We start from the raw sequence: 57671 nt of genomic DNA, 5'->3' as shown, positions 1-57671 counted from the left end.
CTTGTTCAGGGCAGCTTCGATAGGAGCTTTCTTGTCAGCCGGAAGTTTGTCGCCGAGGTCCTTCAACTGTTTTTCAGTCTGGAAGATCATGCTGTCGGCCTGGTTCAGTTTGTCGATACGTTCTTTTTCCTTCTTATCGGCTTCGGCGTTTGCCTGAGCTTCTTCTTTCATACGTTTTACTTCGTCGTCGCTCAAACCGCTGGAAGCCTCGATACGGATGCTCTGTACTTTGCCGGTTCCTTTGTCCTTAGCCGATACATTCAGGATACCGTTTGCATCGATATCGAAAGTAACTTCGATCTGAGGAACGCCACGCTGTGCAGCTGGAATTCCGTCGAGGTGGAAACGGCCGATCGACTTGTTGTCTTTTGCCAGTGAACGTTCGCCCTGCAATACGTGGATTTCTACAGAAGGCTGGTTGTCGACAGCAGTTGTAAATGTCTCGGACTTCTTGGTAGGAATAGTCGTATTGGCTTCGATCAGCTTGGTCATTACGCCACCCATTGTTTCGATACCTAATGACAGCGGAGTAACATCGAGCAACAGCACGTCTTTTACTTCACCTGTCAATACGCCGCCCTGGATAGCAGCGCCTACAGCTACCACTTCGTCCGGGTTAACGCCTTTTGACGGGGCCTTGCCGAAGAATTTCTCAACAATAGCCTGTACAGCCGGAATACGTGTCGAACCCCCTACCAAGATCACTTCGTCGATGTCGGAAGTGCTCAAACCAGCGTCTTTCAAAGACTGGCGGCACGGTTCGATACAAGCCTGGATCAGGCTGTCAGCCAACTGTTCGAATTTGGCACGTGTCAGTGTCTTAACCAAGTGCTTTGGAATACCGTTTACCGGCATGATATACGGCAGGTTGATTTCCGTGCTTGTCGTGCTTGACAATTCGATCTTGGCTTTTTCAGCAGCTTCTTTCAAACGTTGCAAAGCCATCGGGTCCTTACGCAGGTCGACACCTTCTTCACGCAGGAATTCTTCTGCCAACCAGTCGATGATCACATGGTCGAAGTCGTCACCACCTAAGTGAGTGTCACCGTTTGTCGATTTAACTTCAAACACACCGTCGCCCAGTTCCAGGATAGAGATATCGAATGTACCGCCACCCAAGTCGAATACGGCGATCTTCATGTCTTTGTTCGTCTTGTCCAGGCCGTAAGCCAAAGATGCGGCAGTCGGTTCGTTCACGATACGGCGAACGTTCAAACCAGCGATTTCACCGGCTTCCTTTGTAGCCTGGCGCTGTGCGTCGCTAAAGTATGCCGGAACGGTGATAACGGCTTCCGTCACTTCCTGTCCTAAATAGTCTTCAGCCGTTTTCTTCATCTTCTGAAGTACCATTGCTGAAATTTCCTGAGGCGTATAGAGGCGTCCTTCGATGTCGACACGCGGTGTGTTGTTGTCACCCCGTACTACCTTATAAGGTACGCGATTGATTTCTTTCTGAACCTGGTCGTAGGTTTCACCCATGAAACGTTTGATAGAGAATATTGTTTTTTCCGGGTTCGTGATAGCCTGACGTTTAGCCGGATCACCAACCTTACGTTCACCACCTTCAACAAATGCAACGATTGAAGGTGTCGTTCTTTTACCTTCGCTGTTTGCAATTACAACCGGTTCGTTACCTTCCAGTACGGCAACACAAGAGTTGGTTGTTCCTAAGTCGATTCCGATAATTTTTCCCATAATTTTCTACTATTTTAATTGTTATTATTTTCTTGTATTTGCTTTTCTCTTTCGAGTCGCATTAACTATTCTACAAATCGTATGCCAAAGTAACAAGGATAGGTTTGGAAAAGTTCAGGTGGCAGGAAGTGTGACAATACGTCAGTTTCTCTATCTGTCCCTAATAAAAATATGGATTATATTATAATATGTATGTTAGTGGATTTTTTTGTAGATATGACAGAATGTGAAGTTTAGCCTATGCTCTGATAAAATTACTAACCGTATGAGTGATTGCTATCTATTGAACGGTTAGAAAGAAATTACCGCGAAGAACGTTTTTTCTTATGAGGATTTTCTGTAAAGCTTTGAATCGTAGATGGTTGTTACTTTTTTTGTAAAAAAAGAATATATATTTATGATTATTCAATTTAAGTCAATATCTTTGGCATCCAAAATGAATATTCTTTTGATCAATTTAATTAGACAGTGTAATTTGCTATTAACTTAGGATAATTATGTTATGGATATGTGATGAATATTGAGACGTGTGTTTTTAAATTCTTGATTTACAAAAAGTTATTTACTTGTCTGGAATATGAAACTACATAAAAATTATTGAATAATTTCCTCTTCGGGTCATTATTCGAATGGGATAACATGGTTTTAAGTAAGTGTGTTAACGCACACATTTACAGTAAATAAGCTTGTCGTATTGATGTTGTGCGAATCTATAAATTCTAATATAAACTATCAAACTTAATACTAAACTGAAAAATTGTATGAAGAATCGTGTTTTTAGTTTCTTACCCCGACTTAGTATCTTATTGCTGTTTTTGGGGATGGTTATTGGCGAAGCCTATGCGCAGTCGCTAACAATAACCGGTGTTGTTAAGGATCAGATGGGTGAACCGCTGATCGGTGTGAACGTAATGGAAAAAGGCACTACAAATGGCTCTATTACGGATGTGGATGGAAAATATAGCCTGACTGTCAAAGGCAGCAAAGCTATTGTTACATTTTCTTATATCGGGTATTTGTCACAGGACATTACGGTTGGAAACCAGAAAATGATTGATGTGACGATGAAGGAAGACACGGAAGAATTGGAAGAGGTTGTTGTTATCGGTTATGGTACGGCAAAGAAAAAGGACTTGACTGGTGCTATTTCGACTGTGAAAGCGGAAAACATGGAAAAGGAAACTCCCCGTTCTGTACAAGATCTTTTGCGTGCAAGTGCTTCCGGTCTTTCTATCGGTATTTCGACAGATGCTGCCGGTACGGCTAATTTGCAGGTGCGTGGTAAAAATACTCTAACTGCCGGATCTTCTCCTTTGTTGGTTTTGGACGGTGTTATTTATGACGGTGATTTGTCTGATATCAACCCGATGGATATCCAGTCAGTAGACGTATTAAAGGATGCCAGTTCCGTAGCTGTTTATGGTGCAAAAGCTGCGAATGGTGTAGTTGCCATTACAACTAAAAAAGGTAAAACAGGCAAACCTGTTGTCTCTTTCAATGCAAATGTCGGTTTTGCACAACCTTCACGTATTCCGGCAGCCTTGGATGGTCCCGGATTTATCCAGTTTCGTAAAGATTATCAGGAAGGTAAACTGACTCCGGAAGAAATGGCAAAAGTACCGGGCAAATTTATGGACCCGCGTCAGTTAAGCGTCTTTGGAGTCGATCCGTTGACTTGGTATAATTATGACCAGGCAACTCCTGTGACAACTTTGCCTTCTGACCAGGAAATGTTGACAACTTGGTTAGGCCGTCTGGATTTCAAAACGATTGAAATTGAAAACTATCTGAACGGTATTGAAACAAATTGGGATGATATTGTCTTTCAAACTGCTCTACAGCAAGATTATACAGCCAGTATAAGCAATAAGAAAGAGGATCTTTCTTATTATTGGTCTTTAGGATATGCTGATCGCGAAGGTATTCGTGTGGGAGATCGTTTTAAGAACTTCCGTACCCGTTTGAACCTGGAATCGAAAGTAACCAACTTCTTGACTATCGGTTTGACTTCCCAGTTCGCTACTAAAGACAAGGGAGCACAGGTTGCCGACGTTACTCAACGTACAAATAACTCGCCTTATACCCCAAATGATATCGATGATCCGGATAGCCCGTATCGGATGTATCCTTCTGGTGACAACAATGGCAAGAATCCGTTTTTCGATAATATGTATCGTGACAAACGCGAAATTGAACATACACTGAATGCAAATATTTATGCGATTGTAAAACTTCCGTTTGGAATTGAGTACCAGATGAACTATACCCCGAAATATAAATGGTATGAATTTATGAAACATGAATCTGCCGAACATCCTGAATGGGCAGGAAAAGGCGGATATGCAGAGCGTAGAAATTCAAAAAGCTTTAACTGGTTACTGGATAATATCATCCGTTGGAAACATCAATTTAACGGAGGGCATAATTTTGAAGTGACTTTATTGGCGAATGCTGAAAAAGGACAATATTGGGATACTTATGTAAGTGCTCAGAATTTCTCACCGAGCGATTTGCTGGGTTATCATAATATGGGGGCCGGAACTGTCTTGTCTTTCTTGAAAGATGATGGTAGAAACCAGGATACATACAAGACTGGCGATGCTTTGATGGGACGTTTGTATTACTCTTATAAGGATAAATATATGATAACGGCTTCTGTTCGTCGTGACGGTTATTCTGCTTTTGGTATGATGAACCCACGTGCGACTTTCCCTGCTGTCGCTTTAGGATGGGTTTTCACTTCCGAGAAATTTATGGAGCCGGCAAGTGATTGGTTAAATTATGGTAAGTTACGTTTCTCATGGGGACAGAACGGTAATCGTGATATCGGTCAGTATGAAGCATTGGCATGGCTGAATTCTTCTTTGAGTCCGTATATCGATCAGAATGGTAATATCTATGTGACATCACAGGTGTACGTGAACCATATGGGTAACTCAGCTTTGAAGTGGGAACGTACCGGTTCTTATAATATCGGTTTGGATTTTTCTTTGTTCAACGATAGATTGAGAGGTTCTATGGAAACCTATATGTCTGAAACGAACGATCTGTTGGTAAAACGTTCATTGCCAGATATTACCGGTTTTTCCGATGTGAAGGCGAACTTGGGTGCTTTGACAAACCGTGGTTTCGAACTGTCTCTGAATGGTGATGTGATGAGCAGAAAGGACTTTAACTGGAATTCGAGCGTTACTTTCTCTTTCAACCGTCGTAAGATCGAACATCTTTATGGAGATATGGAGGATATTAAGGATGAAAACGGTAATGTGATCGGTCAGAAAGAAGCTGATGACTACAAGAACAAATGGTTTATCGGTCATGACCCCGACCAGATCTGGGATTACGAAGGTGATGGAGTATGGCAGTTGGGAGAAGAGGAAGAAGCAGCCAAATATGGAAACAAGCCGGGTGACTTCAAATATGTAGATCAGAATGGCGATGGAGTATTGAATGACCAGGATAAAGTGTTCCAGAAGTACAAAACTCCCCGTTTCTACTTGTCTTGGAGAAATGAGTTCACTTATAAAGATTTCTCTTTATCTTTCATGATGTATTCTCACATTGGAACATACGGCACATTCAATCCGGCTGCAAACGCCATTGAATTGGCAGACCGTCGCAGTACTTTAGATATTGAACGCTGGACTGTTGATAACCCGACAAATGAATATGGACGTCTGGGGTCGAAGAACTTGGGTAACCATTATGTGAACAAGTCTTTTGTACGTATGGAAAATATATCTCTTTCCTACAATGTTCCGAAGAACTTTTTGAAGAAGGTTTCCGTACAGAACATGCGTTTGTCTTTAAGCGTACGTAATCCGTTCGTATTGTCTGGATATACATTCAGAGATCCTGAAGAAGATCCGACGAAAAACGAACTGTGGGTTCCGAGAACATTCAATATTGGCGTAAATTTTACTTTATAAAAGAGGAGATTGAATAATGAAACATATAAAAAAATGTCTTATTTTGGCAGTAGCCGGATTGCCTTTGTTTAATTCTTGTAGCGACAGTTGGTTGGAACCGAAGCCTCTGTCTATCTATACTCCGGAAAATACATATGTGGATGCAGATGGTTTGTATGCTGCATTGGTTGCTTGTGAACGTAATATGCGTCATGAGTTTTTCGGAGACGGTGCTCCGATCACAACCGATATGTACACGACAGACCTGGCTGTCACTGGTACGACCGATAAATCAGGTCCTTTGATGGATATGGATGCGGATCTATTGCCGAGCCGTACTGCAAATGATGTGAATAAAAACAAGATCGGATGGTATTGGGATGAAGGATTTAAAGGAATCAAATATGCCAATATCGTTCTGAACCGTATGAAGAATGCAACGTTCAAAGATGAAGCTGAAGAAAACGCGGTACGGGGTGCCGCCTATTTCCAGCGTGCATATCGTTATTACAAGCTGACACATCTGTTTGGAGATATTCCTTATCTGAGCCAGGAGATTGAAACACCGAAAGTGGATTTCTATACGTATGACCGTTGGAGCATTCTGGAACAGACGGAAAAAGATATGGAGTTTGCCTATCAGTGGGTACCGGAGAAGGTCGATAGAGGAAAACCTTCCAAATGGGCTTGTGGCGTATTGCTGATGAAAGTTTGTATGTCGTTGGGTCATTTTGACAGAGCAATCGAAGTCGGTAAAGAAGTTATCGCAGCCAACCCATTGATGATCGAACGTTTTACTACAAACAAAACAAAACCGAATACGAACTTGATGCATGACCTGCATAGTGTAGAGGCTAAAATGGATATGTCAAATACAGAAGGTATTCTGTATGTCGTGTCTTATCCGGAGGTAGAAGGTCGTGACAGAATCAATACGATGCGTAATGCTACTCCTTATTGGGCGAATGGATCGGTTAAAACCCCTGATGGTAAGACGGGCATGTCTATTGTTCCGACAAATGAAGCCAAAGGTACCGAATTGGACAATGATGCCAATGTCGGTCGTGGTATCGGAACTTGTCGTCCGACCAATTATTATCAGTATGACATCTGGACGGAAAAGGAAAAGAACGACTTGCGTGGTGTATATAACCGCGATAGTTGGAAGGGCGTATTCGACCTTTATTATAATGCTCCGGCTCTTAAAGGAACAGAATGGTATGGTAAACATCCGGTTAAACCTGTCGGAATGTCTGTTTCGGATTCTATCCGTTGCTGGTTCCAGTGGCCTCATTATAAAACGTTTGTTCCGGATCCTTCCGTGACAACAGACCGTAGAGGTGGTGAAACTCCTTGGTATATTTATCGTTCGGCTGAAGTATATCTGATGTTGGCAGAATGTTATTATTGGAAAGATATGAAACAGGAGGCTGCCAATATGATGAACGTGGTGCGTCAGCGTGCCGGTGCAGAACCTCTGGCTGTTTCGGATATCAATATTGGTGCGGTTCTGGACGAACGTGCACGTGAATTGTATTACGAAGAAAACCGCCATGTGGAACTTTCCCGTATTTCATATGTATATGCTTTGACGGGTAAAGCGTGTGAAGTATTTGGTGGCCATGTCTACAAATTGGATAATTTCTCCGGTCCGAAGGGTACGGGTGTAAACTGTAAGGATTCTGGCGTGAACTTCTATTTCGATTGGGTTTCTGCCAAGAACAATTTCTATAACAAAGGGATAAAGACAAACTATGCTGAATATCGTTTCAGTACACATCATGTTCTTTGGCCGATTCCGGAAGGTTCTATCACTTCCAATACCGGTGGCGTTATCAATCAGAACATTGGCTATCCGGGTACTGAGAATAACATCACTCCGTTGAAAGTCGGTGAAGAAGTTCCTGAAAAGTTATAATTGAATCTGTAATTTTGTAATTCATATAGAGTAATAACGTGTAAAGGCACTGGAACTTGAATCATTCAAGTATCAGTGCCTTTTTTTGATTATTTTTTAGCTTTTGGTAAAATAGTATCATGATTTGCAAAAATACTCGGCTCTGAAGATATTTTTTCTTATTAATATTGCAAAATGTTAAACTAAAAAAATATTAGTATGGAAAAATGGACAACAAAATCTTCAAGTGCTCACTTGAAGATAAGGATGTATCTGTACATCCTTATCTTCATCCTTAGTATAATAAACTTTGGAAGTGTGTATGCACAAAGTTTTTTAATTACCGGAAAAGTAGTTGACATCTCAGGAGAATCTCTTCCTGGTGTTAATGTTATGCAAAAAGGTACGACCAATGGAACCATTACGGATATGAATGGAGCATATTCCATCGCAATCTCTGGTAAAAATCCGATTTTGTCATTTTCTTATATCGGTTATTTGACAGAAGAAGTAACTGTCGGAAGTCAAAAGAAGATCGATGTTAAAATGAAAGAAGACACACAAAATCTGGAAGAAATAGTGGTTATTGGTTATGGAACGGCTAAAAAGAAAGATTTAACCGGAGCAATTTCAACGATAAAAACGGATCAATTAGTTGCAGAAGCGCCTTCTTCTATTCAGGATTTGATGCGAGCTAATTCTCCGGGGTTGAATATAGGCATGTCGACAGGGGCAAAAGATCAATCAAGCCTGCAAATTCGGGGTAAAAATACTTTAAAAGCGGGTTCGTCTCCATTAATTGTGTTAGACGGAGTCATCTTTGAGGGTTCTCTTAATGATATTAATCCGGTTGATATCGAGGCCATTGATGTTTTGAAAGATGCCAGTTCGGCAGCAGTTTACGGTGCAAAGGCTGCGAATGGTGTTGTAGTTGTGACTACTAAAAAGGGTAAAGCCGGTAAACCGGTTGTTAATTTTAATGCAAATATAGGGCTTGTTCAAGTAGCAAATCAGCAAGAAATATTGGATGGAGCAGGTTTTGTGAAATATCGTCAGGACTATGAGACAACCCGTAATTCAGCAGAATATCTGGCTAAGTACCCTGAAATTTTTTCTGATCCTCGTAAATTACAGAATGTCGACCAACTGACTTGGTATAATTATACACAAAAAACGCCTGTTACTTCTGTGACAGAGGACGATTTGGTTCGTTCCTGGTTGGCACGTCTTGATTTTAAGGCGCCGGAAATTGATAATTATATGCTCGGTAACGAAACCGCTTGGGATGATTTAGTTTTTCAAACCGGTTTGCAGCAGGACTATACAGCCAGTGTTTCCAACCGTACGGACAATATGTCGTATTATTGGTCATTGGGTTATTCTGACCGTGAAGGTATTATAACAGGTGATCGCATGACCAATTTCCGTACACGCCTGAATTTGGAGTCGAAGATTACGAAATTTTTGACAATCGGTCTGCGCTCAAGCTTTTCTTCTCGTGATGAAAAGAATTTGAATAATTACGATTCGAATGGGAATAACGATAAAGATAAATATTGGCTTTGCGATTGGGAACAAATGGTACGAATATCCCCTTACGGGTCTAATAATTTGGATGATCCTGAAAGTGCTTACCGCCGTTGGCCGACAGGAGATGCTACTCCTGTGAATCCATTTTATGATAATTTGTATCGCGACCGTAAGAAAATGTATTCGACATTGGATGCGAATATGTATGCAAAAGTGTCGTTGCCATTTGGCATTGAGTATCAAATGAATTTTACTCCACATTATGAATTTTATGAACTATATAGCCATGAATCGTCTGAAAATGAGAATTGGGCAAGTAAAGGAGGCAGTTCTGAACGTACGACTCGCAAGAAATTCAGTTGGCAGGTTGATAATATATTCAGTTGGAGACGTGAATTTAATAAGTTGCATACGGTCGAAGCTACTTTCTTGATTAATGCAGAGAAAGGCCAATCTTGGTCGCAATCGGCGAAAACATCTAATTATTCTCCCAGTGATATTTTAGGATATCATCGTTTACAAGCTGGAACTGTTCCTTTAGTAGAAAGCAATGATACTTACAAAACGGGTGATGCGTTGATGGGACGTTTGTTTTATTCGTTTAAAAACAGATATATGTTGACGACATCTGTTCGTCGTGACGGTTATTCTGCTTTTGGACAGATGCATCCGAGAGCTGTTTTTCCCGCAGTTGCTTTGGGGTGGACCTTCAGTTCTGAAAAGTTTATGGAAAGTATGAACTCATGGCTGAACTATGGTAAACTGAGACTCTCTTGGGGGCAGAATGGAAATAGGGACATTGGCCAGTATGAGGCTCTTTCCGATTTGACATCCGGTTTACATCCTTATATAGATCAAAATGGCAATCTTTATAATTCTTCTCAATTGTATGTAAATCGTATGTCAAATATTGCTCTTAAATGGGAAAGGACAACGTCTTATAATGTCGGATTGGACTATTCTTTGTTTAATGACATATTAGGTGGATCCATGGAATTTTACGTTGCAAAGACTAATGATTTGTTGGTGGACCGTGCTTTGCCGGAAATTACCGGTTTTAACAGCGTTGCGTCCAATTTGGGTGAAATCAAGAATAAAGGTTTTGAAATATCCCTTAATGCGAATATCATAAGGAAGGAAAACTTTACATGGTCGGCAAGCGGGAACTTCTCTTTGAACCGTCGTAAGATTACCCATCTGTACGGGGAGATGGAAGATGTCTTGGATGAAAATGGGAACGTTATCGGTCAAAAAGAAGCGGATGATGTTAAGAACAAATGGTTTATCGGACATGATACGGAACAGGTCTGGGATTATGTGCGTGATGGCGTATGGCAGATGGGCGAAGCTGAAGAGGCTGCCAAATACGGTTGCCAGCCTGGTGATTTTAAATATTTGGATTTGGATAAAGATGGAGTGATGACGGATAAGGACAAAGTATTCCAAAAGAACAAAACGCCGCAGTTCCGTTGGACATTACGCAATGAGTTCACTTTTTGGAAAAACCTTTCGCTTTCGTTCATGATGTATTCGCAATGGGGGCACTATAATACATTCAATCGTGCAGCGAATGTTTCAAATTTCCCCGATCGTTGTTCCGAATATGTCCAGCCTCGCTGGATGCCTGAAAACCCGATCAATGATTATGCGCGTATCGGCTCAAAGAACATAGGTAACAATTATGTAGACAAATCTTTTATCCGCTTGGATAATATAACGGTGTCTTATAATGTCCCAAGCAATTTCTTGAAGAAATTTTATGTGCAGAATATGCGTGTATCTATGAGCGTGCGTAATGTAGCCGTATTCTCTCCCCACTGGGATTTTTGGGATCCGGAAACAGGAGTGCCGACCCCTCGTACTTATAATTTGAGCGTGAACTTTACTTTGTAAATTTAAAATCGGAATGAATCATGAAAAAGATAAATTTTAAAAGATGTACAGTGTCGGCTGGCGCTGCGGCTTTATTGGCGGTCATGTTCGCCTGCAGCGACTCTTGGTTGGAGCCGAAACCGCTATCGTTCTATACACCTGAGAATGCTTATGTGAATGCAGAGGGGCTTTACGGCGCTCTGACTTCTTGTGAACGTAACATGCGGCACGAATTTTTCGGGGATGCGGCCCCCATTGTAACGGAGATGGTACAATCTGACATTTGTGTGGAAGGGACGACTGATAAAGCCGGTCCTCAGATGGATATGGATAATACGTTGTTGCCGGATATGAACTTGAATCATGGAGATAAAACGAAAGTCGGGTGGTATTGGTATGAAGGCTATAAAGCGATTAAATACTCCAATGTGGTTATTTCCCGTATAGATGCTGCGACTTTTAAAGATGAAGCGGAAAGGAACGCCGTTTTAGGCGCTGCTTATTTCCAACGTGCTTATCGTTATTTTAAGTTGACTCATCAATTCGGTGATGTCCCGTATCTTGCTGGTGAATTGACTACTCCCAAATATGATTTTTACTCTTATGATCGTTGGAGTATCCTGGAAAAGGTTCAGGAAGATATGGAGTTTGCTTATCAATGGGTACCCGAAAAGGTTGATCGTGGAAAAACATCCAAAGCGGCTTGTGGCGTTCTGTTGATGAAGATATGTATGACATTGGGTGATTTTGACCGGGCATTGGAAATCGGTAAGGAAATAGTTGCTAACCATCCTTTGATGACAAGCCGTTTCACTGCAAACCAGTCAAAGGCCCATACAAATTTGATGCATGATTTACATAGTGTAGAAGCCAAATTGGATATGAGTAATACGGAAGGATTAATGTATGTGGTGGCTTATCCGGAAGTCGATGGCTCCGACCGGGTCCAGACAATGCGTAACGGTGTCCCGTTTTGGAATGGCGGTGCAGTTAAAACACCTGATGGACAAACGGGTACAAGTGTGAATATAGCGGCAGACGAGACAGATCCGGAAATGGACTTGAATAAAACATATGGCCGTGGTATCGGCCGTGCCCGTCCGACCAATTATTTCCAGTATACGATTTGGACGGATAAAGAGAAGAACGACTTGCGTGGCCCGTTCAACCACGACAGTTGGAGGCGTATGGAGGATTTGCGCTATAATAACCCCAGTTTGAAAGGAAAAAGCGAATGGTATGGTAAGAACTTTATCAAAAATCCGGCAATGTCTGTAGAAGATTCTATCCGTTGTTGGTTTATGTGGCCGCACTACAAATTGTTCGTGCCGGATCCTTTACAGCAACAATGGGCTGGTGGCGAGACTCCTTGGTATATATATCGTTCGGCAGAGGTCTATTTGATGATGGGCGAATGCTATTACTGGAAAGATATGAAGCAAGAAGCCGCCAACATGCTGAACGTCGTTCGTGAACGTGCCGGCGCAGACCCGTTGACTGCGGCGGACATCAATATAGGCGCTATCCTGGACGAACGTGCCCGCGAACTGTATTACGAAGAAAACCGCCATTTGGAGTTGGTGCGTATTTCCTATATATATGCAAGGACAGGCAAACCGTGTGAAGTTTTCGGTGGACGGACTTATAAACTCGATAACCTTTCCGGTCCCGGCGGCACAGGTTCGAATGTGAAAGAAACAGGATATAACTTCTGGTATGATTGGGTCGTAGCCAAAAATAATTTCTATAACAAGGGAGTCAAACATAAATGGGCCGAGTATAAAATCAGCGTGCACCATATCCTGTGGCCGGTTCCGGCAAGCGCCATCAACACCAATTATGGCGGAATACTCAACCAGAACATCGGCTATCCGGGTGCTGAAAACAACATCGCCCCACTGAAGGTAGGCGAAGAAACGCCCGCCGGAAAATCCGCCAATTGACAAACTGAAATAAACGAACGCGCATAACAACAACAGCGCACGGGAGGCACACTATCGTCGGGAGACAGCAAGCGAGCTTATCGCTCCCACGATATGTGCCTTCTTTTTTTATTATAATAATTAATCACAATTGAAATTTTTTTATCATGGATCTAACAAGAACTTACGAATGGGAATTCGATCTCGAAGAGTATACGATGACCAAAGACGTGGTGGAGGACTATCTCGCCAAAGTGAAAACCGGCAAGACATGCACGGAAGAAGAAATCATCAAGGACATTATCGCCGAACGTACGGACATCCGCCCGGAAACCCTCCGGATGGGCAACCAGCTGATGGGGGACAAGATCATTGAAAAGTTGTGCGAAGGACATATTGTCGTTACTGCCACGGCCATTTTCGTACCCTCTATCCCTGGTGTCTTTATGGGAACATCCGGACGCGTCGACTCGGAAAAAAATGTTTGCGTCGTCAACGTTACTCCAACCGACGCGATACGGAAAGCGTTGCTTCATGTAAAGCCCAAATACTCCGGTCGTGTCCGCTCTTTGGGTGGTGCACGTGTCGGTCTGATACGCGACGTGGCGACCGGCAAGACGGACGGCACGATCACGTCCGGCGGCATGCTCGACGTGACCGGCAACAAGATTCGTTGCCTCAATGCCGACGGCTCCGGGATCGGTGTCGTCCGTTTCCTCAAAGCCGACACGCGCGAAGAGGCGGCAACCGTCCCGCTGATCGGTATCAACGACCCAAGCCGCTTGGTGTTCAATGCCCCGACATTGGAAGACGGAAGCTATTTGTTCCAGGTAGAGACCTGTTTCAGTAACACAGCCGTATTGCTGAAACAACCTCGTATCATCGAATACCCGATTACTCTGTATGTCGGTGAACGCCCGTCAAGTGGAGGTGGTGGGGAGGAAGAACGCCCTGGTGAACTCTGATCTCTTTTTGTAACGACAGTCGTTACCGAACGGTAATAACTGTCGTTATGCTTCGGTAACGGGAGATATTATGCTTTGGTAACGGAAGGTGTTATCGCTCGGTGATAGCTGCCATTATCATTCGGTAATAACCGGCATTGGAAAAATATAGCATGATTTTAAAATGAATATACAATGAAAAAGTCCCTTTTTTTAATATTGTCTTTTATTTTCGCAAGTTTAAATTGCTTGGATTTGTGTGCACAAAAGAAGGAAATTATAGGATCAGTTGTCGACCAGGAAGGAAAACCGGTGAAAGGTGTCCGTATCGGCGTTGTTAATACAAAGATATTGGAGAAAACGGATAAGAAAGGAGAATTTTGCTTGAAGAATGTTTTTCCGTCAGATAGCGTAGTGGTATATTTGAAAGGTAACCGAGGCGCTCGTTTTTTGCTGGGAGAGGTGGCGCGACTCCAACTGATGGTGAAAAGAGATGTGTTAATGATCGGTAACGGCGAAGGCACAACCGGTTCTGTATCTATTGAAACATTAGTTCTTAAAAGGTACGGCAGCGGATCCGTTATAACCGCCCAGATGATAGAGCGCAATGGTTATCTTACTATAAAAGAAGCGATTAAAGCTTGTATACCCGGAGTTAGTTTTGACTATTCGGACGGTGGGGAGAAGATTGTCATCAGAGGGTCGAAGAGCCTGAATCTTTCAACGGAGCCACTGGTCATCCTGGATGGAGTAGAGACATCGTTCAACGCAGCCGATCAAGGATGTCATGTGAATGACGTCGAATTCATAGAGGTGATAAAAGATGGTTTAGGATATGGCGCAAAAGGAGCAAACGGGGTAATTGTAATTAAGACCAAAAAATAAAAATGTTTTATTATCTTTGCCCGGAATATGATCCAATGTAAATGCTTATCAATAATTTAATTATAATAGTATGAAAAACTATCTTCTATTTTCTATGGCGGCGTTGTTAGCCGGGACTTCTTGTAATACAAAGCCGGAAAAGGCTGCTGAAGGCTTTACCGGCGCGCCGGGGGAAGTCAAGCTGATTACACTCGATCCAGGGCATTTCCATGCTGCGTTAGTGCAAAAAGTGTCTTATCCGCAAGTTTCCAAAGATGTTTATGTGTACGCACCCACCGGTTTTGACGTGGATGAGCACCTGAAGCGTATTGAAGGTTTTAACACGCGTGCGGAGAATCCGACGGCTTGGAATGAAATTGTTTATACGGGCGATGACTATCTGGAAAAGATGTTGACCGAGAAGAAGGGAAACGTGATGATCCAGGCCGGAAACAACGGTAAGAAGACCGAATACATTAAGAAAACGCTTGAAGCCGGCATTAATGTGCTTTCCGACAAGCCGATGGCGATCAACAGCCAGAACTTCAAGCTGCTGGAAGAATGTTTCGATATCGCTAAACAGAAAAACATCATGCTGTATGACATCATGACCGAAAGAAACGAGATTACCACCATGTTGCAGCGCGAACTTTCGACGATCCCGGCCATATATGGCGAACAACTTCCGGGTACTCCCGAAGAACCGGCTATCGTCAAGGAGAGCGTACACCATCTGTTCAAGTTGGTCGACAATAAGCCGCTGACTCGTCCGGTATGGTATTTTGACGTGACCCAGCAGGGCGAAGGCATAGTCGATGTGACGACTCACTTAGTCGACCTCGTGCAATGGGAAGCCTTCCCCGGCCAGATTATCGACTATAAGAAGGATATCGAACTGATAGATGCCAACCGTTGGACAACCTCTATCAGCCCGGAAGAGTTCAAACAGGTGACAGGAACAGAGGCTTATCCTGACTTCCTGAAGAAAGACGTGGAAAACGATACGTTGAAAGTATATTGCAATGGTGACATCATTTATAAGATCAAAGGTGTGACGGCTAAAGTATCCGTTATCTGGAACTACACCTTCCCGAAAGGGGGCGGCGATACCCACTTCTCCGTCATGAAGGGCAGCAAAGCCGACCTGGTGATCCGTCAGGGCAAGGAGCAGAATTACAAGCCTGAATTGTTTGTCGAAGCAGTGAAAGGCGTGGATCTGGCCGCTTACGAAAAGGACCTGACCGCTTCGATGGAAAAGGTATCGGCTGAATATCCCGGTGTTGCGTTGAATAAGATCCGTAACGGTGTATGGCAGGTCGAAATTCCGGCTAAATACAGCGTAGGTCATGAAGCCCACTTCGGCCAGGTAACGGAACATTTCCTGGAATACCTGAAGGATGGCAAATTGCCAGATTGGGAAGTACCTAATATGTTGGCTAAGTATTACACGACAACTTCGGCTTTGGATATGGCGAAAGCGAAGACAAAATAAGAAAAGCTTTCTTTTAGATTGAATCCTGCATCAAACCTGTAAAGGTATGGTGCAGGATTTATTTTAAGAACTGTTTCCTGTATTCGGTAGGGGTAAGGCCGGTGTTACGTTTGAATATGCGGTTGAAGTGGGCTATCGTGTTGAAACCGCATTCGATACTGATCTGGATCACATCCATCGTGTTTTCGACCAGTAGCTTGCAAGCATAGCCGATGCGGAGGTCCAGCATATATTCCGTAAATGTTTTTCCCGATCTCTCTTTAAAATAGCGGCAGAAAGAAGAGGTATTCATGGCAACCAGGGAAGAAATCTCATTCAGGTCTATATCTTCCCTGAAATGGCCGGAAAGGTAGGTCAGTATCTTTTCCATTCGTTGGTCCATTGTCAGCGATATGGACTGGCAGAAGTGTACGCTTCCCAGGTAACGTTTCTCTTTGAAGTTGGCCATAAGATCCAACAGATGTAATAGATTGATGATTCTCATCGTCCCTTTGCTGTCCGGGAGTTGTTCTATGCAGGTGATGATCTCCTGATTGGCAGGATAGGGAAAATGGATTCCCCGTCCGGATTCGTCGAGCAGCTTTTTGATATGGGTCAGGTCGGCGTAGTTGTTGATGGCATGCGACATGAACTCCTCCTCAAACTGGATAATCGTTCCTTTCACCCGCTTCGACGGATCTCCGGTCTCGTATTCGGTCGCGCTTTTCATATAATGGGGTACGCTGTGCCCGACGAGGGTCAGGTCATACGGTTGAAAGATTTCCATGCTGTCGGCCACAAACCGTTCTCCGGAGCTCTCCTTTACATATATGATTTCAAATTCATTGTGAACATGCCAGGGGAATGTGAACTTATCATAGTCGTAATGTCTGGCTATTATCGGAGTGCCGGCATATATTGTCAACTGTTCATGCATTAATTTGTTTCCCATATCTTGTGTTTTTCTTAATTTAAGGACAAATATAGTTTTTTCCTTAACCCTATTTCCCAAGATAGTGCAATTATCTGCAAAAAAAAGATATATCTGTCGGGTTCAATCTCTATATCTTTGTCAAAAGAAAAATCTAAATTTTATTATCATGAGTACAACACGAAGAGAATTTCTGAAAAGATCGATTACGGCCGGTGTAGGTATGTTCATCGCACCGACTATTGTCCCGGCTTCAGTCTTTGGCCCCAATGCTCCATCCAACCGCATCAATATCGGAGCGATCGGGACCGGACGTATTTCACGAGACCATGATATGCCCGGAGTCTGGAAATATGACGATGTACGGATTATTGCGGCTGCCGATGTCGATGTCAACCGGGTGGTCGATGCGAAAAAGCTGGTGGAAGGATATTATTCGAAGAAATTGGGTAAACCTTATACAGGTGTGACCACCTATGGGGATTACCGGGAACTGCTGGCGAATAAAGATATCGATGCCGTCCTGGTCAGTACGCCGGATCATTGGCATGCGAAGATTGCGATTGATGCGGTCCGGGCCGGAAAGGATGTTTATTTGCAGAAGCCGACCTCACTGACGATAGAGGAAGGGCGAAAGATGAGCGATGCCGTGAATGCAAGCGGCAGGATTTTACAGATTGGCAGCCAGCAACGCTCGATGGAACAGTTCCGTTATGCCTGTGAACTGGTGAGAAACGGACGTATCGGACAACTGAAAGACATCGAGGTGCGCCTGCCGGGTGACCCGGCGGGAGGTAATCCGGAGGAAATGCCTGTTCCGAAAGGATTTAATTATGATATGTGGTTGGGACAAACACCATACGTGTCTTATACGGTTGACCGTGTGCATCCCCAGCAGGGGTACGGTCGTCCGGGCTGGCTGCGTTGCGAACAGTTTGGAGCCGGTATGATCACCGGATGGGGAGCTCATCATTTTGATATTGCACATTGGGCGATGGATAAGGAATATTCCGGCCCGGTTGAAATATCCGGTCGTGCGACATTTGCTTCGGGTGGTTTATGGAACGTTCACGGAGATGATTTCGAGACGGAAATGTTGTATGATAACGGTGTGGTTGTCCGAGGCACTACCAATACGAAGGAAAAACCAAACGGGGTCTTGTTTACAGGAACCGAAGGGTGGATTTTTGTGAGCCGTGGTGCTTATTCCGCTTCAGCCAACGATCCTGCTACAGCCGGCGCGTCGAAGGCGTTGCAGGCTTCGGATCCTAAGATACTGACGTCGGTAATCGGAGAAGATGAGGTGCATTTGTATAAAAGCACGGACCATCACGGCAATTGGCTGGAAAGTGTACGCACGAGAAAGCAGAACATCACGCCTGCCGAGGTTGCGCATCGGTCATGTTCGGCTTGTCTGTTGCAGCATATAGCTATGAAGCTGAACCGTAAACTTTATTGGGATCCTGTTCTGGAGCGTTTCAAAAATGATGACGAGGCCAATTCGATGATAGCCCGCCCGCACCGTCCTCCTTATAATTTTTGATTGCCATGAGACAACTAATTTCAATTATTCTGTGTAGCCTGCTTTCAGTCTCCATGTGGGCGGCGGGAACTGTCCGGATCGTAGTGGAAGCGGGGCGTTTCGATCGTCAGGATTGCATCGTCTCGACAGAAATATCCAAGTTGAAAATAAAAAAAGATACCCGGATTGCCTTGTTCGAGCAGATAGGGAAGGAGCAGAAACCTGTAAAATGTCAGTTGATTCAGGAAAAGGGAGGAATCCCGGTTTTATATTGGGTGTTGGACGGAGTTACATCGGCAGGCACTACCCGCGAGTTCGTCGCCCGATTGGTTAGAACGGATGCCGGTGAAGAAACCATGCGGGTGGAGGATACCGGCAAAGGGTTGATTCTGAAACAGAATGGCCGGAACGTCCTACAATATAACTATGCGTTTGTTTCTCCTCCGGCAGGGATTGATCCGGCCTACGGGCGGAGCGGTTTCATTCATCCGGCCTATTCTCCTTCTGGCAATGTGTTGACTACCATCCAGCCAAAGGACCATTATCATCATTATGGCATCTGGAATCCGTGGACGCGCATCGAGTACGATGGCAAGATGTATGATCTTTGGAATCTGGGTGACAAGCAGGGAACGGTCCGTGCACGGAAGATAGACCAGGTATTTCAAGGAAGCATCTGTGCCGGATATACGGCTCGCCTCGACCATTGCATCTTTGGAGCGCAGGGCGAGAAGGTGATAATGGATGAGTCCTGGGATGTGAAAGCCTGGAACATACCGGGTGGTTTTTTATGGGACTTTGAATCTGGGCTGCATCCGTCGACGGATTTACCGGTGTTGATAAAAGCCTATCGATATGCAGGTTTCGGCTGGCGTGCAACGGAAGAGTGGACGAAAGAGAATTGCGAGATGTTTACGTCCGAAGGAAAAACGCGTCAGCAAATAGACGGGACGACAGCCCGTTGGATTTATGTTACCGGGCAGTGTGGAAGCCAGGGACGTTCGGGGATGTTGTTTCTGGGGCATCCGGAAAATTACAATGCGCCCGAACCTCTTCGTATCTGGGATGAAAAGGCAAATGGCGGACGGGGAGACGCTTTTGTCAATTTCGCTCCGACAAAGAATAAGGATTGGGAGTTGATGCCTGGAAAGTTGTATAAGCAACGTTACCGTATTTTCTCTTATGATGGCGAGATGGATCGTGAAAAGGCGGACCGCCTTTGGAATGATTTTGCCTATCCCCCGAAAGTAACGGTTCAATAGAAATCACATAAAGGTAAAACGAAAGTATAGAACACGTATGAAAAAAATATTATTAAGTATCGCTGCTGTTTTCCTGACCGGCAGCATGATGGCTCAGAAGCAGGAAGTTTCCGCAACAAAGATCGGAAATCGTATTGATGTCGTGATCGGCAAACAGTTTTTTACCAGTTACCGTTTCCAGCCGGATGAGAAATATCCGTTCTTTTTCCCGGTCAACGGTCCTGTATCGGGAGCAACGACGACTTCGATGCGCAATGGGGAATATCCTCACCACAGTTCCTTGTTTTTCGGTTGCGACCGGGTGAATGGCGGCAACTATTGGCAGGAGGGACTCGAACGCGGCCAGATCGTGTCGATCGGCGCCCGTATTGTCGAGGCGAAAGGTGAGCGGGTGGTGATCGAAGACGAGTGTATCTGGAAACGTCCGGATGCGCAGGCTCCTGTCATCGACCGGCGTAAGATCACGATCTCTTCCCCGTCCGAAGATTTGTATCAGTTGGATTTTGATATAGAAATGGAAATGCTGATGGATGTCACGATCCAGAAAACCAACCATTCTTTGTTTAGTGCTCGTATCGATCCGGACCTGACAGTCAGGCAGGGGGGAGCCATGATTAATTCGGAAGGTAAAGAAGGGGAAAAAGGAACGTTTGGGGTCGGTTCGTCTTGGATCGATTGCTACGGCAAAAGAAAAACCGGAACGGAAGGGATTGCAATCATGCAGCATCCTTCCAATAAATGGTATCCGTCACCTTGGTTCACGCGTGATTATGGCTTTATATCACCGACCCCCATGTACTGGCCGGAGAACGGAAAAACGACAGAGTTGAAAAAGGGAGAAAAGATCAATTTAAGATATCGGGTATTGGTTCATGCCGGGAATTCCGGAGAGGCCGATATTGCCCGTTTATTTGAACAATATAAAAAAGAATAGACCGATGGAACTGAATTTGAAAGGTAAAGTCGCCGTTGTAACCGGTGGCGGTGGTGTTCTGGGAGGCAGTATTTCCCGTAGCCTGGTGGAGAACGGTGTCAAAGTGGCGATCCTGGATATACGTCAGGAACAGCTTGACAACCGGGTGAAGGAGTTAAAGCCGTTGGGAGAAGTGATGGGTATCCAGTGCAATGTACTGGATATGCAAAGCCTTGAGGCGGCGCGGGAAAAATTGCTTGCCGGATGGGGGAGTGTCGACATTCTGGTAAATGCAGCAGGCGGTAATCTGCCAGGCGCTACCCTGCGGGAAGATCAGACCGTGTTCGATATGAAGGTCGAAGATTTCAACCGGGTAACGGATCTGAATATGAACGGGACGGTTTATCCTTGTCTTGTATTCGGAAAAGCCATGGCAGAAAAGGGGGCAGGGAGCATTATCAATGTCTCGTCGATGGCGACCTATTCGGCTATAACGCGCGTGCCGGGCTATTCCGTTGCCAAAAGCGGAGTGAGTATCTTTACCCAATGGCTGGCTATGGAGATGGCTTTGAAGTTCAGTGAGAAAATCCGTGTGAATGCTTTGGCTCCGGGATTCTTTATCGGCGACCAGAATCGTACGGTACTGATCAATCCAGATGGATCTTATACGGAACGGAGCAGGAAGGTGCTGGCACGTACGCCGATGAAACGTTTTGGGGATATCAGGGAGTTGAACGGGCTGGTTCATTTTCTCTGTTCGGAGCATGCCAGTTTCATTACAGGAGCAATTATTCCGGTGGATGGCGGTTTTAGTTCATTTAGCGGAGTCTGAGATATGGCGTTGGAGAAGACATGGAGGTGGTTCGGCAGGAAAGATTCTGTCGGACTTGCCGATTTAAAGCAGATGGGGGTGGAAGGAGTCGTTACGTCCCTCCATCATATTCCTTCGGGCGAAGTTTGGCCGGTCGGGGAGATACAGGCTGTCAAGCGGGAAATAGAAAGTTATGGCATGAGATGGAGTGTAGTGGAAAGTCTTCCTGTTTCGGAAGGAATCAAGATTTGTTCTGCCGACCGTTTCCGCCTGATCGAAAACTACCGGCAGTCCTTACGAAATCTGGGAGCCTGTGGCATAGATACCGTATGCTATAATTTTATGCCTGTGCTGGATTGGGCGCGAACGGATTTGCATTATCGAAACAGGGACGGGGCCGAATCGATGCTGTTCGATTATCCGACTTTTGCCGCTTTCGACATTTATGTCTTGAAGCGGGAGGGTGCGCGTGAATGTTATCCTCTGGATATTCAGGAAAAGGCTGCTGAGATAGTTGCCGAACTATCCCCGAAACAGCAGGAAGAGTTAGCTCATAATATTATTATTGTGACGCAGGCGTTTATTCATGGTGTAGTGGGAGATGGAGGAGATTATAAGAAACAGTTCCTCGATTATCTGAAAACCTATAATCGGATAGGAAAAGAACAGTTGCGCCGTAATCTCGTTCTGTTTCTGGACGATGTGATTCCGGTCGCGGAAGAAGCCGGGGTGAACCTTTGCATTCATCCGGACGATCCCCCTTTCCCTTTACTCGGATTGCCGAGGATCGCCGGAACGGTCGAAGATCTCCGGTGGATATTCAGCCAATGCGAATCTATTGCAAACGGCCTTACTTTTTGCACCGGTTCTTTATCGGCACGTCCTGATAATGACCTGGTTTTAATGGCGAAAGAGTTTGCTTCCCGCATTCATTTCGTGCATTTGCGGAATACGGCATTTTTACCGGATCATGGCTTTTATGAATCCGGGCATTTGGGAGGAAGTGTCGATATGTTTGCTGTTGTGAAGGTTTTGTTGGAAGAACAAATCAGGCGGAAAAAGGCTGGACGCAAGGATATAAGGTTGCCTTTCCGGCCCGATCACGGCTTACGGATATTGGACGATTATGGCAGGAGTGCCAACCCTGGATATCCTTTGATCGGCCGTTTGAAGGGACTTGCCGAAATAGATGGTTTGCAAACAGGAATAGAACGTTTTTTGATCGAGAATCCGGATAAAATAAATTAGATGTGTGATAAGATGAAGAAGTATTTGATTTTTACGGTGGCATCACTCTTGTTGATGCTTTCCTGTTCGACAAAGAAAGAAAAGCCCGGCGGACTGGCCGGAACTCCGGGAGAGATAAAGTTGATTACGCTCGATCCCGGTCATTTCCATGCTGCCCTTGTACAAAAAAACTCTTATGAGCAAGTGGCGGACGAAGTATATGTGTATGCTCCGGAAGGAGACGACGTGCAGGAACATCTGAATAAGATCAATGGCTATAATATGCGTGCAGACTCTCCTACAAAATGGCGGGAGGTCGTTTATTCAGGACCGGACTTCCTGGAAAAGATGCTTTCCGAGAAGAAAGGAAATGTGATGGTTACGGCCGGAAACAACGGAAAGAAGACCGAGTATATCAAACAGACACTTATGGCCGGCATCCATGTTTTGGCGGATAAGCCGATGGCCATAAACAGTGATAATTTCGGTCTGCTCAAAGAATGTTTCGATATTGCCCGCCAGAAAGGTATCTTGTTGTACGATATTATGACGGAACGTCATGAGATAACAACCATTTTGCAGCGCGAACTGTCCTGCATTCCGGCTGTTTATGGCGAACAATTGCAGGGAACTCCCGAAGAACCGGCAATCGTAAAGGAAAGTGTACATCATTTCTTTAAAGTCGTTTCTGGGAATCCTCTGAAACGTCCTGCCTGGTTTTTTGACGTGACCCAGCAGGGCGAAGGCATAGTCGATGTGACGACTCACTTAGTCGACCTTGTGCAATGGGAAGCCTTCCCCGGCCAGATTATTGACTATAAGAAGGATATCGAACTGATAGATGCCAACCGTTGGACAACCTCTATCAGCCCGGAAGAGTTCAAACAGGTGACAGGAACAGAGGCTTATCCTGACTTCCTGAAGAAAGACGTGGAAAACGATACGTTGAAAGTATATTGCAATGGTGACATCATTTATAAGATCAAAGGTGTGACGGCTAAAGTATCCGTTATCTGGAACTACACCTTCCCGAAAGGGGGCGGCGATACCCACTTCTCCGTCATGAAGGGTAGCAAAGCCGACCTGGTGATCCGTCAGGGCAAGGAGCAGAATTACAAGCCTGAATTGTTTGTCGAAGCAGTGAAAGGCGTGGATCTGGCCGCTTACGAAAAGGACCTGACCGCTTCGATGGAAAAGGTATCGGCTGAATATCCCGGTGTTGCGTTGAATAAGATCCGTAACGGTGTATGGCAGGTCGAAATTCCGGCTAAATACAGCGTAGGTCATGAAGCCCACTTCGGCCAGGTAACGGAACATTTCCTGGAATACCTGAAGGACGGCAAATTACCTGATTGGGAAGTACCTAATATGTTGGCTAAGTATTACACGACAACTTCGGCTTTGGATATGGCGAAAGCGAAGACAAAATAAATGTATTATACGGTATGGAGGCAAAGCCTCTTCTTTTGTGGGCTTTAGCGCCCCTTTTATGGATTATATTTAAAGGGGGTAAAACCCACAGAAGAACCGGGAAATCGCCGGTATAAAGGGGGTGTGAATTTTATAAAAAAAAGTCCCCGGACTTTATGAGTTCCGGGGACTTTTATGTTACTTGATTTCTTTTTCTTCCATCATGTCCAGTTCGTTCTTGTCGGAGTCAATGAACTTGTACTCCAGGAAGCCCAAACTTTGATTCGGAATCACTTTAATACCCATCGAGTATTTCAGTTTCCATTTCCAACTGAGCGGGAATCTTCCGCTCTTGATAAATGCTGCAACATAAGGATGTACGTGCAGGGCGAATTTCTTCACGTTGTGTTTGTTAACCAGGCAGTCGATCTTTCCTTCCAGGTTGTCGGTAAACAGGATAGAGGGTTTGATGGTTCCCGTGCCAAAACAGGTCGGACAGGCTTCGGATGTATCGACATCCATTGCCGGACGGACGCGTTGGCGGGTGATCTGCATCAGGCCGAATTTGCTTAGCGGCAAAATATTATGCTTTGCCCGGTCGTTAACCATCGCTTTCGTCATGTGTTCGAACAGTTTCTGCCGGTTGGCAGCTTCAGCCATATCGATAAAGTCGACAACGATAATGCCACCCATATCGCGTAGGCGTAATTGACGGGCAATTTCGTCTGCTGCTGCCGTGTTCACGTCGATAGCCGTTTTTTCCTGGGCATCACTGCCTTTGGAGCGGTTCCCGCTGTTCACGTCGATAACGTGCATGGCTTCCGTGTGTTCGATAATCAAATAGGCTCCACTTTTGTATGTGACGGTGCGTCCGAATAAAGACTTGATCTGTTTTGTGATTGCAAAGTTGTCGAAGATAGGAAGTTCGCCGGTGTACCGTTGCACGATCTCTTCCCGTCCGGGGGCAATCAGGCTGACATAATCACGGATATTGTGATAGATGTCCGCATCGTTCACATAAATGTTCTGAAAAGAGGGGTTGAAAATGTCGCGCAACAAAGCCACTGCCCTTGCCGTCTCTTCGTAGATGAGCGCAGGAGCTTTTACTTTGGTGATCTTAGGAATGTTCTCTTCCCAACGTTTCAGTAATGTCTTCAATTCATGGTCGAGTTCGGCAACGCGCTTTCCTTCCGAAGAGGTGCGTACGATTACGCTGAAGTTCTTCGGCTTGATACTTTGAATAAGTTGGCGTAGACGGGCACGCTCTTCGCTCGATTTGATTTTTGTGGAGACCGACACTTTATCGGCAAACGGTATCAGCACGATGTATCTTCCGGCAAAAGAAAGCTCGGAAGTCAGTCTGGGACCTTTTGTTGATATCGGCTCTTTGGCGATCTGCACCAGCACTTCCTGTCCGACTTTGAGCACGTTGCTGATACTTCCGTCTTTTTCGATTTCGGGAAGCAACTGCATTTTGGAGATGACGGGGAGTTTCTTATCTCCCTTCTGTTCTCCCAGTGCCTGCTTGAGGAATTTCTGCTGGGTGTTAAAATTAGGACCTAAGTCCAGATAGTGAAGAAATGCATCCTTTTTATAACCTACATCAATGAAAGCAGCGTTTAAACCCGGCATCAGTTTCTTAACTTTGCCCAGATATATATCGCCGACAGCAAAAGAGACGTTGCGGGCTTCCTTTTGGAGCTCGACAAGGTTCTTATCCTCCAGTACGGCTATAGATACCTCTTTGGGTTGTACATCAACTACTAATTCACTAATCACTATAAAAAGAGGTGTTAAAATATGGGACCTTATCAAATACGCAAAGAACAAACTTAAAAGGTCTCTTATTAAGTTTGTTCTTCAGAGTTGCTCAAATAGACTTATTTTTTCTTATGTCTATTCTTCTTTAGTCTCTTTTTGCGCTTGTGCGTAGACATCTTATGTCTTTTTCTTTTCTTTCCGCTGGGCATTGTTTTAAAATTTTAAATTAAACTATAATAACTAAATTACTTTACTTCGTTCAGGAAAGTCTTAGCCGGCTTGAATGACGGAATGTTATGTTCCGGGATGATGATCGTAGTATTCTTTGAAATATTACGAGCTGTCTTCTGGGCTCTCTTTTTAATCACGAAACTTCCAAAACCTCTCAGGTATACGTTTTCACCCTGAGACAATGAACTTTTTACGATATCCATAAAAGATTCTACGCTGTTCAACACTGTCTGTTTGTCAATGCCAGTGCTTTTTGAAATTTCGCTAACAATATCTGCTTTAGTCATGTCTATAAATTAATTAAATAATTGATTTGGACCTATTAATTTTTTGGAATGCAAATATATAGCTTTTTATTTAAGTGGAAAAAGAATTGCCAGCCAAATTTTAAGAAAAAAGTTTCCTTGCAATTCGTTAGAACTGTGTATGTTTGCAGTAATCAATTAGTTGCAAGTCTTGAGAAGGCTAAAAAAGAACTGTATGTCGCAGATAGAAAACGAATTAGAAACCAGCCGCTTGTTGCGTGACTGGTATCGGGTGCATAAAAGGGAGTTGCCCTGGCGGGAATCTTCCGATCCCTATATAATCTGGATATCCGAGATTATCCTTCAACAAACGCGGGTGGCGCAAGGAATGGATTATTTCCTCCGTTTTACCGAACGGTTTCCGGATGTGGCATCGCTGGCTTCGGCAGAGGAAGACGAGGTGTTGAAATACTGGCAGGGTCTCGGCTATTACAGCCGCGCCCGTAACCTGCATGCCGCGGCAAAAGATATTATGGAGCGTTTCGGCGGGGTATTTCCCAACCGCTATAAGGATGTGATCTCTTTGAAAGGGATAGGGGAGTATACGGCGGCGGCCATCGTTTCCTTTGTATGGAACCAGCCGTATCCGGTTGTGGACGGGAATGTCTTCCGGGTGCTTTCGCGCCTGTTTGCGATAGACACTCCGATCGATACGCCCAGAGGGAAAAAAACCTTTACGGAACTGGCCGGGCTGGTGATGGACCCGCAGCACGCAGGGTTGCATAACCAGGCTATAATGGAATTGGGCGCCTTGCAATGTGTGCCGCAAAATCCGGATTGTGAAGCCTGTCCGCTGAAAGGAGGCTGTGCGGCTTATGGGGCGGGCTATGTGCAAGCCTATCCGGTGAAACAGAATAAGACCAGGACGCGCGACCGCTTCTTTCATTATTTATACATTATATATAAAGGGAAAACCTGGTTGTCCCGCCGGAAAGGGAAAGATATTTGGGAAGGGCTTTACGAGTTTCCGCTTATCGAAACGGACAGGGCTATGGATTTTGCGGAGTTGCAGACGACGGATGCCTTTCGCCGGTTGTTCGAAGGGGCGGGCCGGATGGATGTTTCGGCGGATTTGCAGGGCGTGAAACATGTCCTGTCCCATCAGATCCTGTATGCAGCTTTCTACCGGATAGAGATAGAGCGGGAGAGCGACGCCCTGAAAGCTTTCCTCCCTGTGGCGACGGGAGATGTGGAGAAATATGCGGTTCCACGCCTGATACATATTTATTTGGAGAAATTAGAAGGAAACTTGTCAGAATGATTGAATTTATGTTTCTTTGTAGACTAATAAAAGAATAGAGCTATGTCATTGAATAAAGTTATATTGATCGGTAACGTCGGACGTGATCCGGAAGTACGTTACTTCGATAGTGGCGCTGCTGTCGCCAACTTCCCGCTTGCTACTTCAGAGAGAGGTTATACGTTAGCCAATGGTACGGTTGTCCCGGAACGTACGGAATGGCACAATGTGGTCGTTCGCCGTGATCTGGTCTCCTTTGTGGAAAAATGGGTGAAGAAAGGGTCCGGACTCTATGTGGAAGGCAAGATACGCACGCGTAGCTATGACGACCAGTCAGGCGTGAAACGATATGTGACGGAAATCCATGCCGACCGTGTCGAGTTTTACAGTACAGGTTCGGGCAATCGTGATAATACAGCCGGAACAGGTATGGCAGGAGGTCAGTCACAGCCGGCTGGCGGATATCAGCAACCGGCCACCGGTTTCCAGCAACCCGCATCCGGACAACCGGACACATCTTTAGATTCCAACAGTGCGGACGATCTTCCGTTCTGATATTGTTTAACAAATACTGTTCCCCTTGGACTCAGACTATTATTTATCGGGCTTATTCGATCAGGTTACTATACAGGCGCTCACAGCAGGCTCTGTAATAGCGTTAAGCCTTGCAATTCTTCTGCTGTTAGTTTCTGGCTTCGTGTCGGCTTCCGAAGTGGCCTTTTTCTCGTTAACCCCGGGTGATATCAACGACATCCGGGAAGAGAATGCGCCTTCCGACCCCTTAATCCAGCGTTTGCTGGACCGTTCAGAGTACCTGCTCGCCGCTATCCTGATAGCCAACAACTTTGTGAATGTGGCTGTCGTTATGCTTTGTACCTACGGTATCAACGCGATCGTCAATTTCTCCTCCGCCCCGATGTTGGGCTTTATCCTGGAGACGATCGTCCTGACTTTCCTCCTTTTGTTGTTCGGCGAGATCATGCCTAAGATTTACGCACAGAAAAACTCACTGCGGTTCGTGCGCAGTTCGGCTCCCGTACTGAATGTCGTGGAGCGTATCTGCCGACCGCTTTCGAAGATATTGGTCACGTCGACCAGCGTCATCAACAAGGCGTTGGTCAAGAAGAAGTACGATCTTTCGGTCGACGAACTCTCCAAAGCATTGGAACTCACATCCACCGAAATGCCGGAAGAGAAGGAAATGCTTTCGGAGATCATCAAGTTCTACAACAAGACCGCCGACGAGATCATGACGCCTCGTCTGGATATGGAAGATATCGACATTAAGACGAGTTTCCGCACCGTGGTCGATTTCATCATCCAATCCGGCTATTCCCGTATTCCGGTCTATGCCGATTCGGAGGATAATATCAAGGGGATCTTGTATATCAAAGACCTTTTGCCGTATGTGGAGAAGCCCGACACGTTCCGTTGGCAGAGCTTGATCCGTCCGGCCTACTTTGTGCCTGAGACGAAGAAGATCGACGATCTCCTGGAAGAGTTCCGCACCAGCAAGATCCACATGGCGATTGTGGTGGACGAGTTCGGCGGCACTTCCGGTATCGTGACGATGGAGGATATCCTGGAAGAGATTGTCGGCGAGATTTCCGATGAATACGACGAAGATGAAAAGCTGTTCATCCGCTTGGCGGACGGTAGCCTTATTTTTGAAGCTAAGATATTGTTGACCGACTTCTTCCGTGTGATCGGAGCCGATCCTGCCGGGTTCGGCAAACTGACGGAGGAAGTTGAAACCCTTGCCGGCCTTCTCTTGGAGATCAAAGGGGACTTCCCGCGCCGCCGCGAGATCATCGAGCATGACGACTATCGTTTTCAGGTCCTGGAGATCGATAACCGCCGTATCCTGAAAGTCAAGTTCAACCGCATTTCAGACCAGGAAAAGGATAAGCAAGGGGAATGATGCGTATATCAGCCGGTATAGTATGGATTTTGTTGTTGGTTCTGGGTGTTTCCTGTACGGAATATACGCCGAAGCCACGCGGCTATTTCCGTATCGAGCCGCCAGCCCCTTCCTATCAGATGCTTCCGGTGGAGGATTTGCCTTATACTTTCCGGCTTTCCAAATGGGCGGAGGTGGAACTGCCTCCGGTCGGGAATCCGGCGGGATGGATCAACCTCTCTTATCCGCAGTTGAATGTGAAGCTCTATTGCAGCTACTTCCCTGTCACTCCGGCCACGCTGGGCAGGGCGGAGGAGGAATGCCGCGCGTTGGTTGTCCGGCAGGCGAAATATCCGGACCGGATCAGGGAACAAGCGTACACGAATCCGGAGGCTTCGGTGTACGGATCGCTTTTCATGCTGGACGGCGAATCCGCTTCGCCGCTGCAGTTTATGCTGACCGACAGCGTCTCACGCTTTTTCCGAGGTGCTTTGTATTACGACTGTATTCCGAATGCCGATTCGCTGGCTCCCGTCACCGACTATCTGAAACAGGATGTCATTGAATTGATCCAATCTTTTAACTGGAAGAAATAATGCCTCTTTTCCTTCAACATATCGCTCCGCTTTGGGGAGTCTGGAAGATCGAAGAATCCTCTGAGACTCTCTTTGCCCTTCTGAAGAATGCCGAAGAATACCTTCCAGAGCTCGACGGCATCCGCACGGAACACCGCCGCCAGGAATGGCTTGCCAGCCGCGTGCTTCTGCAGGAGCTTTTGGGTAGCCCCCTTCGCATCGCCTATCATCTGAATGGTGCGCCTTATCTGCCGGATTCGCCTTTACGCATCAGTATTTCGCATACGAAAGGGTATGCTGCCGTCCTGCTGCAGAACCATCCTGCTGCCGGCATCGACATCGAATATCATTCCGAACGGGTACTAAAGATTCGCAGCCGCTTTATGGCTCCGGAAGAGGAAGCCGGCATCGACAAGGAGCACGAAACGGAACATCTGCTACTTCATTGGTGTGCAAAAGAAACGCTGTTCAAGATGATCGGACAGGAAGAGGTCGATTTCCGGAAACATCTGCATGTCCGTCCGTTCCGGTATGCGGAAGAAGGAAGTTGTACCGCCCATGAAACCCGCACGGAGCAAGGCTCGGTTTATCGGTTGAACTACCTCGTTACCCCCGCTTTCGTATTGACTTGGAGTGTATGAGTTTTTAGTTCGATTATTGGCAGATTTGAAACATAAATCATCATTTACAGGTTCAAATCTTCTTAGATTATCCTCTAAATACCCCTTGGTTGTTTTATTTAATTAGGGTTCACACTGTCCGGGAAACTCTATAGATCAGCATGTTGCTGTGAACCCTGTGAATGCAAGATAAAAAGAGGCGGGATCGACCGATAGGATTGGCTGATCGTAAACAGGTTTCACAGCCTTCACAGCCTTCACAACAAATCGCTGTCCATTAGTCTTTTACCGCCGTGAACCCTGTTTTCAGTTTTGTCATATAAGGGCTTGGATTGGTTCCTGTCCCATAAAATATAGCTTATAGGCTAAAAAATACAGCCTTTAGCCTGTCCGTGAAAAGCCTATAGGGTAGCAGGAAAAAGGTAGGCATCCATTCGGCAGCCGATGCCTGTCTTTTCGGGAAGCGACAGGCATCTATAGGAACAACTTCATATACGAGGTTTGAGTCTGATAGACGCAGATTAAAATAAATAAACAGGATTTCTTGACGCGGATTGCGCGAATAACGCAGATTAAACACCTGATACATATTTTCTTATCCGCGTTATTCGAGTCATCCGCGTCAAAATTATATTTGCGTCTATCAGACTCATCTTTTGGCAGATTTGAACCAATTTTAGGCACGGATTACGGATTTCACGTAAATATGTTTTGAAAAAACTTCTTGCCGTGTAATCCGTGAAATCCGTGCCTAAAATATAGGATCAGTTTTTCTAAATTATTATCTATTAATGTACCGGATTTGGATTAATACCGGATTTCCCATTCCCCGATATTTCGTTCTTCAGCATCGAAGGAGACACCGACTTTCACTAATTGCCGTCCGTCGGCCGTGTAGGGGATCAGGTATCCTTTATGCTCGATTTGTTCCAATGCTTCTGACGCGGAGCCGTCGAGCTTGAACTCGAATACATAGATGTAGTCTTTTGTTTTGACTACAGCATCGGCCCGTCCGCGGGCACTGCGTACTTCGGCATCGCAGAACTGTCCCATCAGCTTGAACACGAGATAGAATACGACCTGGTAATGCCGTTCGGTGCGGGCATTCAGTTCGTAAGGAAAGTCGGCGAAGAAGGCACGCAGGCGGGTGAGGAAAGCATCTACGTTGCCGGCACGAAGCTCCTGCACGAACTTGCCGATATAGAAACCCTTGTCGTCGTCCGTTATGGAAGTATAGAAAGGCGCGATGAAACTGAGGAAGCCGTAGCGTACCTCCTCGTTGGGAAACTCTAACTTGTAGAGTTGAAATTCACGGTCGTACTCCTTTATCGTGAGGTAGCCGCTCTGGTAAATAAGCGGTATGGGGTTGTTGGCATCTGCACGATATTCTGTGAAGGCCGATGCCTGTGTTTCCAGTCCGTCGATCACTTTACGCAGGTCGTATTCGCTCTTTTTGAGCAGTTCGACGAGGAAGGTGGGCGTGCCTGTCTGGAACCAGAAGTAGTCGAGCCTCCGGCTATTGAATGCATTCAGGACGCTAAACGGATTGAATATCCCGACCGATTGCTCATTAAAATGATAACCATCATATTTCCTTTTCATCAGTTCTACGATCTCTTTTTCCGTCAGATGGTTTTCTTTAGCGATGCGTTCCAGCTCCGGATGAAAGTTAGCGGCCAGTTCTTCACCTGTAATTCCGCAAGCTGTTATATAGTCAGGATGCATACTTATATCCATCAACTGGTTGAGGTCGCTGAACACGCTCACTTGTGCAAATTTCGTCACGCCGGTAAGGAACACGAATTTCAGGAACGGGTCGGCGCTTTTCAGTACGCCGTAGAACGCTTTCAGTGTCGATCGGTATGCGTCGAGCAATTCCTCCTTGCCGAGAGCCTGTAAGAGCGGCTTGTCATATTCGTCGATCAGGACGACGACCTGGCGGCCTGTCTGCTGGTTGGCTTGGCGGATGATGTTGGCGAAACGTCCGGAAAGAGTTGCCTCTCCTTCCCTTTTTCCGTAAGTATCTTCCCAACGGTTAAGATGAAGCTCCAGCATCTTGTTCAGCGCTTCGGGCGAATCGTATTTCTCCGCATTCAGATCGAGATGCAGCACCGGATAAGTCACCCAGTCCTGTTCGAGCTTCTCGATAGCCAGCCCTTTGAAGAGATCCTTTTTGCCGAGGAAGTAGGCTTCGAGGGTAGAGATAAGCAAGCTCTTCCCAAAGCGGCGCGGGCGGCTCAGGAAGTAGGGTTTTCCCATCGTGGCGAGGCGGTAGACAATCTCCGTTTTGTCTACATACACATAATTATCCCTCCGTATATCTTCAAAACTCTGTATGCCGATAGGCATCTTTCTGATCGCTGTGTCCATAAGCAGGTTGCCGGTACGTTTATGTACCGGCTTTACAAAGATAGCATTCATTTGATTATTGACAAATATGAATCCTTTGTTTCTATTTTATGGCTGTAAATCGTATCTTGTGACAATTTCAGTATTTGGATTCTTTATATGCTTAGGAGCCTTTTTGTATGAGGGCAAAATTGCTTTTGCTTTCGAACCGGGAATTTCTTTAATCCGTTTACAGCGGTGGGGGCTTCCGATAGCCCCCTTTTCTTTTATTTCTGCCAGATCTCCCAAGCTGCAAACGCTTGCAACAGCAGCATTTCCAATCCGTTCTTGACGACGGCGCCGTGTTCTTTGCCTTTCTTCATGAAAAGGGTTTCATCCGGGTTGTACAAGAGGTCGTACAGCAGATGGTTCGGAGTGAGCAGGTCGTAGGGGATATCCGGGCAGGCGTTGATATTCGGGAACATGCCTAACGGAGTCGTATTGACGATGACGGTGTACTGTTCCATCGTCTTCGGAGTGATCTCTTCGTAGGTGATGCAGAATTCTTTCGGTTTACGGGAAACCAATGTTGCGCCGACGCCCAATTGCTTCAATCCCTGGAAGACTGCTTTCGATGCGCCGCCTGTCCCTAAGATCAAGGCTTTGCGATGCGTCTCGTTCAGGAGTGGCTCGATGGAGCGCTTGAAACCGATGATGTCGGAGTTGTAGCCTTTCAGCTTTTTGCCGAAGAGTCCTTTTGTGAATTTGATGACGTTGACGGCTCCGATCAGGCGGGCGTCTTCGTCCAGATCATCTAAGTAGGGAATGACTTGCTCCTTGTAGGGGATGGTGACATTCAGACCGCAGAGTTCCGGGTTATCCTTCAATACAGTCTTCAGATCTTTGATGTTCGGGATCTCGAAGTTCAGATAAGTTGCATCGATTTTCTCGGATTCAAACTTCTGGTTAAAGTAGTTCTTCGAAAAAGAGTGTCCGAGGGGATATCCTATTAAACCATATTTTTGCATGACCTGTAAATTAAGATGATTAATGTTTATTTACTGCCCGTGTATAACGAACAAATGCCGAAAGTGAAAGTGCGCGAACGGGCTTCGCTGAAACCAACGCGGCTGAGCAGGTCGGTCATTACCTTCCCTTGCGGAACCACCCGGATGGAGGCCGGCAGGTAACTGTAGGCTGTACGCTCTTTTGAAAGCAGGCGTCCGACGGTGGGGATCACGACTTTTGAATAGATGTTGTAGAGCTGCTTCATCGGGAAATGCACCGGCGAGGACAGTTCCAGGATCATCAGATGGCCGCCCGGTTTCAGCACCCGGTACATCTCGGCGATCCCTTGCTCAATGTTCTCGAAGTTGCGTACTCCGAATGCGGCGGTGACGGCATCGAACGAGTTGTCCGGATAGGTCAGTGCCGTGCAGTCCTGGTATTCGAACGAGATGTGGTCCGACAATCCCGCTTCGGCGACTTTCTGCCGTCCGACTTCCATCATGCCCTCCGAGATGTCGGCCCCGATGATGCGGTCGGCTTTCAGGCGGCGGTACATGGAGATAGCCAGGTCTCCCGTGCCTGTGGCGATATCGAGGATCGAGGCGGGGGAAAAAGGGCGCAGGAAAGCAATCCCTTTCCTGCGCCATATTTTGTCGATACCCAGCGAGAGCGTATGGTTCAGCCGATCGTATGTACCAGCGATGGAGTCAAACATGCGTCTGACTTGTGTAGCTTTGTGTTCCTCGTTGTTGTAGGGTAGAATCTGTTCTGAACCGTACTTCGCCATATCCGTTTATCTTATTTGTTGAGATATTCGGTTACGTTCTTTTCGATGCGCGAAAGGAGGTTGTCCGTATCGCCTTTTTCGAACTTCTCGCCTGTGATGTGTTCATACAGTTCGATGTAGCGTTCGCTGATGCCTTCCACGATAGCCGGAGTCATTTCGGGTACTTTCTGGCCTGCCTTGCCCTGGAAACCGTTTTCCATCAGCCATTCGCGGACGAACTCTTTGGAGAGTTGCTTCTGCGGTTCGCCTTTGGCAAAACGTTCTTCGTAGCCTTCGCTGTAGAAATAGCGGGAAGAGTCTGGCGTATGGATTTCGTCCATCAGGTAGATCTTGCCGCCATGTTTGCCGAATTCGTATTTCGTGTCGACAAGGATCAGGCCGCGTTCGGCTGCGATCTCCGTGCCGCGTTTGAAGAGGGCGAGCGTGTATTTTTCCAGCAGTTCGTATTCTTCGGGAGTAGCCAGGCCCTGGGCCAGGATTTCTTCTTTGGAGATGTCGGCATCATGTTCGCCGATCTCGGCTTTTGTCGTCGGGGTAACGATCGGTTCGGGGAAACGTTCGTTTTCACGCATGCCTTCCGGCAGTTTTACACCGCAGATTTCGCGTACGCCGCTCTTATAAGCACGCCATGCGCTTCCGCAGAGGTAACCGCGTACGATCATTTCAACAGGGAATCCTTGGCACATCACGCCTACAGTCACCATCGGATCGGGAGTAGCCAGTTTCCAATTCGGGCAAATGTCGGTTGTCGCATCTAAGAATTTAGCGGCGATCTGGTTCAGCATCTGTCCTTTGTAGGGGATGCCTTCCGGCAGGACTACGTCGAATGCCGAGATACGGTCTGTTGCAACCATCACCAATACGTTGTCGTCGATGTTGTACACGTCGCGTACTTTACCATGATAGACACTCTTCTGTCCTGGGAAATTGAAGTCTGTTTTTGTTAATGCCTTCTTCATACCTTAGTTTTTATGGGGCGCTTATCGGGCGTCCTGACTGTTATTAATATTGTTCTTTATCTTTTCTTGCTCCCTGGGGGCGGTTCGCGAATCGCCCCTACGGTTTTGTTTGCTGTCGAACTTGTCGTAGGCTTCGACGATACGCTGGACGAGCTTATGGCGGACGATGTCCTTTTTCTCGAATTCGACTTTGCCGATTCCTTTTACGCCTTTCAGGATTTGCATGGCCTGTACGAGTCCGGAGGTTGCTGTCGGCGGCAGGTCGATCTGCGTCACGTCTCCGGTGATGATCATCTTGGCATTCATTCCGAGGCGGGTGAGGAACATCTTGATCTGGTGCGTCGTCGTGTTCTGGGCTTCGTCGAGGATGATGACCGCATCGTTCAGCGTCCGTCCGCGCATAAAGGCGAGGGGGGCGATCTGGATCACGTTGTTCTCCATATATTCCTTCAGCTTGGCTGCTGGGATCATGTCTTGCAGGGCGTCATACAAGGGTTGGAGGTACGGGTCGAGTTTGTCCTTCATCTCGCCGGGGAGGAATCCTAATTTCTCACCGGCTTCCACTGCCGGACGGCTCAGGATGATCTTGCGGATTTCCTTGTTTTTTAGGGCTTTTACGGCGAGGGCTATGGCGACGAATGTCTTACCTGTCCCGGCGGGGCCTGTGGCAAAGACGAGGTCGTTTTCTTCGAATGCTTTGACAAGGCGTTGCTGGTTTTCCGTGCGGGCGACGATCGGTTTGCCGTTCATCCCGTGGATGATCAGGTTCTCTTGCTTGGTGATCACCGGGGCTTTGCCTTTGATGATGTCCAGTATGACATCTTCGCTCAGCGAGTTGAATTCTTCACAATATTTTTCTACCTCGCGAATTTTCTTGAGAAAGAGTTCCGACTCGTCTTCATCTCCGATCACTTTCATCACATTTCCCCTTGCCACTATGCGCAACTTGGGGAACAACGTCTTAATCAACTGCATGTTGACATTGTTTACTCCGTAGAATATAACCGGGTCTACGCTCTCAAGAATATAAATTCGTTCAATCATTCAATTCGTTTTAGTTCTGCCTTTGTTGCGGATTTTTACCACTCTCGTTCAGGCAGACAAAATTAGTAATATTCTTTATGTAAAAAGAAATTGTGACGTATTTTGTTGCGTCTTCGTGAAGATTATTTGAACATTTCTTGCAGGCGCCATCCTTCCTGGCGGCAATCCCATACGGCGTGGATTTCGATCAGTTCGTCCGTAACCGTGTAAATCAGCTTGTAATGTTTCTCGACGACAAGGGAACGAAACTCGCAATCATATTCTTTCAGTAGCGGTTCGATAGGTCCGGCTTGCGGGAAAACACGTAAAGGTTCGGCAGAATCCAATAGTTTATTGTATAAACGGATAGCTGCGGTCTGGCTCTTTTTGCTGTAGAATCTGTAAATGTTGTCAAGTAAGGCGATGGCTTGAGGCAACCACTTGATTTTTATTCGCATAATGGGTGTCGTTTGCGTAATTCTTCCGTTGTCATGCCTAATCCTTTCTTGGATTCTTCTCTTGATTTCTTCAATACTGCCTTCAATTCATCCAGCGTCATCTGTGCCGGATAGCGTGTTTCCTTCTTCTCCGTTGCAATTTTGATCAAGTTCTTGATCTGTGTCAACAGCTTTACGTCGTCGATCGTTTTCAGTTGTTCGATAAGCGATAATCTTAATTCCAATGCATCCATACAATTAGCTATTTAGTTTATATTCGGATTCACAAAAATAGTCATTAATATTTTGAAATCAGTGAATCTTGGTTACTTTTGTTTTCGTTAAAAGAGAAATAATGAAAAAGATTGTATTTAATATCTGGTTGATAGTGGCTGCTTGCTCGGTGGCAGCGATATGTTCGTCTTGTGGGAAAAAGGAAGAACGCGGAGAGTTGAAACGCATTTGGTATAACGGAAGCTATAACCGCGATTTCAAAGACTTGAACGATGTGCATCTGGCCGAGGCCGAGCGTATCGGCATCAAACCTGCATCGAACCGTGAAGAAGCGGAGAAAGTGAAAAAGGAGATGGAAAAGATCGAAACCAACGAATATTATGAAGTGGAAAAGCTGACGCATTCCATCCCCTATCTGATTCCCTCTGCCGCACAGTTGCTGGAAGATATCGGACATAATTTCCAGGATTCCCTTCGCAACCTGAATGCTTCCATTTATAAAGTCAAAGTAACCAGCGTCACCCGCACGGTCGATGATGTCAAGAACCTGAAAAAAAGAAATACCAACTCTTCCCAGAACTCGGCTCACCGCTACGGAACGACTTTCGATGTCTCGTGGGTGCGTTATGCCAAAGTGGACGAGAGCGACACCTTGAACATAGACAAGGACCGGTTGAAGATGGTGCTGGCAATGGTCTTGCGCGATTTGAAACGGGAAGAGCGTTGCTATGTCAAGCACGAACGCAAGCAAGGTTGTTTCCATATAACCGTCCGGGAAAAGAAATAATAACGTGGCGGACTCCCCGTTCGATCCGTATAAAAGTCGAAGGGATGGATCAGGATTAGCGGTCTGCCACCTGATTCATTCCCCTTGCCTGACCTGAGAAGGTATATTATAAGATACCTTCGATCACTTTGCGAAGTTCCGGCTTGCCCATCGTTCCGAGCATCATTTCTTTATTCCCGTCCATGCGGCAGAGGAGTAAAGTCGGGATTGTCCGGATCTTGAAAGCAGCTTCCAGCTCTTCTTCGTTGTCCACATTCACTTTATAGATGTAAAGCTGTCCGTCATATTCTTTAGCGAACTCGTCGAGTATCGGCTCCAGGCGTTTGCAGTAACCGCACCAGGGAGCATGGAAGTCCACTATGCAAGGCTTATCTCCCACATATTTCCAATCCTGAGGATTTTCTTCGAAGTTCCCTACTCGCTGTATAAATTCCGCTTTTGTTAATTCAATGGGTGTCATATCGTTTACTTTTAAATTAATACTGCAAAGATACACATAAAACCGGGGTATTGTAAATAGCAATATTGCTTATAAAATTGTCAATATGTAATGTCATAAGCATAATGCTTTCTTAATTCTGTATGCCCATAAACTTAAAAGGCTGTGCCGGCTTAAACTCCTTAGCTGTATTGCCGTGGTAGATTTCGCCGTCGGCGATCGGCAATTTAAGCACCGGCGCATCCTTGGAAAAATCCAGATCATGCAGGCACACCCAGAATGTATTCGGCGTCAGGCTCGATTCAAAGAAATAAACCAGGTTCTTGCTATCCGAAACAGTCCTCCATTGTGTAGTTGAAATTTCGGGGCTTTGAGGAGTAGATATGCCGTAAGGGACGGAAGTATTGCGTATAACGCTGAATACGCTTGCAATCGCTATTCTTTCATTATCGGTCTTAGGGACTGCATTGATATAGAAGCTTGCCCTGGCAAAGCGGTCGGATGCCCGGTTCGTGCCAGGGAGGAAAGTCAGCCCGCCGATTGATTTCCAATATTCATTGAGCGCCAACTGCTTGTCGTACGTCGGCGAGTTCGTCATCACTTTATATTCCTTATCGTGATAGACCATCAGCTTAGCGCCGGCATATTCAAATATTGCGCTGTCGCCTGTTGCATCGGAAACGGATAAATGCAGAGTCGCCAAACGCGAACCGTCCGGCATCATTTCCGATAACACCTGGAAAGAGCCCTCTTTGATATAAGAAACAGCCTCTTCCACAGTCGCAAAATTGTCCAGCATGTATTGTACCCAGGCAGCGATCGTAAGCCCCGGTTTGCTTTTGTCCCTTGCCGGATATTGAGTATCGGGCAGCCATAGCAGGTTTGCGACCAACCCTTTTTCGTTTATCCCGTCCGTGCTGGCTATTTCGAAGGCGGAAGTCACCACGCTGCCATACCGGGATGTCCAGCGTAGCGAGTTTTCTCCTGTTTCTCCGTTCCGTTCCATCCCTCTGGGAAACGCCCAGATATTGCTATGCATTTCTGTTTTCCAATCCATCGACCGGCCGGTTGCAACCATCCCGTTTGTTCCTGAATATACGGCTCTTGTACACATAATCTTGAATATTTGATTAGTTATGAATTTACGAAAAACAAGGTTGTACTTTGAATGTTCAACAGATATACTTAAAATAACATGTTTAAATATTCCGATATTTACGTCTTTTTATTTATGTTTGCCGAATATTAGGCATTATAAGTTTATGTCAGGAAAAGGAAGCATTCAGGATTTTGCAGCATTGGAAACACTGTTTAAGCGTTTTTATAAACCTTTGCGGGCGTATGCTTTCCGTTTTGTCGGCGACAAGGACTTGTCTGAAGATGTCGTGCAGGATGTCTTTTTTGAACTTTGGAAGCGGCGTGGAAGCATTCGCTTTGAAGATGCTGCTGTAAAGTCCTATCTTTTCAGGGCGGTTTATACGCACGCCCTGAATGCGTTGAATAAAAAGCCGCAGAATGTATGCTCCCTGGAACCGGCAAGGGAAGCGGATATCTTGGATCAGTATGTCACTTCTTATATGCAAAATTCCGAGCAGAGCCTGTTATTGAAAGAACTGGAAGAGGAAATCATGTCCTACATAAACACCCTTCCCCCTCAATGCCATAAAATATTTATGCTAAGCCGGAGCTACGGCTTGAAAAACCGCGAGATTGCAGAACAACTGGACATTAGCGTCAAAGCGGTTGAAAAGCAGATAAGCAAAGCCCTTTACGGCTTGAAGCAGCATCTTGCCCAAAAAGACTTATTCCCTTTGTTGGCACTGGCAGTGACTTGTCTTTCTCATTAGCTTGAGAATCTTTTCTCATCGGTGTGAGAAAGTTTTCCCACAGGCATGAGAATTTATTCTCACGTGCATGAGAAAAGATTCTCACCTGTATGGGAAATGCTGAGAAAAAGCAACGAATTATTCGTAGTATTTAAAGAAAGACATTTGCGCCATGCTCTCTTGATTTTTTTTACGAAAGGAGGTAGGGTGAAAACTCCTTTTCTTGTATTACTAATAAACGTATCTGTGATGAAAGAAGAAACATACGATATCAACGAAGTCATAATCCGCTATCTGGATGGTTCGGCAGGACTGGAAGAGAAGACGTTATTGCTTCAGTGGCTGAAACAATCGGATCATAACCGGGATGATTTTACGGCAACTCGCGACCTGTGGCTCTCTTGCAATGTCGCTGCCGGGGATGAGTTGGAGGTCGATATCGCTTTGGGGAAACTGAAAGACCGCATCTTGCAGGAGCAGGGGCGTATGGAAAAGGAATCGCGTGCGGAGAGAAAACCATTATCAGTCATTTTGCGTTGGACGCGGGTCGCTGCCGTGTTGCTGCTTTTATTGGGGATAGGCTATGCTATCGGCAGTTGGAGGGAGCATTCCGTTCCCGATATCGTCGTGCAAAACCAACTGATAACGGCAAAAGGAAGCAAAGGCCGGTTCACGTTGCCTGACGGATCGGTCGTCTGGCTGAATTCGGAAACCAGACTGACTTATCCGAACCAGTTTGCCGGTGACAAGCGGTTGGTGACTTTGGAAGGCGAAGCGTATTTTGAAGTGGCGAAAGATGCGAAAAAGCCTTTTGTCGTGCAGGCGGGAGAGATAGATGTCGAGGTTCTGGGAACCTGCTTCAATGTCGATAGCTATTCTTCCGATGAATTGGTACAGACAGCCTTATTAAACGGTAGTGTGAAAATTTCGGGAAAGACCATAAAAGAACCCGTTTATCTGAAGCCCAACGAACTGTTCAGGTATCGGAAGTCGGACCAGGTCTCTTCAGTCGAAGAAGCCAAAGTCGGTTTATATGCCGACTGGATCAAGGACCGCCTGGTGTTCGACAACGACTATCTGTCTGATATTTTGATCAGCATGGAAGGACGCTATAATATGGATATCGAATGCCCGAAGCCGTTTGCCGCTTCTACCCGCCTTTCGTTCACGATCCGGCAGGAGAGCATCGAGGAGGTGTTGGAGGCAATAAGTTTGATCGCTCCTATCAGGTACGAGATAAAGGATCGAAAAGCATATATTATACCGGAATAGTATAAAAGCGGAGTATTAACCTTAAAAATAAGAAGAATATGGGAAAGGAGGAATGATGCGAGAATTACAAAGGTAATAGGTGAATGCGGTAACATCCACCTATTCAAGAATTTTATTAACCTATCGCTTCTCTTGGCGGAGCTCAGCGATAAAGTCTAACAAAAAAATCCATGTAAAAATATGAATAATTTTAATGGAAAGGATGTCTTGCACCCTTTCTTAACACACAAAAATGTTCGGATTATGAAATTAGTCCTGATTATGTTAACCGTTATGCTATTTAGGGTTTCTGCTACAGAGTCTTATGCACAAAGTACTCGGATAAACCTCAGCATGGAAAATTCTACTGTTAAAGAAGTCCTAAAAGGAATAGAGAGTAGGAGTGAGTTTACTTTTTATTATAATGACAAGGTCATTAACGCGAACAAGCGAGTCACAGTGAATGCCGAAGATAAAAATATATCGGAGATATTGGCATTGATTCTGCCGGATTGTGATTTTAAGATTTATAATAAGAATATCATAATAACGGAGAAAAAGGTTGAGGAAACAAAAGTCACTCAAGAGGGAAAGAAGATCATAGGTGTTGTCTTGGATGCATTTGGCCCGGTAGTCGGAGCGAACATTGTGGAAAAAGGAACAATGAACGGCGTTATTTCCGATTCGGAAGGACGCTTCGTCCTTAACGTTGCACCAGGTGCAACGTTAATAGTTTCTTATATCGGATATGTCTCTCAAGAAATAAAAATCAATGATCAGACATCCTATACTATAACACTCCGGGAAGATGCCGAAACATTGGAAGAAGTAGTGGTTGTCGGATATGGAACTATGAAAAAGAAAGACTTGACAGGTGCTGTGAAAAGGGTTAATTTGGAAAATTCGCTGGCTGTCTCTAATACGAGTTTATCTCAGGCTCTTGTCGGATCTACCGCCGGTGTCAATACCGCTCAGAGCGGATATGCCGGAGAAGATGTAAGTTTGAGTATTCGCGGGACAAATTCGTTTTCTGCCTCTCAAAATCCTCTGATCGTTTTGGACGGTATTATTTATAATGGATCTATGTCTGATATCAACGTAAACGACATCAGCAGTATCGATATCTTGAAAGATGCAAGTGCGGCGGCTGTGTATGGTGCACGTTCTGCAAATGGTGTGATTCTGGTAACGACTAAAAAAGGGAAAACAGAGAAACCGACCGTTTCCTTCAATATGTCGATAGGAACACAGTCTGCCTCTAACTACAGCGCAAGCTATATGAATGCGGAAGAGTATACGATGCGTTTGGCTGATTATGCCAATCAGCAGGACTTGCATGCTTGGTATCAGACAAATCCGACAAGTGATGCCGGCCGTCCCGCTTATCCGGATGTTTCGACTAAAGAGGCGAGAGCCTATTATTTGAGATCGCAGGAAGAGAAAGATAACTATATGTTGGGCACGGATATCGATTGGATAGATAAAGTGATGCGGACCGGTTTGACACAGGATTATAACTTAGGTGTCGGAGGGAGTTCGGAATATGTCAATTATTATTTGTCAGGTGCTTACCATGATGAAGAAGGTTTGCTGTTGAATGACCAGTTCAAACGTTATACTTTCAATGCGAAAGTAGATACGAAAGTGACGGATTGGTTGAAAATCGGAGCAAATGTCAATTTTTCCCATCGTGATTATTCGGGTGTTTCTGCCAATTTTGATTATGCGACAAAAGCGACTCCTATGGCTACTTATGATTTTGATACGCCGGGATATTATCGGATGGAGTTTGCGAATGAATCGGCCATGAAAGACCCGTTGCAATATCTGGCTATCGATAATTCGGATTTGCGAAACACGCTTTTCCTAACGTTGACCGGACGTGTGGATGTTCCTTTTATCAAAGGTTTGTCTTATGATTTCAATTATTCTACGACTCGCTATCATCGGGATAATAATACGTTTTATCCGGCAGACGTGGATGGCGGTTTTATTAATAACGGAAAGGCTGTGAAAGAACCGGAAAATGAAAATGCCTATTTGTTCAACCATATTTTCGCTTTCCAAAGAGAGTTTGGTGATCATTCGTTGAATGCTACATTTGTTTATACGACGGAAAAGAGATGGGGAGATAAGACTACTGCTACTGCCGAATCGTTTGATACGGACAATTTGGGATATAACAATTTGGGTATCGGGACCTTGTTTACCGAAGCAAGTACGGCTTGGCAGGAATCTAATGTCGGTCTGATGGGACGTGTCAATTACAGCTATAAGAATCGTTATTTGTTGACGGGTACGGTTCGACGGGATGGTTATTCCGGCTTCGGTAGCAATAATAAATATGTGACGCTTCCTTCCGCGTCTATCGGTTGGGTGATTTCGGAAGAAGATTTTAATCCGTTTGAAGATACCTATTTGAAGTTGCGTCTTTCTTATGGACAGAATGGAAACCAGGGAATCGGTCGTTATGCTTCACTTGCTAAGTTAGGATTAGGTGCTTACAATTATAATGATGACAAGGTGATCTCTTTATACCCTTCTGCGATGGCTAATAAGGACTTGAAATGGGAACGTACCTCTTCTTGGAACTTCGGTGTCGATTTCGGTTTTTTTAACCAGCGTCTGAACGGTTCGTTTGAAGTGTATAAATCAAAGACGTCGGATGTGTTGGTTAAGCGTACGTTGCCGAATGTCACCGGATATAGCTGGGTTTGGGCCAACTTAGGCGGTGTGGAGAATAAAGGTTTGGAAGTCGAACTTAATTCCGTAAACATTCAGAATCGTAATTTCTCTTGGACATCAGGTTTGACTTTCTCGTTGAATCGGGATAAGATTACAGAACTCTATGGTGATGGGGCTACACAGGATTTGACGAACGGTTGGTTTGTCGGCGAATCGATCGGGGCTATCTATTCGTATGAGATGATCGGTGTTTGGCAAGAGGAGGACTTGTATTCCGGTGAAATTTATGACGGTTGGTATCCGGGACAACAGAAGTATGCCGATTTGAATGGAGATGGAAAGATCGATGCAGAACATGACCGTAAGATCATCGGTAACAAGAATCCGAGTTGCCGCTTCAGCTTTAACAATACGTTGACATGGAAAAACTGGTCTTTGTACTTTATGCTGAACTCGATGTTGGGTGGAGGAGGCTATTATATGGGAGGTAACGGTCTTTTGGCTCCTAATAATAGTTCTGATTATGTAATCCGTCTGAACCAGCCTTCTACCCGGGAGTATTGGACACCGGAGAATCGCTCGAATGAGGGACTTGCCCTGTTCAGGAACCAGCAGATTGCGACCGATATCTATCAGAGTAGAGGTTTTGTCCGTCTTCAGGATGTTTCTTTGATGTATACGTTCGATAAGAAGTTATTGCAAAAAACGGGAGTTATCGGTCAGTTGCAACTATTTTTGACAGGAAAGAACCTTTATACATTTACCGGTTGGGAAGGATGGGATCCTGAATATACCGCATTCCCACTGACTCGTAGTTTGCAATTTGGAATCAAGTTATCACTTTAAATATATAGAATTATGAAATACAATTTTATACCAAATACGATCTTTTCTAAATTAGTGGCAATGACACTCTTGCTGGGTGGATTGTTAGGGTGTAATGAGAATTTTTTAGAAGAGAAACCGTTGGATTTTTTGTCTCCTGAGAATACCTATACGGAAGCTTCGGGTATTAAATTAGGAATAAACGGACTTCACAACTATCTGCGTGATGCGTTGTATTATGGGGATGATGCCATTGTCTATTTTTATAGTTCGATGGCAGATGTCAGTTATAACGGGGAGAATCCGGGAGGGGTGACGTATGAAGTGTTGACCCCGACTAATAGCCTGTTCTATAAATTGTGGAACAACATGTATATGCTGATCAGTCGTTCCAATGAATTGTTGCTTTATATCGATAATGAAGCTACAACTGGCTGGGAAAGTGCTGAACAGCAGGCAATGTATAAAGGAGAAGTTCTTTTCTTCCGTGCCTACGCTTATCGTTTGCTTGCTTCATTCTATGGGGATATTCCTTTGGTGACAGAGGCTGTGAGTACACCTAAGACTGATTTTGTCCGTACCCCTTTGAAAGAGGTGTATGCCCAGATAGAAAACGATTTGTTTTTTGCTACCCAGCATCTTCCTGATCCCGGTAAAGAAGATGAAAAGGGACGTATCACGAAAGGCGCTGCTTATCAGTTATTGTCTGAAGTCTATTTGCAAGCAGGTGAGTATCAGAAAGCGGTTGATGCTTCTACACATGTGATTGAAGATTTTGGTTATCGGTTGATGACCGAACGTTTCGGTTCGACAAACGATGTGTTTGGCACAGGTGATGTCTTCTTGGATCTGTTTGCTTATGGAAATCAGAATTTGAATGAAAACAAAGAAGCTATCTGGGTCGCTCAGTTTGCTGCCAACTTATCGGATGGAGGAGGTAAAAATAACGGTCCTCGCCGTCATGGTCCCCGTTATTATTCTTTAGGAAATGATCCTGCCGGATATACTTGTATATTAGGTGAATTGATCGATGGTAAATATACGGGATATACAGATACGTTGAGTCGTCCGGTTTCCTGGTCGCGTCCGACTTATTATGTAACGCATAATGTTTGGGAATCGGATTGGAACAATGATATGCGGAATGCTCCTCATAACATCAAACGAACCTACTATTTCCAAAATCCGGAATCCCCTTATAACGGACAAGCGATCGATTTCAGTTTGTGGGGCAGTTATGGTACGAATGGTCGTAACCAGATGAAGGATACATGTAATTATATTTATCCTTATTGGATCGGAAAGGTCGGTGATCCTTGTCATGTTCAGGCTGAACCTCTTCGCAGTGGTGCTGGATATACGTGGAAAGATTGTTATTTTATGCGATTGGCGGAAACTTATTTGAATAGAGCTGAGGCATATATCCAGTTGGGTGAAATGCAAAAAGCGGCAGATGATATCAATGTGGTCCGTTCACGTGCGAACGCAAAGCCGATCACTGCAAGTGATGTTTCGATCGATTATTTATTGGACGAACGAGTCCGTGAATTGTATACGGAAGAAATCCGCGATGTGGTTTTGCGTCGCACTGGCAAATTCCTTGAATATCTGAGGAAGTACAACGATAATCCGCAGGCTCCGGCTATGAATGTGAGAGACTATAACATCCTGTGGCCGATTCCTCAAACAGAAATTGATGCAACTGGAGGTGCGTTGACACAAAATCCAGGTTATAATTGATAGGTATGTATTTCAAAGCTGTTTGTGATATGGTTTATTGATGTTTAATTTGAATTTATAAAGATAATGAAGTCGGATATTATTTCACGTCGCTCATTTTTTAGGCAAGCTTTGGCTTTTTCAGCGGTATCGGCGATACCCTCATTTTGGATTCCCAAAGCGAATGCTGCTTCAGCAGCCCCCCGTGTGAGCGCAAATGATAAAGTGAGAGTAGCTTTTATAGGTATCGGTAACCGGGGAGCCGATATTTCACAACGGATGTTTAAGACCGGACTGTGTGAAGTGGTTGCTCTTTGTGATGTCGATATGGGAGCACCGCATACACAGAAGATTATTTCCATGTTTCCGGACGTTCCTCGTTTTCAGGATTTTCGTCAGATGTTTGATAAGATGGCGGATAAAATTGATGCTGTCACGGTTTGTACTCCTGACCATTCTCATTTTCCGATTACTATTGAGTCAATGGCTCATGGAAAGCATGTTTATGTAGAAAAACCGATGGCTCGTACTTTCCAGGAAGTAGAGCTGATGATGCGGGCGGAAAAGAAATTTGGGGTAGTTACTCAAATGGGAAATCAAGGACATTCGGAGGCGAATTATTTTCAGTTTAAAGCATGGAAAGAGGCAGGATTAATAAAAGATGTCACAGCAATTACTGCTCACATGAATAATCCTCGTCGTTGGCATGGTTGGAATCCGAATATTAAGCATTTGCCGATGGGTGAACCTGTTCCGGAATCATTGGATTGGGACACTTGGCTTGGCGTACGGCCTTATCACGAATATAATCATGATTATCATTTGGGACAATGGCGTTGCTGGTATGATTTTGGAATGGGGACTTTGGGTGACTGGGGAGCGCATCTTTTAGATACGGCTCATGAATTTCTTGATTTAGGTTTGCCTAATGAAATTAATCCGTTATATCTGAAAGATCATAATCCGTTTTTTTATCCGATGTCGTCTACAATCCTTTTTAAATTCCCTGAACGGAATAATATGCCGGCGGTAGACGTAACTTGGTATGATGGTTTGGATAATATTCCGGCTGTTCCTGAAAATTATGGTACATCAGAGGTAGATCCGAATATTCCATCTGTAAACGGGGGAAAATTACAATTGGTGAATTTGAATCCCGGTAAAGAGATTTATACGAAAACACTGACATTTAAGGGAGGATCTCATGGAAGTACATTGTCTGTTATTCCGGATAAAATAGCAAAAGAGATGAATCCTGTTTTACCGGAGTATGAAAAAAGCCCATCAGATCATTATACTAACTTTTTATTAGCATGTCAGGGAAAAGAAAAAACTCGTTCTCCTTTTTCTGTGGCAGGTCCTTTAAGCCAAGTTTTTTGTCTTGGAGTATTGGCGCAACGTCTGAATAGAAAGTTGGTTTTTGACCGTGAGTCGAAACAGATCAGTAATGATCCGGTTGCAAATCAAATGTTAATAGGCGAACAACCTCGTGAAGGCTGGGAGCAGTATTATATTGTATAGGTATTTTGTATCCGATATTAAAAGAGGTGGTGTTGTACAATGTTTGCATGCCACCTCTTTTTGTGTAGTGAGGTTTTGGATTTGTTCGAGATTATAATTTTCCAAAGTAAGATATGGTCTATCGGTTATCTTTTCCCTGAAAAAAAGCCAGAATAGATAATATTTAAGTATATTAGCCCTTTCAGTATTCTATGCCTTGAACTAATTTTGGTATCATGAACAAATTAAAACTACTTACTATCTGTACGTTTGTTTCCGGAGCCGTTTTTTCTCAGGAGTGGAAGCCGCAGGCGTGGCCGGTTTTGAAGCGATATGACCGGGATCATCTTTACCAGGTGGCATTGCCTTTGGGTGGAATCGGGACCGGAACTGTCTCTTTGGGGGGGCGGGGAGAGTTGCGGGATTGGGAGATTATGAATGTCCCTGGTAAAAAATATAGCACGGTGACGACCGGCAATAATGCGCCTTTCTTTGCGATTTATGCAAAACCGCAGGCGGGAGAGGCTATGACTACCCTGCTTGCGGGCCCTTTATACCCCCAGGAATATTTGCATTATGAGGGGAGGCCGGTGAACCATCACGGTATGCCGCGTTTTGCCGATGCTGCTTTCGAGGCGGCTTATCCGTTCGGACAGGTGCATCTTTCCGACCGGCAGTTGCCGGTGAAAGTGACGGTCAAAGGGTTCAACCCGTTCGTGCCGGGAGATGCGGATGCCAGTGGTTTGCCGGTTGCCGTATTGGCTTATGAGGTGACAAATACGACCGACCGGCCTTTGGAAGTAGCCGTCTGTGGCTCGATGCGCAATTTTATAGGGAAGGATGGCAGTAAGTTCCGGACAGACTGGAAAGGTGATTTCATTCCTGTAGGCGTAAAAGAGAATAGAAACCGGTTTCGTAAAAAGAACGGTTTGCAAGGCCTTTACCTGTATTCGGACGGAGTGGATAAAAATGATCCGGCCTATGGAACGGTGGCTCTGACAACTCAGGCGGTCGAAGGGGTGACTTTCCGGACTTCTTCGCGGGCGGATGACTGGAATAACGGTATTCTTAATTTCTGGGATGATTTCAGTGCCGACGGTGAACTGACCGAGCGGGACAGACAGGAGGATGAAGACCCGATGGCCTCGCTGGCAGTGAAGAAGACGATTGGACCTGGCAGTACGGAAACATTTACTTTCTACCTGACCTGGAATTTCCCGAACCGGAAAGCCTGGTCGGAAACGGTTGTCGGGAACTATTACAGCACTCAGTTCCCGGATGCTTGGAAAGCGGCAGAGACAATAGTACCCCGCATCCCGGAACTGGAAAAGCAGACGCTCTCTTTTGTGAATGCCTTTCTGAAATCGACTTATCCCGACGTTGTCAAAGAGGCTGCTTTGTTTAATCTGGCAACCTTGCGTTCGCAGACGGTCTTCCGTTTGCCCAGCGGACATTTGATGGGATGGGAAGGCGTGATGGATCGTTTTGGCTCTTGCGCCGGCAGTTGTACGCATGTTTGGAATTATGAGGTGGCGACTCCGTTCCTGTTCGGCGAATTGGCAAAGACGATGCGCGATGTGGAATTCAACCATGCGACGAAAGAAAACGGGCTGATGAATTTCCGGGCCTCCTTGCCCTTGTCGGAAGCTGCGAAAGGAAACTCGGCTGCGGCGGACGGCCAGATGGGGTGTGTCATGAAGATTTACCGGGATTGGCAACTGTCGGGAGACGAGGCCTTCCTGCAAAAGAATTGGGGGCAAGTCAAGAAAGTGCTTGCTTATGCCTGGATCGACAAAGGTTGGGACGGCAATCAGGACGGCGTTATGGAAGGTTCGCAGCATAACACGATGGATGTGAACTATTTCGGTCCGAATCCCCAAATGGGCTTCTGGTACATGGGGGCTTTGAAGGCGGCTGAGAAAATGGCTTTAGCCATGAAGGATAAGTCGTTTGCCAGGAAATGCAATACTTTGTTCCGGCAGGGAAGCGCCTGGATGGATACCAATCTGTTTAACGGGGAATATTATGAGCATAAGATAACCGATCCCGAAACATTTGAATATCTGGATATGCGGAATCCGGACGTGAAGCTCCCGCCGTTCCAGTTGGGAAAAGGTTGCCTGGTCGATCAGTTGGTCGGGCAGTATATGGCTCATATTTGCGGATTAGGTTATCTGGGGGATAAGGATCATATCCGTACGACATTGGGAAGCATCATGAAATATAATTATGTGGAGGATTTCAGCCGTCACTTTAATAATATGCGTTCGTATGTGATGGGCGATGAGTCCGGCTTGTTAATGGCCTCCTGGCCGAAAGGACGTCTGGAAGTTCCTTTCCCTTACTTTGCCGAAGTGATGACCGGCTTCGAATACTGTGCCGCTGCCGGTATGATATACGAAGGCATGGAAGATGAAGCCCTGACCTGCATCCGTGCGATTCGCGATCGTCATGACGGGGCGAAGCGTAATCCGTTCAGCGAGGCGGAGTGCGGACATCATTACGCCCGTTCGATGGCAAGTTGGGCGGCAGTAATCGCGTTGAGCGATTTCCGGTATTCGGGAGTGGATCGCCGGATGCATTTCACGGATCGGCCGGGATGTTATTTCTGGAGTAACGGTTATGCCTGGGGAACTTGTTCCGTTGCGGATAAAGTTGTCACCCTGGAAGTGCTGAAGGGATCTTTATTGTTGGATAAGTTAGTGATAGGCGACAAGGAAAAACGGTTGAAGAGGTTTTCACTTGAAGCAGGAGAGAAGCAAACAATAGACTTCCTTTAAATAGGATCGTAAAAAAAGAGCCAAGTACGCGTACCTGGCTCTTTTTTTATTTTATACAGCTATGGAAGTTTAGTTCTGCTCTTTCAAGATCACATCATGCGCACCGCCTTCCACGATACTGGTTGAAGAAACCAATGTGATTTTGGCGTTCTTCTGCAAATCGGGGATGGTGATAGCTCCGCAACTGCACATCGTGGCGATCATCTTGCCTAATGTCACGTTGAGGTTATCTTTCATCTTACCGGCATAGGGAACATAGCTGTCGACGCCTTCTTCGAATTTCAACGATTCGTTGCCGCCCATATCATAACGCTGCCAGTTCTTGGCACGGTTAGAACCTTCGCCCCAATATTCCTTTACGAAACTGTTACCGATCTTCATTTTCTTCGTAGGTGATTCGTCGAAACGGGCGAAATAACGTCCCATCATCAGGAAGTCCGCACCCATCGCCAAAGCAAGAACCATGTGATAGTCATGTACCAGGCCGCCGTCGCTGCAAATAGGCACATAGATACCCGTCTTCTGCATATATTCGTCGCGTGCCTGTGCTACGTCGATCAATGCGGTAGCCTGTCCGCGACCGATACCTTTCTGTTCACGGGTGATACAGATGGAACCGCCACCGATACCCACCTTGATGAAATCGGCTCCGGCTTCGACCAGATAGTCGAACCCTTCCTTGTCGACAACATTACCGGCTCCGACCAGCACCTTGTCGCCATACGTTTTCTTGATCCATTGCAGTGTTTCCTGCTGCCATTCGGAGTAGCCGTCGGACGAGTCGATACACAAAACATCGACACCTGCTTCAACCAGCGCAGGAACACGTTCCATATAGTCACGCGTATTGATTCCGGCGCCAACGAGCAACTTCTTATCGCTGCCGGACAGCTCTTTCGGATTGTCGCGGTGGCTGTCGTAGTCTTTGCGGAAGACGAAATATTGCAGGTTCTGTTCCTTGTCGATGATCGGCAACGTGTTCAGTTTGTGGTCCCAGATGATCTGATTGGCTTCGCTCAGCGTCATACCCAGTTCACCGACGATCAGTTTGGAGAACGGGGTCATGAATTCTTTCACTTTCTTGTCGGGGGAATCCTTTTCTGCACGATAGTCGCGGCTGGTCACCATTCCCAGCAATTTACCGTTAGGAGTACCGTCGTCCGTCACACCGATCGTGGAGTGTTCGGTGCGCTGTACCAGAGCGATTACATCTGCCAGCGTATTTTCGGGAGTCAGATTGGAGTCGCTGATTACGAATCCGGCTTTGAACTTCTTTACTCTCCGAACCATTTCGGCCTGGCTGTCGATAGGTTGCGAACCGAAGATAAAAGACAATCCTCCGTTGCGGGCCAGTTCGATGGCCAATTTGGGGCCGGACACAGATTGCATGATCGCTGAAACGAAAGGAATGTTTAGTTCGACCGCAGGCTTTTCACCTACTTTGTGTTTCACAAGCGGAGTTTTCAGCGAAACGTTGGTTGGCACACATTGTTTGGTGGTTAAACCGGGAATAAGCAAGTATTCACCGAATGTTCTTGATACATCGTTTAAGTAAACTGCCATAGTGTTTATATTTACTGGATGATTTTATTAGGGTACAAAAGTACTAAAAACTTTTCTTCCTTTCATAATGTTCTATAAACGTAATTAACAAAGGAGGATTATTTATGAAAACAGTAGTGGATAAAGCTAATACTCGCGGGTATGCAAATCATGGATGGCTGAAGACCCATCATACATTTAGTTTTGCCAATTACTACAACCCGAAGCGGGTGCATTTTGGCATGCTTCGCGTCCTGAATGACGACTCTGTCGCTCCGGGAGAAGGGTTCGATACACATCCACACAAGAATATGGAAGTAATCTCTATCCCGTTGAAGGGCTATCTGCGTCACGGTGACAGCATCCGGAACAGCGAAGTGATCACTCCGGGTGATATCCAGGTGATGAGTGCGGGTACGGGAATTTTCCATAGCGAGTTCAACGACAGCGGTGAAGAGCAGTTGGATTTCCTTCAGATCTGGGTGTTCCCGCGTGAGGAAAATACGGAACCTCATTATAAGAGCTATGATATCCGTCCCGTCCTGAAGAAGAATGAGTTGGGACTGATGATTGCGCCGGACGGTTCCGCCCCGGCTTCCATCAACCAGGATGCGTGGTTCTCGATGGGAACGTTGGATGCGGGACTGGTGAAGGAATACAAACTGCATAGCAAGAAGAACGGCGTTTACCTGTTTGTGATCGAAGGTGAAGTGGAGGTTGCCAACACAGTCCTTTCCAAACGTGACGGCGCGGGCTTCTGGGACACCGATAGCATTGCCATAGAGGTGCTGAAACACGCGACCGTGCTTTTGATGGAGGTTCCGATGGAGTGATCTCTGTCTTATGATTTTCTGTTTCGTACAGATAAAGATAAAAACAATTTGTCAAAATGCCAGATTTGCTATTCTTATATTCGTCTGTATGCTTCCCCTTGCCGGAATGATTACAATTGGGACAAGGAAATAGCATTAACCATTGCCATTTTGTTCACAGGATCGCCTGAATGCTTTTTTTCTGTTTTTGAAAAACCGAGATGATGTGGAAAAATGAATCGGAGTGTCGGTCGAAAGGATGGATTTCAGTCAAAACGTCAATCCTAAAATGTCTTCTCCATAGGGCTTGTGAGGTGTTAAAATAGCTTCAGGCGGTCTCCCATAAGCCTTTCTATTGCCTTTTTTCTCTCTGTTTTAGTTTGTCCGGCAAAATCATCTGAATGATTTTTGGGATTCATCCGAATGGCTTGTCTTAAAGATCCAAATGTTTGTGCCAAAACATTCAGATCATTTGAAAAATCATTTAGATGATTTGAAGGAAATGGTACAAAAACAAGTGATCTTTAGTCTAAAAAAAGAAAAGTTGGGATATACATGTTAGCTAATATGCTCAAAACAAATCAAATTGACAGTAAATGACCAGGGAAACCGCACCAAAATATATCCTTGCATAAATGATTCATTTCTGCCGATATCCGAAACATTCTTCCCGATCCGTTGCCCGTACATAAATAATATGTATATTTGTGGATAAGTAATAACTAATAAAACAGTAACTATGAAAAAGGAAGAGTCAGATCTGAAAATCATGGAAGAGATGGAAAGAAAAGAGTTGCAGGACAGGTATATTCGCTTCGACTGGGCCATCAAGCGTTTGTTGCGCCAGAAGGCTAATTTCGATGTGCTCGACGGTTTCCTGACCGTCATGCTGAACGAAGAAATCAAGATCGTCGAAATCCTCGAAAGCGAAGGCAACCAGGAAAGCGCCGATGACAAGTTCAACCGCGTCGACATCAAAGCCTTGAACAGCAAAGGCGAAATCATCCTCGTCGAGATACAGAACACACGCGAACTGCATTACTTGGAACGCATCCTCTACGGCGTCGCCAAAGCTATCACCGAACATATCTCCATAGGTGAAGGCTACGAGAAAATCAAGAAAGTCTACTCCATCAGCATCCTTTATTTCGACATCGGCATCGGGACGGACTATATCTATCACGGGCAGAACCATTTCATCGGCGTGCATACGGGCGACCACCTGCGTGTCAACACGCGCGAACGCGATGTCCTCGTCTCTCGCCTTCCCGCCGAAATCTTCCCCGAATATATCTTAGTCCGTGTAAACGAGTTCGACAAAGTAGCTCTCACCCCTTTGGACGAATGGATCGAATACCTGAAAGACGGCACGATCCGTCCGGACACGACCGCACCGGGCCTGAAGGAAGCCCGCGAGAAGTTAAAATATTACTCGATGTCGCCCCAGGAACGCCTTATCTACGATCGCCATCTCGACGCCATCATGATCCAAAACGACGTGATCGACACGGCCAAATGGGAAGGGAGAATAGAAGGCAAAGCGGAAGGAATCGCTGAAGGAAAAGCCATAGGCCTTGCTGAAGGTGAGGCGAAAGGAAAAGCCGAAGGCATGCGCCAAGTCGCTGCCAGAATGAAAGATACGGGTGTAGACGTTGCTACCATAGCAAAGTGCACCGGCTTAAGCGAAGAAATAATCCGGTCTTTATAAGGAAGGCTATATTCGTTTCTCTTTATTGGTACGGGTAAGGTTCGGATATAAGAAAAACTGAACCTATATTTTAGGCACGGATTTCACGGATTACACGGTTTAAATATGTTTTGAAAAAAACTTCTTGCCGTGTAATCCGTGAAATCCGTGCCTAAAATTGATTCAAATCTGCCAGAATATGAGTCTGATAGACGCTAATATAATTTTGACGCGGATTTCGCGAATAACGCGATAAGAAATATGTATCAGGTGTTTAATCCGCGTTATCCGCGAAATCCGCGTCAAAAAATCCTGTTTATTTATTTTAATCTACGTCTATCAGACTCAAAGCTCTTATGTGAAGTTGTTCCTATAGATGCCTGTCGCTTCCCGAAAAGACAGGCATCGGTTGCCGGATAGATGCCTACCTTTTTCCTGCTACCCTATAGGCTTTTCCCGGACAGGCTAAAGGCTGTATTTTTTAGCCTATAACCTATATTTTATGGGACAGGAGCCAATCCAAGCCCTTATATGACAAAACTAAAAAACAGGGTTCACGGCGGTAAAAGACTAATGGCCAGTAATTTGTTGTGAAGGCTGTGAAACCGGATTACGATCAGCCAATCCTATCGATCGATCCCGCCTTTTTTTATCTTGCATTCACAGGGTTCACAGCAACATGCTGATCTACAGAGTCATCCGAATAGTGTGAACCCTAATTAAATAAAACAACCTGGGGGGATTTAGAGGATAATCTAAGAATATTTGAACCTGTAAATGATGATTTAACTACCTTGTTCCCGCGCTTGACGCGGGATCGCAAAAGAACAGACCTTATCGATCGATATTTATATGGCCGGTCCTAATGCGATCCCGCGTCAAGCGCGGGAACAGGGATCACACCGACAAATCTTCATTTAGCGGTTCAAATACTGCCAGAAGTGAAACATTTATACAAGGAAATATTTTGGTGCGGCTCTGGTAAATGACAGAAGTTTGCGAGAGGTCAATTTATGTTTGTACTTCACACCGAGTTCTTGGAGAACTACGGCTTTTCATATAACGCACAAAGCACCATAAATAAATAATTATCAAAAACACATTCAAATATCTTAATATAAGATGCTCCTTCTTTTAACAACATCTTATATTGGTTGTAAAACTAAACAAAAAATATCAATTTCAAACAAAAAATATTATAATACTAAGATGTTCTATAGTGAGGAATTGAATAATATATTGATAAATAGCTATTTACTTCATTGAGAAAAATAATAAAACAAATATCCGTAGGTTGACACCTTTCCGTAATTTAATGAGAATAACCTCAAAAAGGCCGTAGTTCTCCAAGAACTATAGTCTTTTTTGATAGAAGAAGTTTATTAGAAAATTATATGGACAATTTAAATCTGTAGGCCTATGACGTAAAATGTGAAATTTTTTAAATGAGGCATCTTTGCCTCGGTATTGATCTGATAAAGATTATGGCTTAAATCTATTTATTATTAACCTTCTTATAATAATACAAGAAAATGCAACAAAAACAGAATTGTGACCATCCTCTAAGAAGGAAAGGTTCAATATCTCGAATATCGAAAGTCACTTGCGGATTGCTCTTTTGTTTGACGACTGGAGTATTTGCGACCGGTGAGAATGTAGAATTGTTAACCTCGAATCGGATTGAGAATACTGTGACGAACCAAGTCGGGAGGACTATAACGATTATGGTTCAGGATGAAATGGGACCGGTAGCAGGAGCTAATGTTGTCGTGAAAGGAACTACAAACGGAAATATCTCGGACATGGACGGGAAAGTCGTTTTGCAGAATGTTCCCAATAACTCGACTTTAGTGATTTCCTTTATCGGTTATATAACCCAGGAAGTGAAAGTAAACAATCAGGCGACTATTCATGTGAAGCTGGTTGAAGACGCCAAAGCATTGGAAGAAGTCGTGGTGATCGGTTACGGCTCTTTGGACAAGAAGCAGGTGACCAGTGCAATCACCTCGTTGAAAGCCGATGACTTGATGGTCGGTGTGAGCGGGGCGGATATCTCGACCTCCCTACAAGGTAAGATCGGAGGTCTGGTGATGTATAACTTGGGTAGCGCCAATGCTGGAACGACTTTCCAGTTGCGTGGTATGACCTCTATCAAATCAGGAAAAGAACCTCTCGTCGTGATCGACGGCTTTCCCGGTGGCGATATTCGTTCGCTGACGCAAGATGATATC

At 45.3% G+C, this 57671-nt stretch carries 42 protein-coding genes (2 of these 42 running past the window's edge); 28 read left to right on the top strand and 14 right to left on the bottom strand.

From position 1 onward, the window contains the following. Nucleotides 1–1695, bottom strand: the 5' portion of a protein-coding gene (gene dnaK, locus H8S65_RS02360) for a molecular chaperone DnaK (protein WP_186928355.1). Its footprint begins 222 nt before the window's first position; 1695 of the gene's 1917 nt are visible here — the first part of the coding sequence; it begins with the start codon at nt 1693–1695; its stop codon lies beyond the left edge, outside the window. A 761-nt stretch (nt 1696–2456) separates the two neighbouring features. Between dnaK and H8S65_RS02355 the strand changes: the two genes are divergently transcribed. From H8S65_RS02355 to H8S65_RS02325, 7 genes are all read left to right on the top strand, one after another. After that, the gene (locus H8S65_RS02355) at nt 2457–5624 is read left to right on the top strand and encodes a SusC/RagA family TonB-linked outer membrane protein (protein ID WP_186928354.1); all 3168 of its coding nucleotides are present in this window, start codon (nt 2457–2459) and stop codon (nt 5622–5624) included. Nucleotides 5625–5640: 16 nt separating this feature from the next. Continuing rightward, nucleotides 5641–7521 (top strand): RagB/SusD family nutrient uptake outer membrane protein, encoded by a 1881-nt coding sequence (locus H8S65_RS02350; RefSeq protein ID WP_186928353.1) that lies wholly within the window; start codon nt 5641–5643, stop codon nt 7519–7521. 246 nt (nt 7522–7767) lie between these two features. Next, nucleotides 7768–10923 (top strand): SusC/RagA family TonB-linked outer membrane protein, encoded by a 3156-nt coding sequence (locus H8S65_RS02345; RefSeq protein ID WP_186928365.1) that lies wholly within the window; start codon nt 7768–7770, stop codon nt 10921–10923. Between the two features lie 20 nt (nt 10924–10943). Then, complete coding sequence (locus tag H8S65_RS02340; RefSeq protein WP_186928352.1) at nt 10944–12845, top strand: RagB/SusD family nutrient uptake outer membrane protein; 1902 nt, start codon at nt 10944–10946, stop codon at nt 12843–12845. Between the two features lie 146 nt (nt 12846–12991). Continuing rightward, entirely contained in the window at nt 12992–13789 is a 798-nt protein-coding gene (locus tag H8S65_RS02335) for a DNA-binding domain-containing protein (RefSeq protein WP_186928351.1), read from the top strand. 174 nt (nt 13790–13963) lie between these two features. Continuing rightward, nucleotides 13964–14653, top strand: coding sequence for a TonB-dependent receptor plug domain-containing protein (locus H8S65_RS02330; RefSeq protein ID WP_186928350.1), 690 nt, complete (start codon nt 13964–13966; stop codon nt 14651–14653). A 70-nt stretch (nt 14654–14723) separates the two neighbouring features. Next, on the top strand, nt 14724–16124 hold the full coding sequence (locus H8S65_RS02325) for a putative oxidoreductase C-terminal domain-containing protein (RefSeq protein WP_186928349.1): 1401 nt from the start codon (nt 14724–14726) through the stop codon (nt 16122–16124). Nucleotides 16125–16182: 58 nt separating this feature from the next. Here the strand turns inward: H8S65_RS02325 and H8S65_RS02320 are convergent, their stop codons facing one another. Beyond that, nucleotides 16183–17055, bottom strand: a complete 873-nt coding sequence (locus H8S65_RS02320) for an AraC family transcriptional regulator (protein ID WP_186928348.1) — start codon at nt 17053–17055, stop codon at nt 16183–16185. 148 nt (nt 17056–17203) lie between these two features. Here H8S65_RS02320 and H8S65_RS02315 point away from each other — a divergent pair, with 148 nt between their 5' ends. Genes H8S65_RS02315 through H8S65_RS02290 form a run of 6 tightly spaced genes read left to right on the top strand, consistent with a single transcriptional unit; the run spans nt 17204 to nt 24200 of the window. Beyond that, nucleotides 17204–18577: a Gfo/Idh/MocA family protein gene (locus H8S65_RS02315; RefSeq protein WP_186928347.1), complete on the top strand. Its 1374-nt coding sequence runs from the start codon at nt 17204–17206 to the stop codon at nt 18575–18577. A gap of 5 nt (nt 18578–18582) precedes the next feature. After that, nucleotides 18583–19818 carry a DUF6807 domain-containing protein gene (locus tag H8S65_RS02310; RefSeq protein WP_186928346.1) on the top strand — a complete coding sequence of 412 codons (1236 nt, stop codon included), beginning with the start codon at nt 18583–18585 and terminating at the stop codon, nt 19816–19818. Between the two features lie 37 nt (nt 19819–19855). Then, nucleotides 19856–20752 (top strand): DUF6807 domain-containing protein, encoded by an 897-nt coding sequence (locus H8S65_RS02305; protein WP_186928345.1) that lies wholly within the window; start codon nt 19856–19858, stop codon nt 20750–20752. 4 nt (nt 20753–20756) lie between these two features. Further along, a complete protein-coding gene (locus H8S65_RS02300; protein ID WP_186928344.1) occupies nt 20757–21563 on the top strand; it encodes an SDR family oxidoreductase in 807 nt (268 codons plus the stop codon). 3 nt (nt 21564–21566) lie between these two features. Then, nucleotides 21567–22790 (top strand): mannonate dehydratase, encoded by a 1224-nt coding sequence (gene uxuA / locus H8S65_RS02295; protein ID WP_186928343.1) that lies wholly within the window; start codon nt 21567–21569, stop codon nt 22788–22790. Nucleotides 22791–22802: 12 nt separating this feature from the next. Continuing rightward, nucleotides 22803–24200, top strand: coding sequence for a putative oxidoreductase C-terminal domain-containing protein (locus H8S65_RS02290; RefSeq protein ID WP_186928342.1), 1398 nt, complete (start codon nt 22803–22805; stop codon nt 24198–24200). 177 nt (nt 24201–24377) lie between these two features. Here the strand turns inward: H8S65_RS02290 and H8S65_RS02285 are convergent, their stop codons facing one another. Beyond that, nucleotides 24378–25958 (bottom strand): Rne/Rng family ribonuclease, encoded by a 1581-nt coding sequence (locus tag H8S65_RS02285; protein ID WP_186928341.1) that lies wholly within the window; start codon nt 25956–25958, stop codon nt 24378–24380. Between the two features lie 227 nt (nt 25959–26185). Continuing rightward, complete coding sequence (locus H8S65_RS02280) at nt 26186–26458, bottom strand: HU family DNA-binding protein (RefSeq protein ID WP_005636204.1); 273 nt, start codon at nt 26456–26458, stop codon at nt 26186–26188. Nucleotides 26459–26651: 193 nt separating this feature from the next. Between H8S65_RS02280 and mutY the strand changes: the two genes are divergently transcribed. Genes mutY through H8S65_RS02255 form a run of 5 tightly spaced genes read left to right on the top strand, consistent with a single transcriptional unit; the run spans nt 26652 to nt 30832 of the window. Then, complete coding sequence (gene mutY, locus H8S65_RS02275; RefSeq protein WP_186928340.1) at nt 26652–27737, top strand: A/G-specific adenine glycosylase; 1086 nt, start codon at nt 26652–26654, stop codon at nt 27735–27737. Nucleotides 27738–27779: 42 nt separating this feature from the next. Then, nucleotides 27780–28271, top strand: coding sequence for a single-stranded DNA-binding protein (gene ssb / locus H8S65_RS02270; RefSeq protein WP_186928339.1), 492 nt, complete (start codon nt 27780–27782; stop codon nt 28269–28271). Nucleotides 28272–28296: 25 nt separating this feature from the next. Then, nucleotides 28297–29637 (top strand): gliding motility-associated protein GldE, encoded by a 1341-nt coding sequence (gldE, locus tag H8S65_RS02265; protein ID WP_186928338.1) that lies wholly within the window; start codon nt 28297–28299, stop codon nt 29635–29637. Then, entirely contained in the window at nt 29637–30212 is a 576-nt protein-coding gene (gene gldD / locus H8S65_RS02260; RefSeq protein WP_186928364.1) for a gliding motility lipoprotein GldD, read from the top strand. The genes gldE and gldD overlap by 1 nt, the downstream gene beginning before the upstream one ends. Further along, nucleotides 30212–30832, top strand: coding sequence for a 4'-phosphopantetheinyl transferase family protein (locus H8S65_RS02255; protein WP_186928337.1), 621 nt, complete (start codon nt 30212–30214; stop codon nt 30830–30832). The genes gldD and H8S65_RS02255 overlap by 1 nt, the downstream gene beginning before the upstream one ends. 786 nt (nt 30833–31618) lie before the next feature. Here the strand turns inward: H8S65_RS02255 and H8S65_RS02250 are convergent. The 7 genes from H8S65_RS02250 to H8S65_RS02220 form a co-directional block, all read right to left on the bottom strand. Continuing rightward, nucleotides 31619–33181 (bottom strand): ATP-binding protein, encoded by a 1563-nt coding sequence (locus tag H8S65_RS02250; RefSeq protein ID WP_186928363.1) that lies wholly within the window; start codon nt 33179–33181, stop codon nt 31619–31621. A 245-nt stretch (nt 33182–33426) separates the two neighbouring features. Beyond that, on the bottom strand, nt 33427–34167 hold the full coding sequence (locus H8S65_RS02245; RefSeq protein ID WP_186928336.1) for a shikimate dehydrogenase family protein: 741 nt from the start codon (nt 34165–34167) through the stop codon (nt 33427–33429). Nucleotides 34168–34193: 26 nt separating this feature from the next. Next, the gene (gene ubiE / locus H8S65_RS02240) at nt 34194–34934 is read right to left on the bottom strand and encodes a bifunctional demethylmenaquinone methyltransferase/2-methoxy-6-polyprenyl-1,4-benzoquinol methylase UbiE (RefSeq protein ID WP_186928335.1); all 741 of its coding nucleotides are present in this window, start codon (nt 34932–34934) and stop codon (nt 34194–34196) included. 11 nt (nt 34935–34945) lie between these two features. Then, complete coding sequence (locus tag H8S65_RS02235) at nt 34946–35893, bottom strand: phosphoribosylaminoimidazolesuccinocarboxamide synthase (RefSeq protein ID WP_186928334.1); 948 nt, start codon at nt 35891–35893, stop codon at nt 34946–34948. A gap of 21 nt (nt 35894–35914) precedes the next feature. After that, a complete protein-coding gene (locus H8S65_RS02230; RefSeq protein WP_186928333.1) occupies nt 35915–36937 on the bottom strand; it encodes a PhoH family protein in 1023 nt (340 codons plus the stop codon). Between the two features lie 122 nt (nt 36938–37059). Next, nucleotides 37060–37374 (bottom strand): type II toxin-antitoxin system RelE/ParE family toxin, encoded by a 315-nt coding sequence (locus H8S65_RS02225; RefSeq protein WP_186928332.1) that lies wholly within the window; start codon nt 37372–37374, stop codon nt 37060–37062. Beyond that, nucleotides 37365–37607 carry a hypothetical protein gene (locus H8S65_RS02220; RefSeq protein WP_186928331.1) on the bottom strand — a complete coding sequence of 81 codons (243 nt, stop codon included), beginning with the start codon at nt 37605–37607 and terminating at the stop codon, nt 37365–37367. Before H8S65_RS02220 ends, H8S65_RS02225 begins: the two co-directional genes overlap by 10 nt. Nucleotides 37608–37708: 101 nt before the next feature. Here H8S65_RS02220 and H8S65_RS02215 point away from each other — a divergent pair, with 101 nt between their 5' ends. Then, a complete protein-coding gene (locus H8S65_RS02215) occupies nt 37709–38374 on the top strand; it encodes a DUF5715 family protein (RefSeq protein ID WP_186928330.1) in 666 nt (221 codons plus the stop codon). Nucleotides 38375–38480: 106 nt separating this feature from the next. Here the strand turns inward: H8S65_RS02215 and H8S65_RS02210 are convergent, their stop codons facing one another. Both H8S65_RS02210 and H8S65_RS02205 read right to left on the bottom strand, forming a co-directional pair. Further along, on the bottom strand, nt 38481–38834 hold the full coding sequence (locus tag H8S65_RS02210) for a thioredoxin family protein (protein ID WP_186928329.1): 354 nt from the start codon (nt 38832–38834) through the stop codon (nt 38481–38483). Nucleotides 38835–38946: 112 nt separating this feature from the next. Next, complete coding sequence (locus tag H8S65_RS02205) at nt 38947–39927, bottom strand: linear amide C-N hydrolase (RefSeq protein ID WP_186928328.1); 981 nt, start codon at nt 39925–39927, stop codon at nt 38947–38949. 148 nt (nt 39928–40075) lie between these two features. Here H8S65_RS02205 and H8S65_RS02200 point away from each other — a divergent pair, with 148 nt between their 5' ends. From H8S65_RS02200 to H8S65_RS02175, 6 genes are all read left to right on the top strand, one after another. Beyond that, a complete protein-coding gene (locus tag H8S65_RS02200) occupies nt 40076–40660 on the top strand; it encodes an RNA polymerase sigma-70 factor (protein WP_186928327.1) in 585 nt (194 codons plus the stop codon). A gap of 228 nt (nt 40661–40888) precedes the next feature. Then, nucleotides 40889–41911, top strand: coding sequence for a FecR family protein (locus H8S65_RS02195; RefSeq protein ID WP_186928326.1), 1023 nt, complete (start codon nt 40889–40891; stop codon nt 41909–41911). Nucleotides 41912–42154: 243 nt separating this feature from the next. After that, nucleotides 42155–45421 carry a SusC/RagA family TonB-linked outer membrane protein gene (locus tag H8S65_RS02190; protein ID WP_255489010.1) on the top strand — a complete coding sequence of 1089 codons (3267 nt, stop codon included), beginning with the start codon at nt 42155–42157 and terminating at the stop codon, nt 45419–45421. A gap of 12 nt (nt 45422–45433) precedes the next feature. Next, nucleotides 45434–47140, top strand: a complete 1707-nt coding sequence (locus H8S65_RS02185) for a RagB/SusD family nutrient uptake outer membrane protein (RefSeq protein ID WP_186928324.1) — start codon at nt 45434–45436, stop codon at nt 47138–47140. A 66-nt stretch (nt 47141–47206) separates the two neighbouring features. After that, entirely contained in the window at nt 47207–48640 is a 1434-nt protein-coding gene (locus H8S65_RS02180; protein WP_186928323.1) for a Gfo/Idh/MocA family oxidoreductase, read from the top strand. A 215-nt stretch (nt 48641–48855) separates the two neighbouring features. Beyond that, nucleotides 48856–51399, top strand: a complete 2544-nt coding sequence (locus H8S65_RS02175) for a GH116 family glycosyl-hydrolase (protein ID WP_186928322.1) — start codon at nt 48856–48858, stop codon at nt 51397–51399. Between the two features lie 69 nt (nt 51400–51468). Here the strand turns inward: H8S65_RS02175 and H8S65_RS02170 are convergent, their stop codons facing one another. Beyond that, complete coding sequence (locus H8S65_RS02170; protein ID WP_186928321.1) at nt 51469–52962, bottom strand: IMP dehydrogenase; 1494 nt, start codon at nt 52960–52962, stop codon at nt 51469–51471. A gap of 104 nt (nt 52963–53066) precedes the next feature. On the opposite strand from H8S65_RS02170, the gene H8S65_RS02165 reads away from it, so the two are divergent. The 3 genes from H8S65_RS02165 to H8S65_RS02150 all read left to right on the top strand — a co-directional run. Continuing rightward, complete coding sequence (locus H8S65_RS02165; protein ID WP_186928320.1) at nt 53067–53774, top strand: pirin family protein; 708 nt, start codon at nt 53067–53069, stop codon at nt 53772–53774. A gap of 718 nt (nt 53775–54492) precedes the next feature. Further along, a complete protein-coding gene (locus tag H8S65_RS02155) occupies nt 54493–55461 on the top strand; it encodes an Rpn family recombination-promoting nuclease/putative transposase (protein WP_186928318.1) in 969 nt (322 codons plus the stop codon). A 1511-nt stretch (nt 55462–56972) separates the two neighbouring features. Beyond that, on the top strand, nt 56973–57671 hold the start of the coding sequence (locus H8S65_RS02150; RefSeq protein WP_186928317.1) for a SusC/RagA family TonB-linked outer membrane protein. It continues 2346 nt past the right edge of the window; the window shows 699 of its 3045 coding nt (coding positions 1–699); the start codon lies at nt 56973–56975; its stop codon lies off the right edge, out of view.

The sequence above is a fragment of the Parabacteroides hominis genome (assembly GCF_014287585.1).
In the GTDB taxonomy this organism is placed as follows: Bacteria; Bacteroidota; Bacteroidia; order Bacteroidales; family Tannerellaceae; genus Parabacteroides; species Parabacteroides hominis.
The sequence above is the reverse complement of the archived record's forward strand: the minus strand, read 5'-3'. Positions and strand labels throughout refer to the sequence as shown.

Bases quoted from the DNA above. Each gene is read 5' to 3' on its own strand.
- H8S65_RS02355 (WP_186928354.1), top strand. From the start codon at position 2,457: ATGAAGAATCGTGTTTTTAGTTTCTTACCCCGACTTAGTATCTTATTG.
- H8S65_RS02350 (WP_186928353.1), top strand. From the start codon at position 5,641: ATGAAACATATAAAAAAATGTCTTATTTTGGCAGTAGCCGGATTGCCT.
- H8S65_RS02345 (WP_186928365.1), top strand. From the start codon at position 7,768: ATGTATCTGTACATCCTTATCTTCATCCTTAGTATAATAAACTTTGGA.
- H8S65_RS02340 (WP_186928352.1), top strand. From the start codon at position 10,944: ATGAAAAAGATAAATTTTAAAAGATGTACAGTGTCGGCTGGCGCTGCG.
- H8S65_RS02335 (WP_186928351.1), top strand. From the start codon at position 12,992: ATGGATCTAACAAGAACTTACGAATGGGAATTCGATCTCGAAGAGTAT.
- H8S65_RS02330 (WP_186928350.1), top strand. From the start codon at position 13,964: ATGAAAAAGTCCCTTTTTTTAATATTGTCTTTTATTTTCGCAAGTTTA.
- H8S65_RS02325 (WP_186928349.1), top strand. From the start codon at position 14,724: ATGAAAAACTATCTTCTATTTTCTATGGCGGCGTTGTTAGCCGGGACT.
- H8S65_RS02320 (WP_186928348.1), bottom strand. From the start codon at position 17,055: ATGGGAAACAAATTAATGCATGAACAGTTGACAATATATGCCGGCACT.
- H8S65_RS02315 (WP_186928347.1), top strand. From the start codon at position 17,204: ATGAGTACAACACGAAGAGAATTTCTGAAAAGATCGATTACGGCCGGT.
- H8S65_RS02310 (WP_186928346.1), top strand. From the start codon at position 18,583: ATGAGACAACTAATTTCAATTATTCTGTGTAGCCTGCTTTCAGTCTCC.
- H8S65_RS02305 (WP_186928345.1), top strand. From the start codon at position 19,856: ATGAAAAAAATATTATTAAGTATCGCTGCTGTTTTCCTGACCGGCAGC.
- H8S65_RS02300 (WP_186928344.1), top strand. From the start codon at position 20,757: ATGGAACTGAATTTGAAAGGTAAAGTCGCCGTTGTAACCGGTGGCGGT.
- uxuA (WP_186928343.1), top strand. From the start codon at position 21,567: ATGGCGTTGGAGAAGACATGGAGGTGGTTCGGCAGGAAAGATTCTGTC.
- H8S65_RS02290 (WP_186928342.1), top strand. From the start codon at position 22,803: ATGAAGAAGTATTTGATTTTTACGGTGGCATCACTCTTGTTGATGCTT.
- H8S65_RS02280 (WP_005636204.1), bottom strand. From the start codon at position 26,458: ATGACTAAAGCAGATATTGTTAGCGAAATTTCAAAAAGCACTGGCATT.
- mutY (WP_186928340.1), top strand. From the start codon at position 26,652: ATGTCGCAGATAGAAAACGAATTAGAAACCAGCCGCTTGTTGCGTGAC.
- ssb (WP_186928339.1), top strand. From the start codon at position 27,780: ATGTCATTGAATAAAGTTATATTGATCGGTAACGTCGGACGTGATCCG.
- gldD (WP_186928364.1), top strand. From the start codon at position 29,637: ATGCGTATATCAGCCGGTATAGTATGGATTTTGTTGTTGGTTCTGGGT.
- H8S65_RS02255 (WP_186928337.1), top strand. From the start codon at position 30,212: ATGCCTCTTTTCCTTCAACATATCGCTCCGCTTTGGGGAGTCTGGAAG.
- H8S65_RS02250 (WP_186928363.1), bottom strand. From the start codon at position 33,181: ATGGACACAGCGATCAGAAAGATGCCTATCGGCATACAGAGTTTTGAA.
- H8S65_RS02245 (WP_186928336.1), bottom strand. From the start codon at position 34,167: ATGCAAAAATATGGTTTAATAGGATATCCCCTCGGACACTCTTTTTCG.
- ubiE (WP_186928335.1), bottom strand. From the start codon at position 34,934: ATGGCGAAGTACGGTTCAGAACAGATTCTACCCTACAACAACGAGGAA.
- H8S65_RS02235 (WP_186928334.1), bottom strand. From the start codon at position 35,893: ATGAAGAAGGCATTAACAAAAACAGACTTCAATTTCCCAGGACAGAAG.
- H8S65_RS02230 (WP_186928333.1), bottom strand. From the start codon at position 36,937: ATGATTGAACGAATTTATATTCTTGAGAGCGTAGACCCGGTTATATTC.
- H8S65_RS02225 (WP_186928332.1), bottom strand. From the start codon at position 37,374: ATGCGAATAAAAATCAAGTGGTTGCCTCAAGCCATCGCCTTACTTGAC.
- H8S65_RS02220 (WP_186928331.1), bottom strand. From the start codon at position 37,607: ATGGATGCATTGGAATTAAGATTATCGCTTATCGAACAACTGAAAACG.
- H8S65_RS02215 (WP_186928330.1), top strand. From the start codon at position 37,709: ATGAAAAAGATTGTATTTAATATCTGGTTGATAGTGGCTGCTTGCTCG.
- H8S65_RS02210 (WP_186928329.1), bottom strand. From the start codon at position 38,834: ATGACACCCATTGAATTAACAAAAGCGGAATTTATACAGCGAGTAGGG.
- H8S65_RS02205 (WP_186928328.1), bottom strand. From the start codon at position 39,927: ATGTGTACAAGAGCCGTATATTCAGGAACAAACGGGATGGTTGCAACC.
- H8S65_RS02200 (WP_186928327.1), top strand. From the start codon at position 40,076: ATGTCAGGAAAAGGAAGCATTCAGGATTTTGCAGCATTGGAAACACTG.
- H8S65_RS02195 (WP_186928326.1), top strand. From the start codon at position 40,889: ATGAAAGAAGAAACATACGATATCAACGAAGTCATAATCCGCTATCTG.
- H8S65_RS02190 (WP_255489010.1), top strand. From the start codon at position 42,155: ATGAAATTAGTCCTGATTATGTTAACCGTTATGCTATTTAGGGTTTCT.
- H8S65_RS02185 (WP_186928324.1), top strand. From the start codon at position 45,434: ATGAAATACAATTTTATACCAAATACGATCTTTTCTAAATTAGTGGCA.
- H8S65_RS02180 (WP_186928323.1), top strand. From the start codon at position 47,207: ATGAAGTCGGATATTATTTCACGTCGCTCATTTTTTAGGCAAGCTTTG.
- H8S65_RS02175 (WP_186928322.1), top strand. From the start codon at position 48,856: ATGAACAAATTAAAACTACTTACTATCTGTACGTTTGTTTCCGGAGCC.
- H8S65_RS02170 (WP_186928321.1), bottom strand. From the start codon at position 52,962: ATGGCAGTTTACTTAAACGATGTATCAAGAACATTCGGTGAATACTTG.
- H8S65_RS02165 (WP_186928320.1), top strand. From the start codon at position 53,067: ATGAAAACAGTAGTGGATAAAGCTAATACTCGCGGGTATGCAAATCAT.
- H8S65_RS02155 (WP_186928318.1), top strand. From the start codon at position 54,493: ATGAAAAAGGAAGAGTCAGATCTGAAAATCATGGAAGAGATGGAAAGA.